This window comes from Nocardia sp. NPDC055002 (assembly GCF_053608825.1).
Map to the genome: position 1 here is coordinate 860703 of NZ_JBSGWE010000004.1, position 57089 is coordinate 917791.

Annotated in this window: 57 protein-coding genes (2 of these 57 cut by a window edge); 41 read left to right on the forward strand and 16 right to left on the reverse strand. The window is 65.9% G+C overall.

All coding sequences use genetic code 11. The features are described from left to right. On the forward strand, nt 1–274 hold the 3' end of the coding sequence (locus ACWF99_RS20735) for a glycosyltransferase family 4 protein (protein ID WP_378635057.1). The gene continues 893 nt to the left of window position 1, outside the view; the window shows 274 of its 1167 coding nt (coding positions 894–1167); the start codon falls outside the window, past its left edge; its stop codon occupies nt 272–274. Here ACWF99_RS20735 and ACWF99_RS20740 read toward each other — a convergent pair. Further along, nucleotides 271–2115, reverse strand: coding sequence for a hypothetical protein (locus ACWF99_RS20740; protein WP_452537124.1), 1845 nt, complete (start codon nt 2113–2115; stop codon nt 271–273). The two genes, ACWF99_RS20735 and ACWF99_RS20740, sit on opposite strands and share 4 nt — an antisense overlap. Nucleotides 2116–2324: 209 nt before the next feature. Here ACWF99_RS20740 and ACWF99_RS20745 point away from each other — a divergent pair, with 209 nt between their 5' ends. Then, on the forward strand, nt 2325–3521 hold the full coding sequence (locus ACWF99_RS20745; RefSeq protein ID WP_452537177.1) for a polysaccharide biosynthesis protein: 1197 nt from the start codon (nt 2325–2327) through the stop codon (nt 3519–3521). Nucleotides 3522–3605: 84 nt separating this feature from the next. Here ACWF99_RS20745 and ACWF99_RS20750 read toward each other — a convergent pair whose 3' ends face one another. Further along, on the reverse strand, nt 3606–4796 hold the full coding sequence (locus ACWF99_RS20750) for a DUF3068 domain-containing protein (RefSeq protein ID WP_378635063.1): 1191 nt from the start codon (nt 4794–4796) through the stop codon (nt 3606–3608). Between the two features lie 146 nt (nt 4797–4942). On the opposite strand from ACWF99_RS20750, the gene ACWF99_RS20755 reads away from it, so the two are divergent. Further along, nucleotides 4943–6136, forward strand: coding sequence for an acyltransferase family protein (locus ACWF99_RS20755; RefSeq protein ID WP_452537125.1), 1194 nt, complete (start codon nt 4943–4945; stop codon nt 6134–6136). A gap of 7 nt (nt 6137–6143) precedes the next feature. Here ACWF99_RS20755 and ACWF99_RS20760 read toward each other — a convergent pair whose 3' ends face one another. The 4 genes from ACWF99_RS20760 to ACWF99_RS20775 all read right to left on the reverse strand — a co-directional run bounded on the left by ACWF99_RS20760 (nt 6144) and on the right by ACWF99_RS20775 (nt 12412). Beyond that, nucleotides 6144–10472, reverse strand: a complete 4329-nt coding sequence (locus ACWF99_RS20760) for an alpha-(1->3)-arabinofuranosyltransferase domain-containing protein (protein ID WP_452537178.1) — start codon at nt 10470–10472, stop codon at nt 6144–6146. After that, nucleotides 10453–10623, reverse strand: coding sequence for a DUF2613 domain-containing protein (locus ACWF99_RS20765; protein WP_022566695.1), 171 nt, complete (start codon nt 10621–10623; stop codon nt 10453–10455). The genes ACWF99_RS20760 and ACWF99_RS20765 overlap by 20 nt, the downstream gene beginning before the upstream one ends. A gap of 67 nt (nt 10624–10690) precedes the next feature. Further along, nucleotides 10691–11845: an isochorismate synthase gene (locus tag ACWF99_RS20770; protein ID WP_378635069.1), complete on the reverse strand. Its 1155-nt coding sequence runs from the start codon at nt 11843–11845 to the stop codon at nt 10691–10693. Nucleotides 11846–11944: 99 nt separating this feature from the next. Beyond that, nucleotides 11945–12412: a universal stress protein gene (locus ACWF99_RS20775; protein WP_378635072.1), complete on the reverse strand. Its 468-nt coding sequence runs from the start codon at nt 12410–12412 to the stop codon at nt 11945–11947. 115 nt (nt 12413–12527) lie between these two features. Here ACWF99_RS20775 and ACWF99_RS20780 point away from each other — a divergent pair, with 115 nt between their 5' ends. From ACWF99_RS20780 to ACWF99_RS20790, 3 genes are all read left to right on the forward strand, one after another. Further along, entirely contained in the window at nt 12528–13706 is a 1179-nt protein-coding gene (locus ACWF99_RS20780; protein WP_378653860.1) for a glycoside hydrolase family 3 N-terminal domain-containing protein, read from the forward strand. An 86-nt stretch (nt 13707–13792) separates the two neighbouring features. Continuing rightward, the gene (locus tag ACWF99_RS20785) at nt 13793–14392 is read left to right on the forward strand and encodes a TetR/AcrR family transcriptional regulator (RefSeq protein ID WP_378635078.1); all 600 of its coding nucleotides are present in this window, start codon (nt 13793–13795) and stop codon (nt 14390–14392) included. A gap of 60 nt (nt 14393–14452) precedes the next feature. Continuing rightward, the gene (locus tag ACWF99_RS20790; protein ID WP_452537126.1) at nt 14453–15625 is read left to right on the forward strand and encodes a DUF5685 family protein; all 1173 of its coding nucleotides are present in this window, start codon (nt 14453–14455) and stop codon (nt 15623–15625) included. 60 nt (nt 15626–15685) lie between these two features. Here ACWF99_RS20790 and ACWF99_RS20795 read toward each other — a convergent pair whose 3' ends face one another. Then, nucleotides 15686–17545 (reverse strand): VanW family protein, encoded by a 1860-nt coding sequence (locus tag ACWF99_RS20795; RefSeq protein WP_452537127.1) that lies wholly within the window; start codon nt 17543–17545, stop codon nt 15686–15688. 302 nt (nt 17546–17847) lie between these two features. Between ACWF99_RS20795 and gnd the strand changes: the two genes are divergently transcribed. The 4 genes from gnd (at nt 17848) to ACWF99_RS20815 (ending at nt 21294) form a co-directional block, all read left to right on the forward strand. Then, entirely contained in the window at nt 17848–18879 is a 1032-nt protein-coding gene (gene gnd, locus ACWF99_RS20800; protein WP_378653866.1) for a phosphogluconate dehydrogenase (NAD(+)-dependent, decarboxylating), read from the forward strand. Between the two features lie 260 nt (nt 18880–19139). Further along, complete coding sequence (locus ACWF99_RS20805) at nt 19140–19841, forward strand: hypothetical protein (protein ID WP_378635090.1); 702 nt, start codon at nt 19140–19142, stop codon at nt 19839–19841. Between the two features lie 95 nt (nt 19842–19936). Continuing rightward, the gene (locus ACWF99_RS20810; RefSeq protein ID WP_378635093.1) at nt 19937–20926 is read left to right on the forward strand and encodes an alpha/beta hydrolase; all 990 of its coding nucleotides are present in this window, start codon (nt 19937–19939) and stop codon (nt 20924–20926) included. Nucleotides 20927–21078: 152 nt separating this feature from the next. Further along, the gene (locus ACWF99_RS20815; protein WP_378635096.1) at nt 21079–21294 is read left to right on the forward strand and encodes a hypothetical protein; all 216 of its coding nucleotides are present in this window, start codon (nt 21079–21081) and stop codon (nt 21292–21294) included. A 78-nt stretch (nt 21295–21372) separates the two neighbouring features. On the opposite strand, the gene ACWF99_RS20820 is transcribed toward ACWF99_RS20815, so the two are convergent. Beyond that, nucleotides 21373–22719: an acetyl-CoA C-acetyltransferase gene (locus ACWF99_RS20820; RefSeq protein ID WP_378635099.1), complete on the reverse strand. Its 1347-nt coding sequence runs from the start codon at nt 22717–22719 to the stop codon at nt 21373–21375. 205 nt (nt 22720–22924) lie between these two features. Between ACWF99_RS20820 and ACWF99_RS20825 the strand changes: the two genes are divergently transcribed. The 4 genes from ACWF99_RS20825 to ACWF99_RS20840 all read left to right on the forward strand — a co-directional run bounded on the left by ACWF99_RS20825 (nt 22925) and on the right by ACWF99_RS20840 (nt 28094). Then, complete coding sequence (locus ACWF99_RS20825) at nt 22925–24280, forward strand: 3-oxoacyl-ACP reductase (protein WP_452537128.1); 1356 nt, start codon at nt 22925–22927, stop codon at nt 24278–24280. After that, on the forward strand, nt 24280–25149 hold the full coding sequence (locus ACWF99_RS20830) for a MaoC family dehydratase (protein ID WP_378653879.1): 870 nt from the start codon (nt 24280–24282) through the stop codon (nt 25147–25149). The genes ACWF99_RS20825 and ACWF99_RS20830 overlap by 1 nt, the downstream gene beginning before the upstream one ends. 494 nt (nt 25150–25643) lie before the next feature. Next, nucleotides 25644–26171, forward strand: coding sequence for a hypothetical protein (locus ACWF99_RS20835; protein WP_452537129.1), 528 nt, complete (start codon nt 25644–25646; stop codon nt 26169–26171). A 531-nt stretch (nt 26172–26702) separates the two neighbouring features. Then, the gene (locus tag ACWF99_RS20840; protein WP_452537130.1) at nt 26703–28094 is read left to right on the forward strand and encodes an acyltransferase family protein; all 1392 of its coding nucleotides are present in this window, start codon (nt 26703–26705) and stop codon (nt 28092–28094) included. Nucleotides 28095–28150: 56 nt separating this feature from the next. On the opposite strand, the gene ACWF99_RS20845 is transcribed toward ACWF99_RS20840, so the two are convergent. Continuing rightward, on the reverse strand, nt 28151–28540 hold the full coding sequence (locus ACWF99_RS20845) for a helix-turn-helix domain-containing protein (protein WP_378635113.1): 390 nt from the start codon (nt 28538–28540) through the stop codon (nt 28151–28153). Nucleotides 28541–28921: 381 nt separating this feature from the next. On the opposite strand from ACWF99_RS20845, the gene ACWF99_RS20850 reads away from it, so the two are divergent. The 11 genes from ACWF99_RS20850 to ACWF99_RS20900 all read left to right on the forward strand — a co-directional run bounded on the left by ACWF99_RS20850 (nt 28922) and on the right by ACWF99_RS20900 (nt 35939). Continuing rightward, a complete protein-coding gene (locus ACWF99_RS20850; RefSeq protein WP_378635115.1) occupies nt 28922–29614 on the forward strand; it encodes a hypothetical protein in 693 nt (230 codons plus the stop codon). 753 nt (nt 29615–30367) lie between these two features. Beyond that, nucleotides 30368–30937, forward strand: coding sequence for an ImmA/IrrE family metallo-endopeptidase (locus ACWF99_RS20855; protein ID WP_378635117.1), 570 nt, complete (start codon nt 30368–30370; stop codon nt 30935–30937). Nucleotides 30938–31150: 213 nt separating this feature from the next. Continuing rightward, on the forward strand, nt 31151–31918 hold the full coding sequence (locus ACWF99_RS20860; protein WP_452537131.1) for an alpha/beta fold hydrolase: 768 nt from the start codon (nt 31151–31153) through the stop codon (nt 31916–31918). Between the two features lie 32 nt (nt 31919–31950). Continuing rightward, complete coding sequence (locus tag ACWF99_RS20865) at nt 31951–32181, forward strand: hypothetical protein (protein ID WP_452537132.1); 231 nt, start codon at nt 31951–31953, stop codon at nt 32179–32181. After that, complete coding sequence (locus ACWF99_RS20870) at nt 32159–32455, forward strand: hypothetical protein (RefSeq protein ID WP_378635123.1); 297 nt, start codon at nt 32159–32161, stop codon at nt 32453–32455. The genes ACWF99_RS20865 and ACWF99_RS20870 overlap by 23 nt, the downstream gene beginning before the upstream one ends. Before the next feature lie 228 nt (nt 32456–32683). Further along, on the forward strand, nt 32684–33451 hold the full coding sequence (locus ACWF99_RS20875) for a peptidoglycan recognition protein family protein (protein ID WP_378635126.1): 768 nt from the start codon (nt 32684–32686) through the stop codon (nt 33449–33451). A gap of 232 nt (nt 33452–33683) precedes the next feature. Next, a complete protein-coding gene (locus ACWF99_RS20880; protein WP_452537133.1) occupies nt 33684–34139 on the forward strand; it encodes a phage tail termination protein in 456 nt (151 codons plus the stop codon). Nucleotides 34140–34170: 31 nt separating this feature from the next. Further along, complete coding sequence (locus tag ACWF99_RS20885; RefSeq protein WP_378635131.1) at nt 34171–34836, forward strand: phage tail tube protein; 666 nt, start codon at nt 34171–34173, stop codon at nt 34834–34836. 100 nt (nt 34837–34936) lie between these two features. Then, nucleotides 34937–35083 carry a hypothetical protein gene (locus tag ACWF99_RS20890; protein WP_378635134.1) on the forward strand — a complete coding sequence of 49 codons (147 nt, stop codon included), beginning with the start codon at nt 34937–34939 and terminating at the stop codon, nt 35081–35083. Between the two features lie 53 nt (nt 35084–35136). After that, nucleotides 35137–35481 (forward strand): hypothetical protein, encoded by a 345-nt coding sequence (locus ACWF99_RS20895; RefSeq protein ID WP_387446144.1) that lies wholly within the window; start codon nt 35137–35139, stop codon nt 35479–35481. A 161-nt stretch (nt 35482–35642) separates the two neighbouring features. Then, nucleotides 35643–35939 carry a hypothetical protein gene (locus ACWF99_RS20900; RefSeq protein ID WP_387446145.1) on the forward strand — a complete coding sequence of 99 codons (297 nt, stop codon included), beginning with the start codon at nt 35643–35645 and terminating at the stop codon, nt 35937–35939. A 21-nt stretch (nt 35940–35960) separates the two neighbouring features. On the opposite strand, the gene ACWF99_RS20905 is transcribed toward ACWF99_RS20900, so the two are convergent. Then, nucleotides 35961–36662 carry a hypothetical protein gene (locus ACWF99_RS20905; protein WP_387446146.1) on the reverse strand — a complete coding sequence of 234 codons (702 nt, stop codon included), beginning with the start codon at nt 36660–36662 and terminating at the stop codon, nt 35961–35963. A gap of 64 nt (nt 36663–36726) precedes the next feature. On the opposite strand from ACWF99_RS20905, the gene ACWF99_RS20910 reads away from it, so the two are divergent. The 11 genes from ACWF99_RS20910 (at nt 36727) to ACWF99_RS20960 (ending at nt 47547) form a co-directional block, all read left to right on the forward strand. Continuing rightward, the gene (locus tag ACWF99_RS20910) at nt 36727–38595 is read left to right on the forward strand and encodes a hypothetical protein (RefSeq protein WP_452537134.1); all 1869 of its coding nucleotides are present in this window, start codon (nt 36727–36729) and stop codon (nt 38593–38595) included. A 92-nt stretch (nt 38596–38687) separates the two neighbouring features. Next, nucleotides 38688–39566 (forward strand): phage tail protein, encoded by an 879-nt coding sequence (locus tag ACWF99_RS20915; RefSeq protein WP_452537135.1) that lies wholly within the window; start codon nt 38688–38690, stop codon nt 39564–39566. After that, a complete protein-coding gene (locus ACWF99_RS20920; protein ID WP_378635154.1) occupies nt 39563–41245 on the forward strand; it encodes a Gp37-like protein in 1683 nt (560 codons plus the stop codon). Before ACWF99_RS20915 ends, ACWF99_RS20920 begins: the two co-directional genes overlap by 4 nt. A gap of 26 nt (nt 41246–41271) precedes the next feature. Then, nucleotides 41272–41697 carry a phage gene 29 protein family protein gene (locus ACWF99_RS20925; protein WP_452537136.1) on the forward strand — a complete coding sequence of 142 codons (426 nt, stop codon included), beginning with the start codon at nt 41272–41274 and terminating at the stop codon, nt 41695–41697. Further along, a complete protein-coding gene (locus ACWF99_RS20930; protein WP_452537137.1) occupies nt 41694–43259 on the forward strand; it encodes a hypothetical protein in 1566 nt (521 codons plus the stop codon). The genes ACWF99_RS20925 and ACWF99_RS20930 overlap by 4 nt, the downstream gene beginning before the upstream one ends. Next, nucleotides 43256–44899 carry a hypothetical protein gene (locus ACWF99_RS20935; protein ID WP_452537138.1) on the forward strand — a complete coding sequence of 548 codons (1644 nt, stop codon included), beginning with the start codon at nt 43256–43258 and terminating at the stop codon, nt 44897–44899. Before ACWF99_RS20930 ends, ACWF99_RS20935 begins: the two co-directional genes overlap by 4 nt. Then, entirely contained in the window at nt 44896–45090 is a 195-nt protein-coding gene (locus tag ACWF99_RS20940; RefSeq protein ID WP_378635164.1) for a hypothetical protein, read from the forward strand. Before ACWF99_RS20935 ends, ACWF99_RS20940 begins: the two co-directional genes overlap by 4 nt. Nucleotides 45091–45101: 11 nt before the next feature. Further along, nucleotides 45102–45431 (forward strand): LtfC-like domain-containing protein, encoded by a 330-nt coding sequence (locus ACWF99_RS20945; protein ID WP_378635166.1) that lies wholly within the window; start codon nt 45102–45104, stop codon nt 45429–45431. A gap of 37 nt (nt 45432–45468) precedes the next feature. After that, nucleotides 45469–45831, forward strand: coding sequence for a phage tail fiber protein (locus ACWF99_RS20950; RefSeq protein WP_452537139.1), 363 nt, complete (start codon nt 45469–45471; stop codon nt 45829–45831). Between the two features lie 13 nt (nt 45832–45844). Next, complete coding sequence (locus ACWF99_RS20955) at nt 45845–47041, forward strand: hypothetical protein (protein WP_452537140.1); 1197 nt, start codon at nt 45845–45847, stop codon at nt 47039–47041. Nucleotides 47042–47259: 218 nt separating this feature from the next. Continuing rightward, nucleotides 47260–47547: a hypothetical protein gene (locus ACWF99_RS20960; protein WP_452537141.1), complete on the forward strand. Its 288-nt coding sequence runs from the start codon at nt 47260–47262 to the stop codon at nt 47545–47547. Nucleotides 47548–47666: 119 nt separating this feature from the next. On the opposite strand, the gene ACWF99_RS20965 is transcribed toward ACWF99_RS20960, so the two are convergent. After that, a complete protein-coding gene (locus ACWF99_RS20965; RefSeq protein WP_452537142.1) occupies nt 47667–48248 on the reverse strand; it encodes a cysteine hydrolase family protein in 582 nt (193 codons plus the stop codon). 74 nt (nt 48249–48322) lie between these two features. Here ACWF99_RS20965 and ACWF99_RS20970 point away from each other — a divergent pair, with 74 nt between their 5' ends. Together ACWF99_RS20970 and ACWF99_RS20975 are read left to right on the forward strand one after the other, a co-directional pair. Then, a complete protein-coding gene (locus ACWF99_RS20970) occupies nt 48323–49297 on the forward strand; it encodes a GlxA family transcriptional regulator (RefSeq protein ID WP_452537143.1) in 975 nt (324 codons plus the stop codon). 275 nt (nt 49298–49572) lie between these two features. Then, nucleotides 49573–49836 (forward strand): hypothetical protein, encoded by a 264-nt coding sequence (locus ACWF99_RS20975; RefSeq protein ID WP_194829395.1) that lies wholly within the window; start codon nt 49573–49575, stop codon nt 49834–49836. Nucleotides 49837–49892: 56 nt separating this feature from the next. Here ACWF99_RS20975 and ACWF99_RS20980 read toward each other — a convergent pair whose 3' ends face one another. Beyond that, nucleotides 49893–50606: a helix-turn-helix domain-containing protein gene (locus ACWF99_RS20980; protein ID WP_378635191.1), complete on the reverse strand. Its 714-nt coding sequence runs from the start codon at nt 50604–50606 to the stop codon at nt 49893–49895. Between the two features lie 486 nt (nt 50607–51092). After that, nucleotides 51093–52928, reverse strand: a complete 1836-nt coding sequence (locus tag ACWF99_RS20985) for an acyl-CoA dehydrogenase (RefSeq protein ID WP_452537179.1) — start codon at nt 52926–52928, stop codon at nt 51093–51095. Between the two features lie 211 nt (nt 52929–53139). Here ACWF99_RS20985 and ACWF99_RS20990 point away from each other — a divergent pair, with 211 nt between their 5' ends. Then, complete coding sequence (locus ACWF99_RS20990) at nt 53140–53736, forward strand: alpha/beta hydrolase family protein (protein ID WP_452537144.1); 597 nt, start codon at nt 53140–53142, stop codon at nt 53734–53736. Here the strand turns inward: ACWF99_RS20990 and ACWF99_RS20995 are convergent, their stop codons facing one another. The 3 genes from ACWF99_RS20995 to ACWF99_RS21005 all read right to left on the reverse strand — a co-directional run bounded on the left by ACWF99_RS20995 (nt 53737) and on the right by ACWF99_RS21005 (nt 56459). Continuing rightward, nucleotides 53737–54408 carry a class I SAM-dependent methyltransferase gene (locus ACWF99_RS20995; protein ID WP_452537145.1) on the reverse strand — a complete coding sequence of 224 codons (672 nt, stop codon included), beginning with the start codon at nt 54406–54408 and terminating at the stop codon, nt 53737–53739. It lies immediately after the preceding gene. Between the two features lie 28 nt (nt 54409–54436). Further along, nucleotides 54437–55543: a DUF4185 domain-containing protein gene (locus ACWF99_RS21000; RefSeq protein WP_452537146.1), complete on the reverse strand. Its 1107-nt coding sequence runs from the start codon at nt 55541–55543 to the stop codon at nt 54437–54439. 166 nt (nt 55544–55709) lie between these two features. Further along, nucleotides 55710–56459, reverse strand: a complete 750-nt coding sequence (locus ACWF99_RS21005) for a crotonase/enoyl-CoA hydratase family protein (protein ID WP_378635202.1) — start codon at nt 56457–56459, stop codon at nt 55710–55712. Nucleotides 56460–56573: 114 nt separating this feature from the next. On the opposite strand from ACWF99_RS21005, the gene ACWF99_RS21010 reads away from it, so the two are divergent. Both ACWF99_RS21010 and sfnG read left to right on the forward strand, forming a co-directional pair. After that, nucleotides 56574–56891 (forward strand): hypothetical protein, encoded by a 318-nt coding sequence (locus tag ACWF99_RS21010; protein ID WP_378635204.1) that lies wholly within the window; start codon nt 56574–56576, stop codon nt 56889–56891. 93 nt (nt 56892–56984) lie between these two features. Beyond that, nucleotides 56985–57089 carry the 5' portion of a dimethylsulfone monooxygenase SfnG gene (sfnG, locus tag ACWF99_RS21015; protein WP_378635207.1) on the forward strand. Its footprint extends 1011 nt past the window's final position, so only the first 105 of its 1116 coding nucleotides appear in the window; it begins with the start codon at nt 56985–56987; the stop codon falls past the right edge of the window.

Genomic DNA, 57089 nt, shown 5'->3' on the forward strand with positions numbered 1-57089 from the left:
CGTCCCCACCATCGGCTACCGCAGTTCCCGAGGTCTCACCGACTCCATCGTCGACGGCGTCACCGGCCTGCTGGTCGACGACGCCTCCGCCCTGGCCGCGGCCGCCGGCGACCTCCTGGCCGACCCGGATACCCGCCTGGTGATGGGCGAGAAGGCCAGAGCCCGTGCCAACGAGTTCTCCTGGGAACAGACCGGCGCCGGTGTCTTCGAGGTCCTCGCCGCCGCCGCGCGCGGCCGCACCGTCAGCGGATTGGTCTCCCCGGCCCGGGTTTAGTCGACTCGGTGACCCGCTGCCTCTCGATCTGCTCGCCGGGCGCCCGTCCGGTCCGGGCGCACGGCCGCGGCGATCAGTCCGGTGAGTAGCAGGGCCGCCCAGAGCAGGTGGGCCGCGGCGGAGGTTCGGCGCTGGGCCGGGGTGGCGATGTCGAGAAGGGCGGGGGAAGGCACGCGGTAGAGGGCCAGGTCTTTGTCCTGGTACTTCAATTCGGCCGTGGTGAGAGTTTTCTCGGAGGCGCCGAGCGGGCCGGGGGTGGTGCGTTCGATCAGAATCCAGCCGACGCCGAGCGCCGCTAGTTCGGTGGCCGGGGCACCTTCGAGTAGCGCTTGCTCGACGGTGCGGGCGCGGTTGCCCTCGCCGGTCACCGCGTAGCCGCGGACTCGGAGTTCGCCGGTCTGCAGGACATCGTTGGGGAGGATGCGGGGAGCCGGGTCGAGGACGGGAGCTGTTCCGCTGTAGGGGAATCGGCGGAACATCCCGGCGGGAAGTACCGCTATGTCGCCGGGAGCGTCGACGTGGTCGACCACCTGTTGCCAGCCCGCGGGGTAGTGGACGGGGCGCACGGCGCCGCCGACTCCCCAGGCGAGGTCGGCCAGCGGGAGGGTGAGCAGAAGAATGAAAAGGATTGCGGCGGGGCGAAATCCGGTCCGGCCCTCGCGAATTTCCGGGTGTCCTTCGGCGGCAGAAGCTTCCGGGTCGTTGGCCAGAACTCGGCGGACTGCCACGGTGACGGTTCGGCACGCGGCCGCCGCGCACAGCGCGTAGGCGGGCATGGCCAACGCCACGTACTTCTGCGTATCCCGCAGCAGCCCGGCACCGGGAACGTGCACCACCAGCCATTCTCCGGCGGCCAGCCCCCAGCTGGTCGCGCCGAGGGCGGGCAGCACGATCGCCACCGCCGCGATCACCAGCAGCGCTCGCCCGTCACGTCCGAGCGCCCATACCGCCCCCACCCCGCACGCGACGATGCCGAGCAGCAAGAGTGTGCCGAGCAGGGCGAGCGGGGTCGTGCGGCTCGCGGGGACCGCTTCGCCGTTCCAGATCCCGCCGAGCCCGGCGAGGCTGCCGAGCGTGCCGAGCCACGGTTCGGCCCGTGCCGCGAACGCCGAGACGCCGGCCGGGTCCGACGGCTCGGCCCCCGATCCGAGCGCGGTCGCGGTCAGCCAGGGCGCGCAGGTCACGATCCACAGCGCGACGGCGGGGAGGAAGGCCCGCCGCCCGACCAGTGCGAGCCCGATCACCGCGGCCAGCAACGAGCCGGTCGGCGTCAGCCCGGCAGCGGCGAAACTCGCGGTCAGTGCCGCCCATCCACCGACAGACGCGGCGAATCCGAACCGGCTGCCCGCCCCCGCATCTTCGCCGGATTCCGTGTTGCTGGTGGCTGTTCGGATGCGTGCGGCGGCGAGCGCGGTCCACGGGAGGGCGGCGTAACCGGCGAGCAGGCTCCAGTGGCCTTGGAGAAGTCGTTCCGCGACATAGGGATTCCACAGCGCGAGGGTCGCGGCGACCAATTGCGCTCCGGTAGAAGCGGAGACGAATCGTCGCGCGAGTACCGCCGCGCCGTATCCGGCTGACCACAGCGCGACGATCAGGATCGCCTTCACGAGAATTCCGCCATCGATCACCGGCGAGAGCACGGCGAGCACGGCGTCCTGCGGAACGGCGCGGGGTGCGGCCGCGCCCACGCCGAGTGCCGAATCGGTGAGGAAGGAGCGGGGGGTGCTCACCGCGTCGCGCAGCAGCAGGTAGCCCGATCCGGCGAGCGGTCCGACGATGATCATCGTGAGCAGAGCGCAGTATCCGGCCACCAAGGCCCTTGCTCGCCCGCTACTCGTCACGTCCACGCACCTTACGTCCCGTCGGGCTTCGCCGTGGCCGGGGTCGAATAGGCGCTGTTCGGGGCCGAATCGCTCGAAGGTGAGTCCGCTTGGACTCACATTTTCGGGGTAGGCGTGATGGCGAACACAGTGAAGTGCGACCATGAGGCGTGTCCTCAGTCCGCCGCCCGCCTGTCGTTGCCGATCTGACCTGGGTGACGGCCGGCGCCATGACCGCCAACGTCGCCGGGTACCTGCTGCAATTGCTGGCCGCGAGCTGGTTGGGAGTGGAGGGATACAGCGAGTTCGCGAGCCTGCTCGCAGTGCAGTTGCTGTGCGCGGTCCCCGCCCTTGCCATGCAGAACGTGGTGGCGAGGGAGGTGGTGCGCGGGGCGTCGTTACGCGCGGTGCGAGCGATGATGTGGCGGTGTGCCGCGTTGGTCGCCGCCGTCGCGGTGGTGCTGATTCCGGTGGTGGCCGTGGTGCTCGACGTCGGCGTGTGGGCCGCTGCCGCCGCCCTCGGCGCGGCGCCCGCGTTGGTGATCCTCTCGGGTGAACAGGGAATCCTGCAGGGCGGCAATCACTTCCGCGCGCTCGCCACGGTGCTCGCGATGGCGGGTACGGCGCGGGTGGCGCCCGCGCTGCTCGCGCTGGCCTTGGGTGGCGGTGCTGCCGGTGCGTTGTGGGCGGGGGCGGGGGGCATCGTCGGCGCGGCGATCGTCGCCGGTCGCATCGCCCGCTCGACGACCGGGTCGGCGGATCCACCGACCGCTGGCAGCGGCGATGCCGGAAGCAGCCGGGAACCGATGACCAAGACCGTCGGCGTCCTTCCCGTGTTGCGTGCCGTGCAGGTGCAGGCGGCGCTGATGGCGCTGTCCTCGGTCGACCTGATCGTGGTTCGCATCGTCCTCGACGAGGTCGACGCGAGCCGCTACTCGCTGGGCACCATCGCCACCAAGATCGCGTTCTGGCTGCCGCAGGCGGTCGGCGTCGTGCTGTATCCCCGGATGGCCCAGCCCACCCATTCCGCCCGTGCGATTCGCGACGCCCTCTCGGTGCTCTCGGTGATCGGCGTCGTCGCGGTGCTGGGCGCCGCGCTGGCCGCCCCGTTGGCCCCCCTGTTCGCCGGTGCCGATTACGCCCCCATTCAGGGCATGCTGTGGCTGTTCGCCCTGCACGGTGCGATCCTGGCGGTCCTCCAGGGCGCTCTGCTCTCGGCCATCGCGGTCGAACGCACCGCCTTGGCCGCCGTCACCTGGATCGGCCTGGCCGTCGAGGTGACCCTGATGCTCGCCTTCGCCCGCACGATCGAATCCCTGATCGGCACGGCTGTCTCCGTAGCCGCGGTCACCACCACGATCGTCGCCGTCGTCGTTCTTCGCGCGGCCCGCACCCATCCGGCTCCGGCCGACCCGGTCCTGCACTGACCGAACCGGCCGGTTTCGCCCGAGGTGTCCCCGGAAACACAACAGCCCCGGCCGAAGACCGGGGCTGTTGTAGAGCGTTTCCGCCTAGGGACGCTTGTCGATGTCGATCTGCTCGGTAGGCGCGTCGTAGTCCCCACGGGGGAACTGCGTTGTCGGCGCGTCGTCGCCGTCCCACCGAGTAGCCGTGGTGTCATCCGGCGCGGCCGTGGGCGCGGGCGTCGGACGCGATCCCCGCGGACTCGCATGAGCCGCAGTGCCACCGCCGCGCAGTCCGAGGAACAACCCCGCCAGCAGCGCCAGCACGCCCAGCACGCCGAACACGATCGGCACCACACGCCCGAACAGCGAGAGCTTGTCGGTGTTCTCCTTGGCGATGGCGATCTGCGACTCCACGGTCGCCTCGTCGAACACCAGGTGCGACTTCAGTGCGGTGACCTCGGGCTTGTCGCCGGACCGCGCGTAGAACAGGTGGATCGATTCCCCACCCTTGATCACGGTGCCGGTCTGCGGCTCGACCCACAGGTCACGCACGTTGGTGTAGTAGCGCGTCATGGTGACGGGGGTGTCGCCACCCTCCACGCCCCACTTGGCGGCGGGCAGGGTGAGCCGGTTGGTCGGCGACTGCACGACGTCCCAGGTGCTGGTGACCGGCGCCTCCATCTGGAAGTGGTACACCTTCATGTTGTTGATCTCGGTCTCTTCGATGAAGTTCGCGTCGAAGGACTTTCGCACGTTGATGTCGAAGTACGGGTAGGTCTTCTTCTCGGTGCCGATCGGGAACCGGTAGCCGATGCCGGTGTGCTGCACCGGCTCCATGACGCTGCCGTCCTTGTTCACGGTCACCGCGATCGATCCGTTGGGGTCGGTGTCCACCGGCATGCCGGTGGTGCGCGAGATGGTGACGCGGTCGATGGCGGCGGTGAGCAGGCCGGTATCGCCCTGCACGTCGGTGCGCCGCAGTGTCTGGCCTGCCTGCAGCGTCATCTCGTCGGCGTCGGAGGGCTCCTCGACGGTGACGAAACGCTGGGAGATCAGCGGCACATCCTTGTTCACCACGGCGGCACCGTCACCGGAGGTCAACGACTTGGAGTCGAGGACGAGGCTCTCCTCGCCCTTCTGATTCTCCGCGATCGTCGTGATCTCGAGATCGAGTGGAGTCTTGGCGACTTTGCTCACCGTGTAGGTGGGGATCATCAGCGCGGCGACGAGTAACGCCGCGCCCAGACCCACGAGCACGCAGGCGACCGTTCTTCTGGTACCGGCACTCAGTGCCATGCAAACTCTCCTCGTCGTTCGAACACGGATGGCCCGGTGGTCTGGTATTGCACCACAGGCACTCGTGAGCCCCGACACTAACAGCCCAGGCCGCGAAGGTGCGGTGCTGTGCCGTGGAAATCGCCGACACGGCAGACTGGACCCCGATGACGACCGCCACCGCTCCCGTTTCGCGCCCGCGCGCCTTCATTCCCGCCCTCGAAGGGATGCGCGGGATGGCGGCGCTCGGTGTGCTGGTCACCCACGTCGCGTTCCAGACCGGAACGACCGGGATGCCGGTCCTCGGCCCGATCCTGGAACGCTTCGATATGGCGGTCGCGGTGTTCTTCGCGCTGTCGGGTTTCCTGCTGTGGCGCCCACACGCGGCGGCCGCGCACGGGCTCGGCCGCGCACCGCGGACCTCTCGCTACCTGTTGCACCGGGTGGCCAGGGTGATGCCCGCGTACTGGGTCGTCGTGGTGTTCGTGCTGCTGTTGCTGCCCGGCGCGGCGCATTCGGCGAACCTGCGGGTGTGGGTGTCGAATCTGTTCCTGCTGCAGGTGTTCGTGCCGTTGACATTGACCGATGGGCTCACCCAGATGTGGAGCCTGTCGGTGGAGATGGCTTTCTACCTGGTGCTGCCGGTGCTGGCCTGGCTGGTCGTGCTACTGCGCGGCGCTGCGGCGCGGTGGCGGGTGCCGGTGCTGTGCGGGCTGGTCGCGGTGTGTCTGACCTGGAATCTGTGGCCGATCCCGACGCCGGACGCGATCCACGCCGACAACTGGCTGCCCGCCTACCTGCCGTGGTTCGCGGCGGGGATGCTCCTGGCGGAACTGATCCACCTCGTGCGACCCGAGGTCCGGTGGGCGCGAGTGCTGTCGAGTCAGCCGCTGATGTGGGCGGTGGCGCTCGCCGCGTTCCTGCTCTCGGCGACCGAGTTCGGCGGTCCGGCCGGTCTGGAACGCGCGCAACCGTGGCAGTACGCGATGAAGATGGCGCTGGGCATGATCTTCGGGTTCTGCCTGCTCGCACCCCTGGTGCTGCGGCAATCCGGCGCCCCGCACCGCTGGCTGGAATCGCGCACCGCGGCGATGCTCGGCCGCTGGTCCTACGGCATCTTCCTGTGGCACCTGGTGGTGCTCACCGTGGTCTTCCCGGTCTTCGGCATCGTGCCCTTCAACGGTGACTTCCTCTACGTGATCACCCTGACCACCGCGCTCACGCTCCCGTTGGCCGCCGCGAGCTTCGCCCTGATCGAGGAACCGGCCCGCCGCTGGGCGGCCCGGTGGGATCGGCGGGCCGGGTCCGCGCGCGTCGACGAACACCGGCCGGAATCGGCGCAGCGTCCGGCGGTGCGCTGAGCCGCGCTCAGCGACGGCGGGGGAGCGCCGCCACCCCGACTGCGACGACCGCGATGACGGCCGGCGCCTGGGCCAACAGCGATCCGCCCATGTATTCGGTGCCGGAGCGCCAGGTCCCGGTCGACAGGGCCGCGGCCGAGGCCAGCGTCCCGAGGCCCGCGAGCCAGGGCAGGGTCCGCTCCGTCAGCGCGGGGCGGAAATAGTTGCAGCCCAAGGTGATCAGTGTGAACGCCGCACCGAACGGCCCGGAGATCACCGCGATCACGCCGGTCAGCCCGATCGCCGCGACCCAACCGGCACCCCAGGTGCTCGGTGCGGGCCCGGCGTCGGGCACCGCACGTCGGCGCGGAACGGCGAGCAGCACCAGGGGGATCAGCAGCAGCAGCCCGCCGAAGATCGCCAGCCGATACCAGCGGTCGGCCGGGAACGACACCGTGATCTCACCGCTGGTACCCGGCGGAACCAGCCAAGCCTGCTGCCAGCCGTCGACCACAAGTGGCGACAGCTCCCGTCCGTCGGCGGTGTGCGCCTGCCAGCCGACGTTGGTGCTCAGCGGAAGGACCAGCAGCTGAGTGCCAGTCTCCGGCGCTTTCGGATCGGCGGGGTTGTTCCCTGCGTCAGTAGGTGTGGAGCCGGCAGTCTCGCCGGTTTCGGTGGGGTCCGAGGGAGCGCCGGTTTCGCTGGTTTCGCCGGGGTTGCCCGTAGGCGCGCTGGGTGCGCCGGGGTAGGGGTCGGTGCGGGGGAGACGCAGGCGGTCGACGGTGAAGAGTTCCGTGGGGGCCACGGTGAGGTCGGGATGGCCGGGGAGCAGCTCGATATCCGCTGCGTCCTCGGGGCAGGCGCGCGCGGAAACCGGCGCGCCCGAACGGAGTTCGTCGGCGGTGGCGGTGATCGTGGTGTGCACGGCACGTCCACCGATGGCGATCACCGGACCCGCGTCGCAGCCGATGGTGATGAGCCGGTCGCCGGGAGCGTGGGCGGGATACTCGGGACCGAGCACGTCGACCTCGGCCAGGCCGGCGGGCTGGGTGAGGACGAAGCCGAGTGCGGTGCGGTCGAGCACCTCGTTCCAGCTCTGGATGCTGATCTCGATGCGATCGGTTTCGGTGGGGTACAGCGAGATTCGGGCCGGTTCGCCGTGGTCGCGTTCGGGCAGTTCGCGGATCTGCGGGCCGTTGCCCAGGTTCACCGCGACGGAGGTCGCCGTCGCGGGCAAGCCGCCGAGCGCGGTGGTGATGTCGAGTCCGGTCACCAGCGTCGGTTCCGGAAGTTCCAGTACCAGAGTGGGTTTGCCGCCCGCCGGTTCACGCACGGTGGACTCGGGTGCGGTCCAGGTGGTCTTCGGATCGCCGTCGGTAGCGGCGAAGGCGGCGCCGCGCAGGTCGGCGACATCGGCCTGACCGCGTGCCACCGGCCGGGTCGGGTCGGTGAGCAGGGCCTCCAGCGCGGGCCCCGGCCGGGTGCGCACGGTGAGGTCGGTGCCCACGGTGAGTGGTTCCGGCACCGACAGCGTGCGCCCGAAGATGCCCGGCTCCTCGGCGGGCAGCCCGAGCCCCTTGCTGCAGTGCACGCGGTCGGGGCCGTCGAAACAGTTACCGCGGCCGGGGAATTCCTGTCCGAGATCCCACCCGCTGACGATGGTTCCGGCAGCCACATCGGGCAGCACCACCCGGTGCCGGATATCCACGCGCTCCGGCGCTTCCCGGTTGGAGTAGTCGTCGAGCGTGAGTTCGCTGATCCCGAATTGACCACCACGAGTGCCGGTTTCGGTGCGGGCGGCGCTGATCATCACCCAGTCGGATTTGCCCGCGGGCAGCGCGACGGACACGGGCTCTCCGGGTTCGGTGATCCGTGCCGACACCGTTCCGCGTGAGGTGCGGACCTCGACCCACTTCACCGGATCACCCAGCGCCGCCGCCGTGGTGGTGAAGCGCAGCGAGCCGTTGGCGATCGGCTTGTCGAGATCGAGTCGAATCCATTGCCCGAGAGCGGATTCGGAACCGTTGCTGATCCACGCGGTGCTCGGATCGCCGTCCACGGCGGCCGCGGTGGAGCTGCCGGGCGCCGCTCCGCCGATCTGGGTGGCATCGGCGGCCGAGCTGGACGCGGTGACCTTCGCGCCCGACCATTCGCCCTGCACGAGTTCGGCGCCTTCGACCGGGTAGTCGGGGACCAGGTTGTGGGTGCGCCGGGCGTCGTCGGCGGCGCGGACCGCGGAGTTGTGGTTGTCGACCCGGCCGAAATCGGACTCGCGATCCATCGGGGTGTCGGTCAGCAGCACGGGCCGCGGCGGTAATCCGGCGCGGCGCGCGTCGGCGTCGAGAAGCACTGGCGCCGTGGGGTTCCCCCCGTCACGGCGCACACGCTCCAGCACCTCGGGGCCACCCTGGACAACCGGGGTCGACTCCAGCGGGACGGTGTACGCGCCGGGGAACCCGGGCGGCGCGCCGGTGCCGCTGCGTACGTCGACGGGGGTGCCGGGCGGTGGGACGTCGACCCGGTAGATCTCGACGGCCGGGTAGGCGGGCTGGAGATCGTTGTCGACCACCAGTCCCGCATCCGCCGCGCGCGGCCCGATGTTCGCGCCGAACGAGGTCACTCTGGTGAGGCCCGGCGAGCCCTCGATCGCGCGGTGCGCCAGCATCGGACGCGTCGAACGCGAGGTCTCGGGGTCGAGATCGTTGCGCAACACCAGGATTCCGATGCCCTGGTCGGCGAGGGTGGCGGCGAGGCCGGTCGACGGCCTGCCGTCGGCGATCAGCCGCTGCACCGAGTCCATCGCGCGAATCGTGCCCGGCGGGTTCAGGGGAACCGAATCGCGCACGGCCCAGGGGGTACTCGCCAGGGCTTGCAGCGGTTCGTCGCGGGTGAGTCCCCAGATCTGGCTGCCGAACGGCGCACCGGGTACCACCAGCGCGCGGGTGTCGGCGGCGTTGTCGGCCAGCCAGTCGGCGGTGTCGGTCCAGTAGGCGGGCACCCGGTCGTAGGCGCCGCGCGGGGCCAGCCGCCCGGTCCACGCCAGTGAGGTCGCGAGGGTGAGCGCGGCCAGGACCAGCGCGGCGACCGCGACGAGCCGGTCGCGCTCGGGATGGGCGAAAGAGCTGCGCCACACCGGCATCGGCACGGAGGCGGGCAGCGCCACCCGGCCGAGCAGATGCGCCAGTCCCACCACCAGCGGCAGCCGGATCAGCGGTTCGAGCTTGTGCACATTCCGCAGCGGCGCACCGCCCGAGTCGAGGAAGATCCGCACCGATTCGGCGAACGGCCCTCCGAGTGTCCCGACATATCCCGCGCAGATCCCCGCGAGTCCCACGCACAGGATCAAGGCGAACCTGCCCCGATAGGGCATCGTCGACCGCGCGAGTCCGGCCATCCCCGCCGCCGCGAGCAGGCCGGTGGCGAGCACCGCGGCAGGCTGGGTCACCAGCACCGCGCCGGCGATTCGTTCGGGTGAGACGAACGGCGTCCAGCTATCGGTCCCGCGCAGCACCTCGCTCAACGCTGCCCACTGCGTCGTCACCCCGGACGACTCGATGAAGTCGAGGAACGGCGGACTCACCTTGCCGAGCAGCAGCAGCGGCACCACCCACCAGAACGTGGCGAGGACCAGCAGCGGAATCCACGCTCGGGTGAACCGCCACCACTGCCGATTCGGCCGATAGGTTGCCCACCACAGTGCCGCGGGCAGGAACGCCGCCACGGTCGCGACAGCGTTCACCGAACCCATCAACGCCAGCGCCAGCGCGCTGCCCGCCGGTGAGAGCGGGCCGCCGCGCCGTCGTTCGATCGCGGTGCCCAGTGCCGCGGGCGCGAGCAGCACCCACGGAGCCAGCATCATCGGCAGGGTTTCCGAGGAGATCGAGCCGAGCGTGGTCAGTACACGCGGCGACAACGCGAACGCGATGCCCGCGATCACCCGTGACCCGCGCGAGCCGATGCCGAGCGTTTCGCACAGCTTGACGATTCCCCAGAACCCGGCGAGCAGCAGCAGCGCCCACCAGACGCGCTGGGTGACCCACGCGGGCAGGTTCAGCAGGTGCCCCGCGGAGAAGAACGCGCCGTGCGGGAAGAAGTAGCCGTAGGCCTGGTTCTGGACCTGGCCCATCGGGGCCTGGCTGCTCCACAGGTGCGACGCTCGCGCGAGGAAACCGAGGGGATTCTGCGCGAGGTCGTACTTGGTGTCGGCGACGGTGAGGCCGGGCGCCTGCGCGAAGGTCAGTACGAAGGCGGCTACTACCGAGCCGACGAGCCAGCGCCAGCCCAGTGGCGCCTTGTCCGGTTGCCCCGATGCGGGGCGCGACGCGCGGGCGTCGGCCTCAGCGGCTGCCGTATTCAGGGGCGTTGAGCAGCGACGAGTCTTTGTCACCGCTGCGGTCGATCGAGGGCGCCGTGTTCTGCTGCACCGCCGCCGTGATGGCGAAGACGGCGATCGCGCTCAGCAGGGCGCCGCCGACCGCGCTGGCAACAGCCGGAACAGCAAACTTCATCGCGCACTCCAATACGCTCGACGACGGGGCCTGTCTCCGGTCAACCTAGCAGGTGTACCGGGCTCGGTCAGTCGTTGGGCAGCTCGCAACGCAGGGCGCTCAGCAGGGTGCGAAGTTTGACGGTCGTCTCGGCCAGCTCGGCGTGCGGATCCGACGCCGCGACGATCCCGCCGCCCGCGCTCGCCCGCAGCGTCCGCCGATCGGCGGAGAGCTCGCCGCCGCGAATCGCCACGACCCATTCGCCGTCGCCGTCGTCGCCGCACCAGCCCACCGCGCCGCCGTAGAAGCCGCGTCGCGGTTCGTCGGTCGCGATCGCGTCCAGGGACGCGGTGAACGGGGTGCCGTTGACGGCGGGGGTCGGGTGCAGCAGCAGGGCCAGGTCGAGGGCGGTGGTCGACGGGTCACGCAGCACGCCGTGAATGGGAGTGGCCAGGTGCCAGACCTGTTCGGTGCTGAGGAGCTCGGGCGCGTCGGGGATGCGCAGTTCCGTGCAGACAGGGGTCAGTCGCTGCCGGATCCAGTCGATCACGAAGGCGTGCTCGTCGTGGTTCTTCGTGCTGGACAGCAGCTCGCGCGCCTGGGCCGCGTCATCGGCCGGATCGGCGCGGCGAGGCAGGGTTCCCGCCAGCGGATTCAGGCTGACGCGGTCGCCGTGCCGCGCGACCAGTACCTCGGGTGTCGCCCCGATCAGCGTCTCGCCGGATCGACCCGCCGCGGACAGGTCGACCGCGTACACCGCGGCATTCGGATGCCTGGTCAGCAGGTGTGCCGCCAGTACCTCGGGGTCCAGTGGCGCGTCGGCCTCCAGCACGATCGACCGTGCGGCCACTACCTTGCGCAGCTCGTTCGCCGGGTCACCCAGTTGCTCGACCAGCTTCGTCACACGCGCGACATGTTCTGCCGTACTGGGTATTTCGGCCACCACGCGCACGCCGGGCAATTCCGGGAGCGCCGCAGGTCGCCACGGTCCCGCAGTGTGCAGCACCGTCTCCGGTTGCCAGAGCGCCGCGGCTTCGCGCGGATCGAAGGGGAGCGCGCCGACGATCAATGTCGGTGCCGCGCCGGGCGAGTCATGCTGTTTCCCGGCCGAATCGGTGACGTGGCCGGGCCGTTTCCGCCACGCACGCAGCGCCGCCACTGCCTGCCGAGGGTCGGAGTACGCCTGGCGCACCCCTGACGTCCGCAACACCGCGTCGGGTCGAGCGAGCAGGAATTCGTTCATGGTGCTTCGACCATAACGCCGCCGATGTGGCGCCGATCCGGGAGAGCGACGGAACTCTCACCGCGCGACGGCACCACGAAGTTCCGGTGTGGCGAACCGCTACTGCTCCGGTGGCACCAGGAAGACCGGCCGGTGCCCGTGCTTGAGAACGGCCTCGGCGACGCTGCTGTGCAACAGCGCGCGCAACCCCGTGGCACCGCGCGTACCGGCCACGATGATGTCGACGTCGAGCTCATCGGCGCAGTCCACGATGGCGTTCCAGATCGTGGTGGTGCACTCGGCGGTGCGTGGTTCGGCGTCGATTCCGGCCAGTTTCGCCAGGTGCACGCCCTCGGCGTTGATCTTGCGGGCGTCGGAGTAGGCGATGTCCTCCACCTCTTCGTCGGGCACCCAGTCCGGCTGCATCACCCCGGCGAGCCCGGAGATGCGCGCGGCCTGGCGCACCATCGGTTCCCATGCGGTGAGCAGAATCGCGCGGTCGGCGGTCAGGAATCGTCCCGCGTACTCGATGGCGCGTTTGGCGTGTTCGGAACCGTCGTAGGCGATGAGCATCCGATCGCATGCCATGACGACCTCCTGCGCTGGTCGGAGCGGCTTTTCCCTCAGATTACCCCGCGGATGTGTGTATCAATCCGAACCACCGTGGTGGGGTTCGCGCCGGAGGCGGGCTACCGTGGAGCGCATGCGGAAATCGCCTGTGGTCGTGTTCGCAGTCCTCGCCGCCGTTGCCACCGCCTGCTCGGGAGGTTCGTCGAACGAGACGACGCCCGCGGCGAGTAGCAGCGGAGTGGCCGCCCCCTCCGCCGCCGGAGAGTCGAGTTCGCCCGCGTCGGCGACTCCGATCCAAAGCAATTGCGGCGCAGACTATCTCGCCAAGCTCTCCCAGCGGGAGAAGCTGGCCCAGCTGCTGACCGTCGGCATCACCGGTTCGGCGGACGCGTCGAACGTGGTGAGTTCGGAGCAGGTGGGCGGCATCTTCGTCGGCAGCTGGACCGATCCGAGCCTGCTGGACAAGTCGGCGCTCGACGCGGTGAAAGCGCAGGCCAAGGTCCCGCTGATGGTGACCATCGACGAAGAGGGCGGGCGGGTCTCGCGCGCCAAGAACGTGATCGGCGCCGCGCCGTCGGCCCGTGAGATCGCGCAGACCCAGACCCCTGAGCAGTACTACCAGTTCACGCTGACCAGGTCGAAGGCGCTGAAGGATCTGGGCATCACTGTCGATTTCGCTCCCGACGTCGATGTGAGCAGCCAGCCCGACGACAGCGTGATCGGCGACCGCTCCTACAGCGACGACCCGAAGGTCGTCACCGAATTCGCGGGCGCCTACATCCGCGCGGCCAACGAGGTGGGCCTCGGTTCGGTGATCAAGCACTTCCCCGGCCACGGCTCCGGTTCCGGTGACTCGCACACCGGCGCCGTCACCACCCCGCCGCTGGACCAGATGCAGAACACCGACCTGGTGCCGTTCCGCGAGCTGGTGAACTCCGGTGCGGCGGTGATGGTCGGCCACCTCGACGTGCCCGGCCTGACCGAGCCCGATGTGCCCGCCAGCATCAGCCCGGCCGCGATGACGCTGCTGCGCGAGGGCAAGGGCTACGGCGCCGCCCCCTACGACGGCCCGATCTTCACCGACGATCTCAGCGGCATGGCCGCCATCACCGCCCGGATGTCCATCGCCGACGCGGTCGAGGCCACGCTCGTCGCGGGCGCCGACAACGCGCTGTGGATCAGCAGCGATGCGGTGCCGCAGGTACTCGACCGTTTGGAACAGTCGGTCTCGAGTGGCAAACTGCCCGCCGACCGGGTCGACACTTCCGTACTGCGGATGGCGCGCTACAAGGGCGTAGCGCTGGGCTGCTGATCGCACCCGGCGACTGTGCGGCAAATGAGCGCGGGTGAACTTACCTTGGAGTAAGATAGGTGGTTCACCCTGCGGTAGGAGAGTGGATGGCAGGCGGGACCAAGCGACTTCCCCGGGCAGTTCGCGAGCAACAGATGCTCGATGCCGCCGTCGAGGTATTCGCACGCAAAGGCTTCCACGACACGTCGATGGATGCCATCGCCGCCGAGGCGAAGATCTCCAAACCCATGCTCTACCTGTACTACGGATCCAAGGACGAGCTGTTCCGTGCCTGCATCCAGCGCGAGGGTCTACGTTTCATCGAGGCCGTCGCGCCCGCGGGTAACCCGCAGCTGACCCCGCACGAACAGGTCCGCACCGCGCTGGAGGGTTTCCTCGATTTCGTCGATCGCAATCGGCAGTCCTGGCAGGTTCTCTACCGTCAGGCTATCGGTCAGCAAACATTTGCCGCCGAAATCGACAATGCCCGTGAGCGGGTCATCGAGCTCACCGCGAAACTGCTGGAATCCAGCGCCAAGAACGCCGACCCCGGCACCAACTTCGAGGTCGTCGCGGCGGCGGTGATCGGTGCGGGTGAGGCCATCGCCGACCGGGTCGCCAGCGGGCGGATCGAAGTGGCAGAGGCGGTCGACCTGCTCGACGACCTCGCCTGGCGCGGCCTGGCCGGCCGGAAGAAGATCGAGTAGCGGTTGCGCCCGGCCCCGTCGGCTGCGATCGTGCACGGTTGACGTTTCACGACAGACGGGGTGGCAGTGTTCGGTGTGTTGAAGCCGTGTGCGCACGGCGCGGCGAAATATGGCATCGATCCGGGGCAGTGGCAGGCACACATGTGCGGGCTGTGTCTGGGTCTGCGAGACGGGCACGGTCAGCTGGCCCGCGCCGCGACCAACACCGATGCGATCGTGCTCAGTGTGCTCACCGAGGCGCAGTCGGGGGCGGGTGCGCGCACGAGCGCCGGTCCGTGTCCGCTGCGCGGGATGAAGCGCGCGTCGGTGGTCGCCGCGAACGCGCCGGGTGTGCGGTTGGCCGCCACGGCGTCACTGCTGCTGGGCGCGGCCAAGATCGGCGATCACGTGGAGGACGGGGACGCCTCCGTCCTCGCCCGCCGGCCGATGCGGCGGGTGTCGAACGCCTGGGCCGCACGAGCACAGCAGCAGGCTGATCTGATCGGGCTCGATGTGCGGCCCATGCTGAACGCGATCGCCACCCAGTCCTCGATGGAGTCCCGCGCGGCGGTCGAGGTGATCACGCTCGAGGAACTCACCGGGCCGACTCAGCTCTGTGCCGCGACCCTTTTCGGTCACACCGCGACCCTGGCCGGGCGACCGGAAAACGTTGCGGCCCTGCAGGAGATCGGTCGGCACGTCGGCCGCATCGCGCATCTGGCCGACGCCATCGAAGACCTCGAGCGCGACCGCGCCCGTGGCCGTTTCAATCCGCTGGAGGCCACCGGAACGGATATGCCCCGCGCCTACGATCTGTTGCGCGAGAGCGAATCCCGCATCCGGCAGGCCGCGTCCGAGGCCGAACTCGACCAGCTGCCGACGGTGCGCTGGGCGCTGCTCGATCCGCTGGCGAGCCTGCTGCGGAGCCTCGGTCGAGGTCTCGGCATCGCCGTCGGCCATGCCTGCCGCACTCCCGTTACGGCGCAGCAGCATTCGCCGTACGAGTTCCCGTCCCCGCCCGGACGGCGCCCGAGCAGGCCGGGGCCGTTCAAGGCGAGCGGACTCGTGCTCGGCGTCTACTGCACCGGCATGGCCTGCTGTGTCGACCACACCAGTCCCTGCACCGGCGAGCAGAAGGACGCCTGGGCCAAGAACTGTGACTGCGGCAGTTGCTGCGATTGCGGTGAGTGCTGCGGCAACTGCTGCGGCGAGGACTGCTGCTGCGGCGACTGCAGCTGCGATTGCGGCTGCTGACGAAAAAGGCTCGCGCGGTGGCGAATCCGCCTACCGCGCGAGCCTTCCGCTATCGAACCCCTACTCGCACTTGACGATCGGGATGGGGTCGTACTTCACGGTCCGCGTGTGCCGCGACACCTGCGCACCGGACTTGGCGTCGGTGATCACCCGGGTGTCGGAGATGGTGAAGCCGGGCGCGCCCTCGGAGGCGATGCAGTCCTTGCCCTTGGGCAGCACCACCTCATTGGGTTCGGTCGGCTTCGACTTCTCACCCGTAATCGATTCCACGTTCACGGTTTTGGTGCCCCACAGCCGCACGGTGATATCGGAGCCGGTAGCGACCGCCTGAATGTAGACACCGGTGGTGCCGGTATTGCGGAACGCCAGGTCGATCGCACCGTCGAACACCGTCGCCTCGCGCGCGGCCGGGTAGCGCGAGATGTAGTAGCTGTGCTCGGTGTGTCCGCCGTCTTCCATCCCGGCGAAGTAGGCCGCGTTGTAGAGCGTGGTGGCGAACTGGCTGATGCCGCCGCCGACCGCGGTGCTCGGCCTGCCCTTGTCGATGATGCCGGACTCCACATAGCCCTCCGCCGCGGTGCGCGGGCCGGTGAACTCGTTGAGCGAGAACGTATCTCCCGGTTTGACCACCGCGCCGTCGACCTTGGCGGCGACCGTGCGGATATTCACCCCGGAGGGGCCGCTGAATCCGCCGGTGGTGAACTGGCCGATCGTCTCGTTGATCCCGAGCGCGTTCGCGGCCTCGGTGGTGAGCTTGGGCTCGATGCGCTGATAGACCACCGGGCTGGTGCGCGGACCCGGCTGCGTGAGCAGGGCGGGCAGCTTCTCCAGCGTCTTGGGCCAGTCCACCTTCTCGCCGACCACGGCGGGCACCACGGTCGGTTTGCCCGCGCCGACGGTGAAGGTGGCGTCCTTGGGTTCCACCTCGGACTTCGCCAATTGTGGTGCGAGCAAGGCGATGACGGCGTCGCTGTTGAACTGGGGTGCCAGCCCGCCGTTGCCGTCCGGCACGAAACCGAGCACGTCGGCGATCTGGCCCGTGGTCAGCGTGGCCTGAACATCCTTGCCGGACACAGTGATCGGTGACGCGACGGCCGGTGTGGCGATGTCGCGCACCGCCGCCTGCACGGCGTCGGCGCGCACGGCGACCGGCGCGGCCACCACGGGCAGATCCAGTTGGCTGGTCGCCGCCCAGCGGTCGGTGATCGTGGGGCGCGCGGCCTCGGTGTCGAGCACCCGGCCCGGCACCGGCGCGACCGCGACCGGCCTGCCGTTCTCGAACCGCACCGTACCTTCGACGGTCGGATTGTCGTGGACGCGGAAGCTCTCGAGCTGTGCGTCGAGGGCCGCGGTGTCGACGGTGCTCGACACCGGAACCTCGCGGGTGCCGAAGAGGGAGATCAGCCGGCTCACCGGGTTCAGCGGCTGGCTGCCGACGGCGTCCCAGGTGCGGTCGTAGTCCACCGACAGACCGGCTGTGGCGGGCACCATGCTGGCCTGCACATCGCCGATCCGCACGGGCAGGGGTCGCTCGGCTTTGGGGCCGAGTTCGGTGTGCAGCAGCGCGTCGGCTTCGGCCTGGTCCATCCCGCCGATGTCGATACCGGCGACGACGACGCCGCGCGCCACCTCACCCGTGCTCAACGCGAGGTCGGCCAGGTAGGCGGCGGTCCCGACGGCCAGCACGGCGCCGACCGCGATCCCGATCCGCTTGACCAGCTGCTGGTTGCCCGGCGGGGCCGGCGGGGGCGGGCCCGCCGGGCCGGGGGTGGGTGACCAGCGATCGCGGGTCACGGTGTTCAAGGGCTGCGTAAGGGCGGTGGTGTCCGGATCGAAAGTGCGATTTGATTCGAGCAGCTTGCGTAATCCGACCTCGCCCCTTCGGTCGGCCGGTTGTCCGGCGGTCGACTCGCTGGGCACGGAGGTCCTTCCGTTAGGTTGGCCCCGAATGTTTGCGGGGTCCGGCCCGAGGGTAACGCGCTTCGGCGCGCTCGGCAGCTCGGCAACCGGGTGGGGGCAGCAGAAAGGCTCCGCGTAGTTGCCGGGTCGGGGGTCTGGCAACTACACGGAGCCGATCTGTTTATCGGGGCTCGGAGCGGGGCGTTACAGCCCATTCGGAAGAATTTCGGCGCGCGGGCCGACGCCGCCACGAGCGACGACGCGGCGGCGCGAGACAATCGGGGTGAGACTCGACACCACGGACCGGACAACGAGGAGAACTGATGCAGCTGGGAATGATCGGCCTCGGCCGGATGGGTGCCAACATCGTGCGCCGGATCGTGCGCGACGGGCATACCGCCGTCGGTTACGAGCGCCACCCAGGGCCGATCGCCGAGATGGAGTCCGAGCTCGGCGGCAAGTTCCGCGGCACGACCGACCTGGCCGAGTTCATCGGCATGCTCGAGGTGCCTCGCGTGGTGTGGGTGATGATTCCCGCCGGTGCTACCGGCAAGGTGATCGAGGACGTCGCCGAGCTGCTCGAGCCGGGCGACATCATCATCGACGGCGGCAACAGCCGCTACCACGAGGACATCAAGCGTGCGAAGGCGTTGGAGCCCAAGGGTATTCACTACCTGGACATCGGCACCTCGGGCGGCGTGTTCGGCCTACAGCGCGGCTACTGCCTGATGATCGGCGGAAACGCGGCGCAGGTCGATTACCTGGAGCCGCTGCTGGCGACCATCGCCCCCGGTTACGAGTCGGCCCCGCGCACCCCTGGTCGCACCGGTGAGCCGTCGCAGGCCGAGAAGGGCTACCTGCTGTGCGGTCCGCACGGTGCGGGTCACTTCGTGAAGATGGTCCACAACGGCATCGAATACGGCGCTATGGGCGCTTACGCCGAGGGTCTCAACATCCTGAAGCACGCCAACGCGGGCTCGGAGTACCTGCACGGTGAGCACTCCGCCGAGGAGACGCCGATGGAGCACCCCGAGTACTACATGTACGACCTGGATATCCCGGCCATCACCGAGGTGTGGCGTCGCGGCTCGGTCGTGGCCTCCTGGCTCCTCGATCTCACCGCGTCGGCCCTGGTCAGCGACCCCGACCTGGACTCCTACAGCGGCCGCGTCTCCGACTCCGGCGAAGGCCGCTGGACCATCGACGCCGCCATCGACACCGCGGTCCCCGTGCCGGTCCTCTCGGCCGCCCTCTACCAGCGCTTCTCCTCCCGCGGCCAGGCCCTCTACGCCGACAAGATGCTCTCGGCGATGAGAAAGGCGTTCGGCGGCCACAACGAGCTGCCGCAAAAATAGCCCCCTAGACGCCCACAACCGGCCTTTCGTCGCCAGACGGAGGTCGGTTGTCGCGTTTTCGGGTCGGATCGGTAGATCGAAAATCCTCGGATGCTACCCGGACCGGAGAGTAAAACAACGATGTTCCACAAAATAAGAACACGTTCTTCTTTTCCAGGACAAGCGTCCAGTCGGACCTATACCTTGTGGTCAGAGGGGGGAAAGCCCACCTGATGAGGAATTCGCCCCGGTCGTCTCGCCCGGGGCTTTGGAGGAAAAGCATGTTCCGGACTTCGCGTATCGCCGCGGGCGTCGCCACCACCGCCCTGGTCGTCGCCGGTGTCGGTGTCGGCCTTGGATCCGGCGTCGCCGCCGCCGACGCCACCTGCGCGGTGAGCAGTCACGCGCAGAAGAAAGACGCGAGCACCGTGGGCGTCACCCACGTCTACGACAAGATCGCGAGCGCCGAGCAGATCGGCGTCGGCACCTCGGTCACCTACAAGGTGATCGTCGGAACCACCGGGATCGGCAACCCGTACGTCAACACCATCACCGACTTCCCGCCGGTCGGCTTCGGCGCACCGACCAAGACCACCATCACCGCCTATCACGCGATCGGCGGCCAGGTCACCGAGGACGTCACCGCCGAGCCCAACGCGGGCGGCTGGAAGGTCACGAGCACCGGCTGGTTCGTCAACTCGGGCAACCCGGTCACCCTGACCATCACCTACCCGGTGCCGAGCAGCGTCAAGACGGGTCAGATGGTCACCAGCGGTGGTGTCGGGGTCGCGGGCACCGTGGGCGTCAGCAATGAGATGCCCGGTCTCACCGCCTGTTTCACCGCGCGCGGCGCCAACGCCGGCGAGACGGTGATCGGCAGCCTCGGTGACAACGGACTGGGTTCCGATGATGGCCAGCTGAGCTCCACCGGCTCGCTGAGCGACATCATCTCCGACGTGCTGGGCGATCTGATCGGTAGCTGATCGTCTGGCACCTGGTCGCCGGGACGGTCTCGCGCTGCCGTCCCGGCGAACCATTCTCTATGTGGCGCAATCTTTTTCGAATTCTGTGAGGACTCGTGTTCCCCTGTAAGCGGACGGCGCTGACCGCGCTCGCCGTCATCGCGCTGTCGGTCGTCGCCATCGGGACCGCCGGTGCGGACGGATCGCGGCTGGATCGGATCGAGCGGCCCGGCCAGCGGCAGCAGACGCTGCACGTGTACTCCGCGTCCATGGACCGGGTGATTCCGCTGCAGGTCATCACGCCGCACGACACCAGCGCGCCACGTCCGACGCTGTATCTGCTCAACGGCGCGGGCGGCGGCGAGGATATCGCGAACTGGTACAACCAGACCGACATCGTGCAGTTCTTCGCCGACAAGAACGTCAACGTCGTCACGCCGGCGGCGGGCGCGTTCTCGTACTACACCGATTGGCAGCGCGACGATCCGAAGCTCGGCCGCAACAAGTGGCAGACGTTCCTCACCGAGGAACTCCCGCCGATCGTCGACACCACCTTGAACACCACGGGCGTGAATGCCATCGCGGGCCTGTCGATGTCGGCCACCGCGGTGCTCAACCTGGCGATCGCCGCCCCCGACCGCTACCGCGCCGTCGGCTCCTACAGCGGCTGCGCTTCGGTCGACGACCCCGTCAGCCGCGCCTACATCGATTTCGTGCTCGCCCGCGGTGGTGCCGACCCCGCCAACATGTGGGGCCCACCCGGTGACCCCGCCTGGCGGGCGAACGACGCCTATCTCAACGCGGAACGCCTGCGCGGCAAAGCGATCTACCTGTCCAGCGCGAACGGACTCCCCGGCGCCGCCGAAACTCTCCCACCCGGTGCGACGCCAGGAAAGGTCATCGGCATGACCGACCAGATCCTGCTCGGCGGCGCCATCGAAGCCGCCGCCAACCAGTGCACGCAGCGCCTCGCCGCTCGCCTCGCGGAACTGAACATCCCCGCCCACACCGAATTCCGCCCCGCTGGCACGCATACCTGGCGGTACTGGGAACAAGATCTGCACAACTCCTGGCCCCTTCTCGCCGCCGCTATCGAAGCGAGCTGACAGCGTGTCGAGCAACCTGAATGGCTTGTAGCACTGGGCAATTCGAGTCGTCAAGCCCCTGGAAGTTATGGATAACACTCGTATAGAGGCACCCGATGTGGTTATTAGCTTCGCTCAGTTTGTCCCTTGAAAGGCTTGTCATGCATCGTCGAATGATCCGAGTCCTTGTTGCCACCGCGGCTGTCGCCGGAATCGCCGCAGGCGCGCCCACCGCGCTCGCCGCCCCCGCGCAACCGGCTGTAGTGGCCGAATCAGGTTCCGCCGGCACCGGTTCCGCCGCGATCGACATTCCACTCGGCTTCCTCAAGCTCATCCTCTGCGGGCCGTGGGCGTCCTCGGAGCCGCACCCGAACCCGACGTGCCGCTGAGGTCTGACAACGAAACGGCGGGTGGTCTCCGAAGAATCGGAGACCACCCGCCGTCGCTGTGTGTGTGATCAGCGCGGACTAGCGCTCGATGATCGCCACCACGCCCTGGCCGCCCGCGGCGCAGATGGAGACCAGCGCACGGCCGGACCCCTTCTCCGCCAGCATCTTCGCGGTCGAGGCGACGATGCGGCCGCCGGTCGCGGCGAACGGGTGGCCCGCGGCGAGCGAGGAGCCGTTGACGTTGAGCTTGCTGCGGTCGATGGAGCCGAGCGCGCCGTCGAGGCCGAGGCGCTCCTTGCAGTAGGCGTCGGACTCCCACGCGGCCAGGGTGGCCAGCACCACGGAGGCGAACGCCTCGTGGATCTCGTAGTAGTCGAAGTCCTGCAAGGTGAGGCCGTTGCGGGCCAGCAGGCGCGCGACCGCGTAGGTGGGCGCCATCAGCAGGCCGTCGGGGCCGTGGATGTAGTCCACCGCGGCGACCTCGGAGTCGACCAGGTGGGCCAGCACCGGGAGGTTGCGCTCGGCCGCCCACTCGTCGGTGGACAGCAGCACCGCGGACGCGCCGTCGGTGAGCGGGGTCGAGTTACCCGCGGTCATGGTGGCGTCGCCCGCCTTGACGCCGAACACCGGCTTCAGGGTCGACAGCTTTTCCACGGTGGAGCCGGGACGCAGGTTGTCGTCGCGGGTCAGGCCGAGGAACGGGGTGATCAGGTCGTCGAAGAAGCCACGGTCGTAGGCGGCCGCCATGTTCTTGTGCGAGAGGTAGGCCAGCTCGTCCTGCGCTTCGCGGGCGACGCCGAATTCCTTCGCGGTGATGGCGGCGTGCTCACCCATCGACAGGCCGGTGCGCGGCTCGGCGTTGCGCGGGATCTCGATGCCGAGCATCGAGGGGCGCAGCTGGCCGACCAGCTTGACCTTGTCCTTGGTGGTCCGGGCGCGGTTGGCGGTGAGCATCCACTCGCGCATGTCCTCGCTCACGCCGATCGGCGCGTCGGAGGTGGTGTCGGCGCCGCCGCCGATGCCGGACTCGATGCGACCCAGCGCGATCGCGTCACCGACGGTGACGATCGACTGCAGGCCGGTGCCACAGGCGAGCTGCAGGTCGTGGGCCGGGGTGTAGGGCGAGAGCTTCGAGCCGAGCACGCTCTCGCGGATCAGGCTGTGCTCGCCGACCTTCTTGAGCACAGCGCCGCCCACGACCATGCCGAGGCGCTCACCCTGCAGACCGAACCGGCTGACCAGCCCATCGAGGGCGGCGGTGAACATGTCCTGATTGGACGCCTTGGCGTAGGCCTTGTCGGAGCGCGCGAACGGGATGCGGTTGCCGCCAACGATGGCAACCGGGCGCTGAGTCTTGGCGGCCTTGGCAGTGCTGGTCTTAGCAGTGCTGGCCTTGGCCGTCGCCGAGCGGGCTTTGCTAGTCACTCGAGTTCTCCATGGTCTCGTCGGTTCCGGGTAACGCCGGCCGGTGGAATTGGCCCCCGTGCGGTCGCGGCGTCGTATCGGTTTACATTAAACTTACTCCGGAGTAAGTTCGTTGTCGACACCGTACCCGCAAGTGTGCGCTCACACGGGGGACACTGGGCGGAGCACGGTCACACACTCGTCGAGCACAGAGAAGGTAGGAACAGTGGCAGCCAAGAGCAAGGGTGCACCGAACCTCTACGGATCTTTCATCCACTCCGCCCCCGGCGCGTTCCTCGCGAGCAAGCTGGGCCTCCCGCAGCCGGCCGAACTGCGCCGCTACAAGGCAGGCGAACCCGCGCTGCCCGGCCCGGTGCTGCTCGGCGGCAAGGGTCGCCTGGCCGAGCCGGTCCGCGCGCTGCTGTCGGACTACACCGTCGCGGACTCGCTCGAATCGGGCACCAAGTACGGCGCGCTGGTCTTCGACGCCACCGGCATCGATTCGATCGACAAGCTCGCGCAGCTGTTCGAGTTCTTCCAGCCCGCCATGCGCAGCCTCGCGCCGTCGGGCCGTGTCGTGGTTCTCGGCACCACCCCCGAGCTGGCCGGCTCGGTCGACGAGCAGATCGCCCAGCGCGCGCTCGAGGGCTTCACCCGTTCGGTCGCCAAGGAGCTGCTGCGCGGCGCGACCGGTCAGCTCGTCTACGTGCACCCCGAGGCGGGCGCCGCCGCGACCGGCCTCGAGTCGACCCTGCGCTTCCTGCTCTCGGGCAAGTCGGCCTTCGTCGACGGTCAGGTCATCCGGGTCGGTTCCGCCGACTCGGTCGCCCCGGCTTCGTGGGATTCCCCGCTCGCCGGCAAGGTCGCTGTCGTGACCGGCGCCGCGCGCGGTATCGGCGCCACCATCGCCGAGGTGTTCGCCCGTGACGGCGCCACCGTGATCGTCGCCGACATCCCCGCCGCGGGCGAGGCGCTGTCCGACACCGCGAACAAGATCGGCGCCACCGCGCTGGCCCTCGACGTCACCGCGCCCGACGCCGCCGAGCGTCTGGCCGACTTCGCCACCGAGCGTTTCGGCGGCATCGACATCGTCGTCCACAACGCCGGCATCACCCGCGACAAGCTGCTCGCCAACATGGACGAGGGCCGCTGGAACTCGGTGATCAACGTCAACCTCGCCGCCCCGCACCGCATCACCTCCGGCCTCGTCGCCAAGGGCGTGCTCAAGGAAGGCGGCCGCGTGATCGACGTGTCCTCCATCGCGGGCATCGCGGGCAACCGCGGCCAGACCAACTACGGCGCGTCCAAGGCGGGCGTCATCGGCATGGTCGACGCCGAGTCCCCGCTGCTGGCCGAGAAGGGCATCACCATCAACGCGGTGGCGCCCGGTTTCATCGAGACCGCGATGACCGCCGCCATCCCCGTCGGCACCCGTGAGGCCGGTCGCCTGATGAGCTCGCTGCTGCAGGGTGGCCAGACCGTCGACGTCGCCGAGACCATCGCCTACTTCGCGAGCCCCGCGTCGAACGCGGTGAGCGGCAACGTGGTTCGCGTCTGCGGTCAGAGCCTGATCGGCGCCTGATGACTCAGACGATCACCCTCACCGAGGTTCCCAAGAACGGCGGCCTGTACGCCAAGGCGGCGCTGGGCGCCATCCCGCTGCCCGCTCCGCTGTCGGCGCGCAAGCCGACCCTGCCCGACCGTCGAGTAGTCCTCGAGGGCGTGCGGGTCGACCCCGACCATCTCGCGGCGTACTGCCATGCCACCGGCCTGCGTTTCAGCGACACCCTGCCGCTGACGTACCCGTTCATCCTCAGCTTCCCGCTGGCGATGCAACTCGTCGTCGCACGGGACTTCCCGTTCAGCGCGGTCGGTGCGGTGCACTTCGAGAACGTCATCGAACGCACCCGCGAGATCTCGGTCGCCGAGCCCCTCGATTTCTCCACCCATATCGAGAACCTCCGCGAACACCCGAAAGGTCTGCTGGTGGACGCGATCACGGAGATCAGCGTCGGTCGTGAACTCGTCTGGCGGCAGGTGACCACCTTCCTGCACCAGCAGCGCACGTCCCTGTCGGGCGGCCCCAAGCCGGCGCCTCCCGCCGACGAGGTGCCCCCGCCCCCGCTGCGCGTGCAGCGCGTGGATCAGAAGATGATCAACCGCTACGCCGCCGCGTCCGGCGACCACAACCCGATCCACGTCTCCGGGATCGGCGCCAAGGCCATGGGTTTCCCGCAGACCATCGCCCACGGCATGTGGTCGGCCGCCGCGATCCTCAGCACCGTCGAGGGCCGTGTACCCGAAAAGGCCACTTACGCGGTCAAGTTCGGCAAGCCGATCTTCCTTCCGTCCTCGGTGAACATCTACGCCGACCAGGTCGGATCCGGCTGGGATCTCTCCATCCTGCATCCCAAAAAGGGGTACCCACACCTCACCGCAACCTTGCGCTGAGTCTCTACCGGCAAGGGCCGCACACTCCAGGGGGGTGTGCGGCCCTTGCCGGCTTCAGGGCACGGAGAATCGGTCGTCACGGGGGATTGTGTTCGGGGCCTTACGCTTTCGTAAGGTTGGTCGATCGTCATCCCGATAGTCGTCGTTACGGGTAATTGCTGTGACTTTACTCATCGGCCTGAATCGGTTCGCTACACAATTGCCGTAGTGCGAGTTTTCGCCCGTTCTGGTCTACCGTCCGGTGTTTTCTTCTGCGTGCTAAAAAATTGCCCAGCGCGCGGTGGGCGGCCTTTGCAGTGTTGCCGGGCCGCCAATATCGCGTGCTAGCACCACCGGGCAACTATTCGGCATCTGAACACTGTGGTGGCCGAATTTCGAGCATTCCGATTCCTCTGAAACGCGGGTAGAACTTCTCTTGCCCAGCGATCGTTCGGTCGCGCCGGCGGGTTCACCAGATCCAGATCCGTGGCGAGAAGTGTTGTGGAGGAAGCGTTGTGAACAAGATCAGTCTTTCGAATCGGGGGATTCTGCGGGCGGTTGCCGTCGCCGGGGCGGCGCTGTCGCTGGTCGCGAGCGCCGGGGCGGCGGGCGCGGACACCGGCAGCGGTGAGACCGGGAGCGGGGTGATCGACACGGGCAGTGGGATTCTGGGAGATCTGCTCGATACCGGCAGTGGAATCCTCGGCGGTAGCTCGAGCGGCGGGTCGTCCGAGAGCGTGCAGCCGTGCAACCGCTCGACCAAGTCCGGCGGGGCCGGCGTCACCAACACGACGCATCAGCTCGGCGTCACCGGACCGACCTCGTTTGTCCTGACCTACGAAACCCTCAACATCCCCGACCGCATCCAGGTCTTCTACGAAGGCGGGCAGGTCCTCGACACCGGCTACGTCGGCGACAATGCCAACCAGGGCACCGGATCTCGGGTCGTGTCGTTGCCTGCGGGCTCGTCCTCGACGGTGAGTGTTCGGGTCACAGGACCGAATGACACCCAGTGGGAGTACACGGTCAACTGCCCGTCGTAGCGAGACCGGTCCATCCCGGTCGATATCGCACGTGTGGGGGGCCGCATGCCCGAAAAGGCATGCGGCCCTGAGCAAACAGCTATCCGGCAGGAAACTGACAGCACATATTCCGGTCAGCGCAGCGCGCGGCGGGAAACATGAATATGACTGCGCGCCAATCGATTGTGCACCAGAACCTGTTACGGGTTTTCAGGGTGATATCAATCATGGACTGAGCCGAGCAGTAACTGGGTACATAGCAAAGTTCGGCACAAGCGTGATGCGCTGCCTCGATCCTTCGCTGCGGGGATCTTGCCGCCGTTCGCGCGATTGATCGATCGTCCAGCGGTAATGATCTTGTTCGAGTTCCCGTTCGTGATGCCGAACGGTGGTCTTCGAGCAATCGATATGAGATCCCCGAAACGAGCCCTGCCGCCGGGCGCCCGTCGGGCAAACGCGCAGCAATGGTTCGGCGAATGCCCCGAATGTCGCGGGCTAGGGAGGGGTCGCCGACCGTGTTAGAAATTTCAGTCGGCAACAAAGTCGGCAATCATGGTAGCTCTGGTAGCTCACAGTTGTCCGGTCGCCACTAAGATCGCGACCTATGGGTCGAGTTGGCCTTGTTCGAACTATTTGCGGTGTGGTGTGACGAAATCTGATGAAGCAGTGATCGATCCGGTAGCGCGGGTCGAAGAGAAAGTACGCACCCGTGGTGGCCGGTTCGAGTTTCTGGATGCGCTTCGAGGTTTGGCGGCCTCGGCGGTAGTGATCGGTCATTGTGGGGAGCGACTGTGGCCTGAATACGCACGGTTCTCGTCGTCGCATTTCGGGGCCGGCATGTTCGGGGTCTTCGTCTTCTTTATCGTCAGCGGCTTCATCATCCCCGCGTCATTGGAGCGAGGGCGATCGCTTGCCGCCTTCTGGGTAGGCCGGTTCTTCCGGCTGTTCCCGTTGTTCTGGGGCTGTCTGATCGCGGCGATGATCCTCCATTCAGTCGGCCGATTCAGTCTGCAATCGGGCTTTCTGGCCGATCCCGCATGGCACATGATCACGAACGCCACAATGGTGCAGTTCTTCCTCGGCGCGCCGAACACTCAGGTGATCGGGGCCGCGTGGACGCTCTCCTACGAGTTGGTGTTCTACCTGTTCGTGTCGCTGTTGTTTCTCGGTGGGCTCAACCGGCGATCGGTGCCGCTGGTCGTCCTTGCGATCGGCTCGATTGTCGCCGCACTGTTCCTGCCGGTCGCGATGGTCAACGGCCCCGACGCGAACCTTGTCAGTCGCCTGATGGTCGTGGTCGTGACAGTGGCGGTCGCGGTGTTCTTCGCTCGTCGTGCGGCCACCAGGCGCTCGTCCGGCGCAGCGGTTCTACTCGCATCGATCGCCGTCCCGCTGGTCCTCAACCAACCCGGTCCGTCGGCATACTCCGCCACGATCTTCGCGACGATGCTCGTCGGCACGGTGCTCTACCGGATGACGGCGGGCGAGATCGGCACCACGCTCGGCTGGGGGATGTTCGGGTTCGCCGCATGCGTGATCCTCGGGTTCAAGTTCGTCGTCGAGCAGCCCCACCTGGACCCGGCGACCGGCGTGTGGGTCCCCTGGTGGAAGGAAGCGGTCACCATGGTCTGCGCCTACCTGCTGTTCGGTGCCGCGCTGCTACTGCGCCGGTATTCCTTCCCGCGCCCCTTGCTGTTCCTCGGGCGGATCAGTTTCTCGCTATATCTCATGCACGCCCTCGTATTGGGCGCCATAAACCCCTGGACAACATCAGTTCTCGGGATATCCGCGGCCTGGCTCACCTGGTGCACCTGGGTGATCGGCTCGATCGCTCTCGCGACCCTGACCTACCACACGATCGAGAAGCCCTTCCACAACCTCGGTCGCCGTCTGATGGACAAGATGGACGCGGGAGCCCGCCCGGCACCGACCCCGGTCGTCTGATCGACTAGCCAGCAAAAACGAATGCCCCGCCATGAGCGGGGCATTCGTCGTCGGGCTCAGCTGTGCCTGGCCGCGCGAAGCCCGTTGACGTAAGCGGCGACAATCCGCAGATCACCTTCGGACAACCCGGAGAGATCGACGATTCCCTCGGTGGATTGCGGTCGAACGTGCTCCGTCTCGATCGGGTCCAGCCCCGCTTGGGACAGCAGCGGTTCGGCATCGAGCCCGACCGCCGCCGCCATGGCCTGCAAGGTCTCGGCCGTGGTGCTGGCGGGGACCTTCTGTCCGCGCTTGTACTGGGTCCCGTTCTCGACCTGCGTCCACAGGCTCGTACTGATCCGTGCTGCTTTCGCGGCGCGGTCCATCGACATCTCGCGCTCCTTGCGAGCAAGTCGCAGGGTGGCGCTGACCTCGGCGGGGACCACCGCGCTCCGTTGTCTCACCATGCATCGAGGGTAGCAGATTGTTTGCACTGATGTATGAAGTGTATGTAGTCATCGGCTGCGAATTTGCGAATCGAAATCCTGCATCGAATGTAGACCGTAACAGTGAACGGCGAGTTTGTTTGTGGTGGTACGTGACTGGGTACAGCACTCTGCCGCCTCGGCTTGACAGACGCGTTGCAACAACGTTGCATACAACGAGTATCCGATTGTGGGTCCCAGTAGGAGCCACTCCTGGACACAGCCCGGGGGCGCGCCATTCGATTTCGGCCGCGTAGCAGGGTACGACCGGGGCTCCGGCCCGCTATCGACCGAAGGAGCAAGTACATGGGCCCATACGATGCCGTCACGGCGTCGAACCGCATTCGTGAGGACTCATGCGGCGTGACCCCACTGGACAGGTGGGCCGATGACAACCACCTGTACCTGGATCGGGAAGCCGCGCGGGATCTGGCCCGGATGCTCGGGGACATCCCGGACCTGGCCGAGGATCTGTCGGACGCGCGCACGCGCCAGACCCGCTTCGGTGCGGTGGACTACCGCACGCGCAATGGCTCACGGGAACAACGACTTCCGTTCAATCCCGTCGCCGCTCGCGCGGCCGACCATCTCCAGTCGGTCTTGGTGGCCTGGGTTCGGTTGGTCTGCGAACAGCGCGGCGTCGACTACACCGGGGTCGCGACCATCAGTGGAATGGCGGAGTGGTTGCAGCGCAACATCATCGCGCTGGCGATGACGGAAGGTGTGGAGGCCGCGCCCGCTGAGTTCGCGGCGGCGATCGAGGCCGCGGAAGCGGTGGTGTGTCCGCCGGTCGATCTCGCTCCCGCCGATGCGGCTCTGGTTCTGCGCGCCAGGGCGGTTCGCCTTCATGCGGCCGCGATCGGCAAACTCGCCGAAGAGCTGGGTGACGGTTTCCGGAACCTCACCGCTCGGCGGGTCCGCACACTGCGCAAGGCCGGTCTGATCAGCCCGGTCCCGGGGCCCTGGTCGCCGGACTGGCCGGAGCTCTTCATCGTGGGTGAGGTTTTGGATGCGCACCGTGCCCTTCCGGCGCGGCACCGGGCGAAAGATGCATAGCGAACAGAGTGACCCAGCGGGGCGTCGGCAGATTGTTGCCGGCGCCCCGCTGGCGTTGTGGGGCCGCTGCACGGCCGGATTCAGAGGCCCGAAGTGCTTAGGCCGCAACAAGTTCAGCCCGATTGCGCCATCGCTTCATATCGGAATACCTGCTTCTACCTGGGATTTAGCTTCTTGTGAAAGTCGGTGTTGACAAGTTGTGGCCGATGACGCAAACTAGTGCCAGCGGGATTCTTCGTGCCCAAAATCATTTCGGCACACCGCGATTCGATGCCAGCGAGCGCTGTCCCCGCAGATCCTGACCGGGACTCGGTTCACGTCAACGCTAGAATGGGACCGTGCTCTCGACCGAGAGTCTCGACATTTCGGCTGCTGGGTGAGGTTCTACTTGTGTCAGGTGCATTCGATGCATTTACTCCCGATGAATCCGGTAAGCCGACCGGTGAGAGACCTACTCGCGAAGGCGGCGAGCCCCTCTATCGAGTAGACGACTCGATACCAGGTCGAAGGAACCGTGTCGGCCATGTCGACCTCTCCGACATCTGCGTAGAAGACCTCCAAGTCGTCGCTGGTGCGGTGGATCGTTGGCGCTCGCTCCGGGCGCCGACCACGGTGACGCGTAACACCTCTCGGTGACCTGACACACGGCATCTGGCACCGTCTCCGGTGGTGATGATGCGACGGGTCGTGGTCAGTTCCGAGTTGTGAGAGTTGTGTATTGCCATGGGTGATGAAGGTGAGTCGGATGCTTCGATGCCGGACCGACAAGATATCGCGGTGCAGCGCAATGGGTTCAACGCCCAAGAATCTGCGTTCAACCAGGGAATCCGGGTCGATTCGGCCGTGGTCTTCGACTTCGTGTCGTATTGGTCGGTAGTCGACCGCGCAGTCCTCATCCAGGCCGACCTGTCCGGTCATGTACGAAACGAAGTCATCGCACACGCTGTTGCCCACATCGAGATGGCCGAATCACGCGAACTGGCAGCGGCACTCGACGGCGAGCGATGGCGCGGCCGGATCGAAATGCAGGTGCACGATGTGGTGGCACAACGCCTCATCCCCGTCTCCCACCTGCGTGACGCGCTGGAGGTGGGCGACAACCTCACCGATGTCTCCGCGCTCCTCGGGGTCACCGAGTTCCTGCTCGGTTGGCGATTGCAACACCTGGCGAACGAGGAGTTCGCGGTGATACCGGTGCATCTGCTGAACCGCCTGGGCTGGCTGCCCGGGATGCCCTCCGAATACCCCTATCGGTGCTTGTGGCCGACATCCAGCTCGGGCGAGATGCTTCGCCAGCTGGCACCCGGCCGACACCACCGATAACCACAGTCCTACTCAGCCCTCGTTCCGTGAAAACGGCACGGGGGCTTTGTCGTTGGCGCTTGCCGCCGCCGCATGCCCGCCCCTGACGCGCCCGTCTCCCGCAGCTCGCTGTGGTCGAAAGGCGTTGTCGCAGCGCAGGGGCGCATCGGTCCCGCTCCGGCGGAGCACTCCGTCGGAGCGGGACCTCCACTCACGTCCCAGAGAGGTAGGAACATGTCACTGTGGTCTCCGAAAGGATCGCCCCGCACGATCGATGTACTCGTGGTCGGCGGAACCTGGAATCCTGGCGGCGACGGCGTCACCGGTGCCTTCACCGACGCGCTGAACAAGTCGATGTTCACCCCTCGGATGGTCCCCTATCCCGCCGACTACGGGTCGCATGTGAGCTACGCCGAGAGCGTCGCCGAAGGTAAGCGGGCGCTCCTGGCCGCTGTCGATCGATCGCCGAACCCTGTCGTGCTGGCCGGATATTCGCAGGGCGCGGCGGTTGCCGGTGACCTTGCGGCGGAGATCGGCCGCGGTGAACATCCGGGCCGTGAGGTGATCGCCTGCGCGTTGATCGCCGATCCGCGCAGACCAGCGGGCAAGTATCTCGGCGACACCGACCCCGGCGGATACGGCGTGGTCGGCGAGCGGCCCATCGACGGTATCCCCGCCTATTGGGCCGCGGCGCCCGGCGATCCCATCACCGCACTGCCCGCGGGCAACCCCTTGCGGACCATCGCGGATCTGAGCGCCTTCTTCAGCTTCGCCAGCGCGAACTCGGCGGTGCGCTGGGCACAGCGGATGCTCGACACCGCCACCCGAAATCAACTGCAGCGGTGGTGGTCGCCATCCAACTGGAGTCATTGGACCGGCGCTATCGCCTACGCCCGCGGCTACCTGTTCGACGGCAGGCACACCAGTGACTACGTCCGCTACGGCCACGCCCGCGCTCTCGCCCAGGCACTGAACCGCGATGTCGCCGAAGGGCGCATCTGAGACCCGCGAAACCCTGTGGGAAGGAACACATCATGAGATTCAGCAGAACCCCAGAGCCCGCGCTGGTCCGGTCGGTACTCGTCGCTGTGACGGGAGTCCTCGCCTATCTTCTCGGTCGCGAGATCGACACGGCATGGATCGAAACACTGCTCACCCTTTACGGGTTGGCGACGCCGCTGATCGCGGGCGCACTGATCAGGCCCGCCGTTACTCCGGTGACCGGATCGGCGGGTGAACCCGATGACATCGTGGTTGAGCCCTGAATTCGTGCAGGCGACCGGCATGGCACTGGCCACCGTCATCGGCGCGGTGACCGCGTGGCAGGCCCGCGAAGTCGCCAAGTTGCGGGAGCGGGTGGTTGCCCTCGAGGAGCAGGCCGCCGACGATCACCTCCGATTCCGCGACGCGATACGCCTGATCCGCGCACTTCAACGCCATATCGACGAACTGCTCGGCTTCCTGCGCCTGCATGTCCCTGGCATGGAGCCCCCGGTGGCGGACTACAAGATCCCCGCCACCCTCCAAGAAGAAATCTGACGGCGACCCCGCCGTTCCCGAACTGCATGCGGTCGGCCCCCGGAGAACACTCGATACGGTGCGGGATTCGAGCCCGCCGCATGCCGCACTCCTGACGCGCCCGTCTCCCGCAGGTGGTCTGCGGTCGTAGACGTCGCCGCTGCGTCAGGAGTGACGGTCCCGCCCTCGGCGCTTCCCCTCGTCCACGAGGGCGGGACCCCGAACCCTCACTCACACAAGGAGATACCCATGGCCTGGACAGGCGACCCGGTATGGCTGGCCGATGTGCTGCGCGCTGCCGGGCTGGACGTCATCGAACACGAGGGCTGGCGCGACCGGGGCCACGGCGACTTCCGTGACCTGCGCGGCGTGCTCTGCCACCACACCGCGGGAGGGGGCAAGAACGACTGGCGCATCGTCCAGGACGGCCGCGCCGATCTCCCCGGCCCGCTGGCCCAGCTGGTCCTCGAACGCGACGGCACCTTCCGCGTGATCGCCGCCGGCGTGTGCTGGCACGCGGGCCGCGGTTCCTGGCCCGGCTGGCCCACCGACAACGCCAACTACCACGTCATCGGCATCGAAGCCGTCTCCCGCGGCGACGGAACCGACTGGACCCCAGCACAACTCGACGCCTACAAGCGCGGCTGCGCGGCCATCCTGGCCCGCATCGGCCGCGACGCCGAGGACTGCGTGGCCCACCGCGAGTACTCCCACGAAGGAAAAATCGACCCCGCCGGCATCGACATGGACGAGTTCCGTCGCGAAGTGCAGGCATTCATCGACGGAGAGGACGCTCCGATGAGCGCATCCGAAGTGACCCAGATCCAGGATTTCATCACCGCGTTCTGCGGCCCGATCGGCACCGATGTCAAAGACATCCGCGAGCAGCTGTGCGGTAGCCAGCAGCGGGATGCGGGCATGTTCGCCGGCTGGGACCAGCTCGACGGCATGACCGTGGTCGACGCCCTGGCCGACATCCTGGACCGCCTCAAGGCCCTCGAATCACCCCGTCTCTGACGCGCCACGGCCGTCTGCCGCACAGCGAAAGGAGGTGAATTCCATGCTCCCTGTCCTCCTCGAACTGCTTCAGCTGGCCATCGTGCTCGCGCCGGTGGTCCTGCCGCTACTCGGCCTCTGACGAACAACCGACACAAGATATGGAGACGATGATGGCGCCTTCCGACGCCGGAGAAGATGCGGACGACATCGTCGGCGCCGGCATCCTGGCCGTTGAAGTCGAGGTGAAGCAGTGACTTCGCCATATCCCAAACCTGGGGAGTTCCCCGACTTCGAGCAGTTTCTTGTCGACCTGCTCACCCCGATCGAGACCACGCTGACAACCCTGCCCGCCACGGGCGAGCTGGTGGTGGCGCAGTTCCCGTTCTTCTGGGTCCGGCAGATCGGTGGCAGCACCGATATCAACGAGATCACCTATACCGCGAAGGTGCGAGTAACTGCCGCTGCCAGCGACCGGGCCACGGCACAGGCTGCTGCTGCTCGCGCACGTGTGGAGATCCTCGCTGCGCCAGGCAAATCAGTCAACGGGGTCCTCATCGACTGGGCAGAAGAAATGACGCCCGCAGAAGTCAAGTACTTCCCGCCCACGCTAGCTCGGAGTCAGGGCGCGGCTGACCTGCCGAACCTCGACCCAGTCAGTCAACTCGTAGAGCTCGGATTCACAGTCCACGCGCGACGCCAGAGCTAGTGAACAAAGAAACCAACGAAACGGAGAGAAAATGCCCGCAACCAACCTGACCGCGATCAAAGATGCTCAGCACGAGCTGCTCATCAAGCCGCTCGATGCCGCGGTCTTCCTGGCGCCCTGGTACACCCCCGTACCGACTGCCTTCACCGACGCGTCCAGCGTGCTGCAGACCCTGCCCGCCGCCTACAAGTCGGTCGGTTTGATCGACAAGAAGACCGGCATCGCGTTCGCCCGCGGTATCACCGCGTCCCCGATCGAGTCCTACGGTGAGCTTCAGCCGTCGCGCAACGACATCACCAGCGACATCAGCACTATCGAGTTCGAACCCCAGCAGACCAACGCGCTGACGCTCGCACTGACCACCAACGCCAACCTCGACCAGGCCAAGGCGAACGCCCAGTCCGGTGAGGTGTTCTTCGCGCAGCCGACTGCTGAGCAGATCACCTACTACTCGGCAATCGTCATCGCCAAGGACGGCAACGACGCCGCGCCGGTCTACGTGTTCAAGGTGATGCCGAAGGTCGCGGTCAGCAAGTACGGCGGCGAGCAGTGGACCTCGGCCAACCTGATGTCGCAGAAGGTGACCCTCACCGCTTTCAAGGACGACACCGCCGGCTACGCCGTCGCACACGGTTTCGGTGGTCTGGGCTGGAAGCGGCTGCTGACCAAGGCCGGGATCGCTACCGCGACAGCCTGATCGGCTCAGCGGAATCCACGATGGGCGTGCGCAGCGATCCTCCGGCCTGTGCGCAAGCCCAGTACAGCACTGGTACCGGAGGAGATATGCGAGGAAGCAAATGACCCCCACTGAGTACCCGGTCTTCATGACGGATGGAACCAACGAGTACGTCGTCAACGACGCGACCCAGTACATCAACGCGGTCTTCAGCCTGGGCCACCGCCTTGCGGAACCCGCCGAGCAGTCGCTGAAGTCCGACCAGTAACCACCCATATGGGCGGGATCGCTCCCGCCCGATAGATGAACCGGAGATCCCCTATGGCAGCCACCACCGAGAACACTGACCAGCGCGACCAGTCCGGACGAGATGCCGGCCGCTTCTTCGAGATCCAGCAGGAGCTCAGTAGCAAGCGCCGCGGCCCCTATCGGCTCACCGAGGACATCCTCATCCAGCCGATCACGCGTCGACAGATGCGTGCGATCCGCGCCGAGCAGGACGAGGACAAACAGCTGGCGATCGTTCTCGGCCAGGACTACGAAGCCGTAGAGGAACTGTTCGCCGACCGACCGGTCGACGAGTGGCTTGCCTTTCAGGAAGACCTGAACGCCTTCTTCTTCGGCGAAGGCGCCACGGAGCTGCCGGGGGGATCTCAGGGCTCGTAGAGTTCTGGGACCGATTCGGTGCCGCGCTCGAGTTCGACCTGTTCGAGCGCGGCATCGATGTCCGAGACTGCTTCGGGCCCAGTGAAATCCGTACCCGTGATTGGCGCACGATCTGGCGTCTCAAAGATCGACTCCCGCTCGGTTCTCACTACAAGACAGCGTTGTCAACCGATCGCCCACTAGCCGAGCTGTTCCTCCGCGACGAAAGCACAGACACGCAACCTGACGAAGTCAACGGGGACGCCCGAGGGTTCACAGTCGACACCTATCTGCTGATGACGATCGTGGACAACCTGCAAGCCGTTCAAGCAGCCGTCATTGCCGCAGCCGGCGTCGATCCGCCGCCCGTCGTGCCTTTGACGCGACCGACGACAGCATTGGAAGAATTGCGTGAGGAACGCCGACGTCGAGGTCTCGAATTGTTGATCGCGCAATTTTGTCCGATGACTCTCAATTGACGGTGTAATTAGAAATCAGCGTCAGCCTTTGGCGTAGTCGGGAAATTCAAATATCAGCCATTCGTCAAACTCTCTGGCGCGCTCCGGGGAATCTATCCCGGTATTGAAACCTATGGGTTTGCGTAGATACCATCGCATTAATTTTCTCGTTAGTTTGTATTCTCCAATAGTGGCCAGATGTAAGGCAACGCCGCGTACAGTGGTCGGACTGATGTTGAGCCAGAAACGATCGACCCGTTCTCGATGTTTCGCGACCCTGAGCAGTTTTGCGTTGCTGTCACGTTCGGACGCCCATTTTATGGCAAGCGTTGCGAAGGTCTCGGAAAATTCATTGCAGACAGATTCTGCGTCCACGATTTGTGCAACAATAAATCTCTTCCGTTTCTCCTCTGGCGTCCACAAATGTATAGCCGAATCGATCGAGAATCGCTTGATTGGAATCGAATGCGCGAACTCGATGGGCATCGATTGAAATTTTGCTACTACCGGTTCCGAGACGAGATGGATAATCCCATCTAGTTGGATAGCACTGCCGCGACCAACGCCCGATGAAATCACCTCGATCGCAACACTGAGGTTGTGCGGGAGCTGGCGGTCCCATACGAACCATCCTGTATCCGGACCCCGAGGGGCCGATTTCAACGAAAAGCCACGCGCATCCAAACTGGACGTCAGATGTTTGTCGATCGCTCGATCCAGCCGCGATCCCCCTGAGGAACTCATGCGCTCATAGTACTGGATGGCGGGGTCGCATACGCTCAAATATCTATAAATCTAAGGAAGTGTCATGTCCGACAAAGATGCAGGGCTGCTTTCTGATGGTATTCGAATAGCAACTGACGCAGGCGTCGGCGCTCATACCATCGGCGTTATGAGGAATCCATGGCAGCCTATGGTGTACCCGACATTGCGCGGTGAGAATGCGCCCCGCGTGGATCCACGATACCTGCACCCCGTTGCGCCGGGGCAGAACAAACTTCTCGAACGCACATTCAACTCCTTGCCGGCGCAGAACGGACCCAGCGGTAACCCGCTCGAATTTTCCAGACAGGTTAAGGGTGCAGTTGGCGAGCCGCTACTGAATCAATTCAACCATCTTCTGGGAGACAAATTCTTGGTCGGGGGCGGAGCGGGAGCTAAAATTGTACCGCCAGCGGGCGGGGCTGCCTTTGAGCCCGACAGTATAACCGCCCGCCGTCAGAGTCCTTGGTCGCGTATGCGCAATATCGTTATCGGTGATTCTAAGGTCGGACCGAGAGCCGGGTACACGGCCGGGCAACGGCCGGGTTTCAAGACGTACAATGAAGGAGGGCATGCATTAACACCATTCAAGCACCCCACTTCTCCGGCAAAGTCGAACACTTTCTTGCCCGATGAAATCACTAAATTGCAGGACAAAAATATTCTGCAGCGACCTGCGGCCGTGTCGCATGTGGAGATAGCACGATTTGATCGACATGTGAACGCCACGCCTCGGTTGATCAATAGTACGTTGAAAAACTGGGACCGGTGGATTCCTGCTCCCAATCCTACCCAGGTAAAGGCTCGGGAATCGCTGACTGCAATTGCAAAAGCGATGCCGGATACTCGATACGATCGGATAAATAACAATATATTGTGGGCGCAGCAAAATGCGGCAAAGATTCCTGGCGCAGGTGTGGTGCAAAAGGTGACGAGAGCCCCGATCTCGGCCGGGGTCGGTTTTGGTAATCTGCTGCTGAAAAGCAAGCCGGTGGCGGGTGTAACCCAGAAAATAGCCAACTCGAGTCTGGCTTCTGCGACGGCCAATCTCGCAAATTCCAATACGGCCTCAAAGATTTCCAAGGTCGCTTCCTCGCCAGTTGGCAAATTGGGTGGTCGGGCGCTTGGAGTTGTTGGCACTGGTCTGGCAATTGGTTCTGATATCAAGAATGGGGAGTCGGTTAAAAAGGCGGTGGTCACGAATGGGGTGGGACTTGGTGCTTCGATCGCGGCGGGAGCTGCGGTTGGCACTATGATTCCGGTTCCGGTCGTGGGCACTGTCGCGGGGGCGGTAGTAGGCGCAGCTGTCGGTCTGGGAGCCACGAAAGCGGCGAAGAAGGGGTGGGATTGGGCGGCCAATAAATTCAAGAAGAAGATGGCGGATGGTGGTCCGGTTCTGGGTGCTGGTTCATCTGTCGGGGATATCATCCCGGCGATGCTTTCGCATGGCGAGTATGTGGTTAATGCGGCTTCGGCTGGGCGGTTCAAGCCATTGTTGGATTCTATTAATAAGGGGGTCCCTGGGTTTGCTCCAACAGGGATGAATCCGGCGATGTCGTCGGTGCTCGAGAAGGCTTCCGGTGGGTTTGGGGACGCGGCGAAGGCATTTGTGTCCGGGCAATCCGGCGATGTGATGAAGACATTTGGGTTGAAGGACACGCCGGCCGCGATGAAGGCGGGTACTCAGGCCGCTGAGTTGTTGAAATCAGCTGGGCCGCAGCTAGGTGCGATGGTGGGGTCCGCTGCTAAGCAAGCCGTTCCGGCGAAGGCTCTGGTTGCTTCGGCGATGGCCAAGGGGGGTGCGGTGGACCAGTCGATGACGATCAACTTGCAGACCCCGGATCTTGATACTGCATTCCAGAAGTCGAAGACGTTGGAGGCGCAGCGGGCGTTGACCTACGCCGGCCGCTGGTAGGAGTTCGAAACAACTCTCTGGTCTAACTGTTCGCCCGCATCCAATCAGGATGTGGGCGATTTGCTTTCACTATGAAATGAGGTGTATCAGCGTTGTCTACTGCTGCGTTGATTGAAGTCGAAGGGGTCGACGGTTCGCTGTGGACCCTCTCTGGTGCAGGTCAAGGGCGTGAGGGTGTTGAACTCGGCACGTCGCCTACCGGGCTGTACGACGCCCCTGTCAAGACGATCTGGAATTCATCCGCGTTCCAGATCGGTGCCACCTTCGGCGGCGCGACCTGGCAGAAGCGAGACGTCGTATTCGGTGTGAATGTGTTCGGTACGCAATCCTCGAACTGGGAGAGCACCGACTCCGCCTGGCGAAAGGCGTGGGCGTACGACCGGGACTCGAAGCTGATCGTCACAACCGAATACGGTTCGCGGACACTGCGTCTTCGCTTGTCCGAGCAGCCTGAGTTCAAGCCTAAGCGTGACCCTCACTCGAAGGGTTGGAGCCAGGTCACCATGACCTGTACCGCGGGTGTCCCCTGGTGGATCGAAGACGATGTCACTGCGACCGCGGCATCCACGATAGATACCCGCCCAGATGGCGCATCCGAAACCCTCTGGGTGTCTGTATCGAACCCTACTGACCAGCCGATGTGGTTGCGGTGGGTCGCTTCCGCGCCGGGAGTGTGGACGCTGCCGGACTTCTCGTGGAAAGAAGACAACGCTGCCAACCGAGTGATCACTATGCCCACGCTGACGAATGGTCAGGACATCACTGTCGACACCGACCCGATGCAGGAGATGGTGGTCGCGGCGGACAACAGTTCGGTGTGGGCGCGCATGAACGGCCGGATGTTTGTGCATTCGGTCCCGCCGTGGACCCCGGAAGTGCAGGTCCCGGTTACCGTCAAGGGCGCGCCGGCCGGCGCGATCGTGCAGGTTCGCTGTCCCCGCAACTGGTCGCGCCCGTGGGGGCTCCAGTGACTGATCCCTCGACCAGCAGTCGCATCGACGATATCTATGAGAAGGCGCTCGCGGTCCGCACACAACGCCGAGACCTGCGGGTATCTGCGCCGCTGATCCGCCTGTGGGACGGCGACTGGAATCTGCGCGGCATTTCCCACGCCGAGGTCTCCGGCGATTTCAAGTGGTTGTTGAACGAGTCCGGAACGGGGCAGCTGGTTCTCCCAGCCGACCATTACCTGGCGAAGTGGATCATGGATGCGCGCGGGCGGAGCACCCAGAACGTCCATGTGACCGTGGACAAGGACGGCGCGCGGTGGGGCGGCCGCATGAAGACGGCGACGTTGAAGAAGACCGAGACCGGCTTGAAAACTGTGGTCGTTCAGTTCATGCACGATTACGAGGAACTGAAGTACATCCAGGTGTGGAGCAATCCGCTGCTACCCGCCGCGTTTCAGTTCCCGAAGGTCTTCATGCTGGCCGGCCCGTCGGTGTGGTGCCTGAAGCTGTCACTGTTCCTCAACATCCTCCGAAAAGAGGCGAGTCTTTGGGCACTCCCCGATGATCCACTCGACCCGGAGCAATGGTTCAACCTCGATCAGTCGCGCTGGTCGATGGTGGTTGCCCCGAGCGACTTCTTTTCTGACACGTCGATCTGGACGATCATCTCGTCTCGGTGGAAGACCTGGCACGACATGGCGGCGCCCACTCTCGACGACGCGCATCTGATGGTCACTTGCCGTCGATTTCTGGCAGGTGACCCACCGCCTTGGCCGGGCGCGAACCTGCGCCACGGGTGCCTGATATTCGACATCGTCGATAAGTCCGGGTACTACTCGGGTACTTCCGAGGGCGGTACGGTGCTCGACGGTCTCGTGCACACAGTGCAGGAATTTGTCAATGACATGGCCGAGCAGGAGCCGAATTTCCTGCCCGATCCCAATTCTCCCGAGGAATACCGACGGCAGGACTGGCTCGGCACACTCCCGTCGAACCCCTGGGTGGTGTATCGGGAGAATCAGTACACCGGGATCCAGACCTCCGAGTTCACAATCTCCCCAGCGACCGCCGTGCAGATCAACTGCGGCGGCAACAGTATGCCGGGTGTGAACGAAGCCATCTCGGCAATGGTGCAGATGGTCGGCAACCTGACATCGACTGTGACGGTGAGTATTCCGATCGTCGGAGGTGCCGGTGTGAGCTTGCCTCCGATGGGCGGCCCCCTCGACACATTTCTCAAACCGCTGTACAGCGACACGATTCTGGCTTGGATGTCCTTCAAGTCGCCGTTGCGTCCGCCACGGATGGGCTGGTCGCACTATTTCGAGCGGTTCCAGACCGGCGCTGACAAGGCCTACACGCTGTCGTCATTGCTGTCGATCCGAGCAGGACTTTGGGCGACTCGGGCCTTCTCGTCTCACAAGATCACCATTGCCGATGGAGCGCCCTATTTGATCGGCGAAGGCGGCCGCGGTCACTTCTTCCTCGGAGACCGCATCGGTGCAACCGTCGAGGGGATGCCTGCGGGCGAGATCTTTGTCGAGCAGGTGACCGCACTGGACTTGACCTGGTCCCGAGGTGCGACACCGTCCTGGCGGATCACCATCGGAACCGACAAGGCACTCGAAGATCCCGTGGTCAAGTCCTTGCGTCACGTGCAAACCATCATGGGTGACCTGCAGATGCTCGGCGTTATGTAGTTCGTTATCCAGATCCGGAGATATCAATGGCGCTGCCATCACAAGAAGAATGTAATCAGAACGATCCCGAGGACGCCTTCGTATGGGCATTCGTCGGTTTGCCGGGCCCTCGCAACGGCCCCATGCTGGTTCCTCAGCAGGTGCTCGGGAAATGGTCGAAGCATCTGTGGGAACTGGGGTTTCGACATCACCCGGAAGCGCAGCAGTTGGAGTACCACCCTGCAGTAGCGGGTTCGGAGCATTGGATCTCCCAGGCGGGCAACTGGGTCCCGATCGGTACCCCGCGCCCACCGGAAGTCACGCTGGGCTCGGTTGCCGATCTCAGTGTTGACGAACGCCGCGAACTCGTGCGACAGCTCCATGAATCCGGGGAGTTGGCGCATCTGGTCGATGCGCGATCCTTGGAACCGGATTTGGCGCAGGACGGTACCTTCGATGGGCCTCAGCCGTGACCAGCCCTGATCGTGCGATGCCCGCGGGGGCGCTGACCGGACCAGGTGGCAGAACGGTCGGCACCATCGGCAAGCTTTCCCAAGATTCGATGAAGTCGGTCGTCTCAGGGGACATCGTCAAGTCGTTCAGCGGCATCTCGGTGAATCTGGGCTCCGCTGTCGACGCGGGCGTAAAGCGGTTCGCGGCTGATCTCTGCGATGCGGTGACCGGTGCCACCGGGGGGCTGATCAATCTCGGAGGCTGGGCCCGGGACCTGCGCGCCGAAGCCGATCAAGCACTCCAGGATTCGGCACGGGCGCAGCAAACTGCTCAGGGTGCGCAGGTGACCGCGGATGGCCAGACCACGATCATCAAAGCGACGAACTCGCGCGTGCAGGTCGTGATCGACGGGCTTCCGGTCAAGCCCTATTGGGAATCGATGAACCTCACCGAGGAGACCTCGTTTCCGCGCAACTTCCTGCAGCGTGCCGCTTGGGAGCTTTCGGCGAGCAACGGTGCCGTGGTCTCCAACTACGTGCCGAGCTACACGCCGGCGGCGAACTCGCTGGAGGGGGCGTTCATTCGCTGTCTGTACAGCGGCGGGCGGAAGGTGGTCAGCTACATTCCGGATGCTGTTACCTCCCCGTGCGAGTTGTATGTCGTCGTCGGTCGAATGCTGGACAACGGTGACATCAAGATCGAGTGGGTATCGCCGAACCAGACGCCACTCATCACCGGCGCTCGCGGCGAGCAGACCGTCGAGATGCCGGCCGAATTGATGTTCGAGCAGGGTGAGTCGGCATTCGTCGGAATTCATCAGCGCGGCGGCGGAAATCGCAGGCCGCTGCTGGGGATCGAGGCGGTCGACATCCCGCGCCCGGCAACGGTGTGGCCGCCCCAGGTGAACGCGCAGTTCAGCACCTCGTCGCTGTTGTCGGCGGGAGTGACACTCGCCGCGGGAACCCTGTCGTTCGCGTCACGGAGGACGCCCTACATTTCGATTGGAAAGGCCTCTGTCACAGGGGATCCGGTCAAATTGTCGTTCTTCGAGGACTTCGAAAACGGGATGCCGACCGCCTTGGTTCGGATGTCGGCGCGGTTTGCCACCACCGCCGACGGCGTCTTTCAGGTCGATGGCATGGACGACGGTTTGCGTCGGTATCTCTACGGGCAGAAGCTCAATTACGACGACCAGATGGTGACCGGGCGGATTCGAACCCCGTCGGATTTCAGTGCCCGGCTGTTCCTCCGTTCCGATGCGGCCAACAGCAGTTATGTGTCGTTGTCGGTGACGAGTTCGGCGATCGTGATCGTGCGCTGGACCAGCGGTTCCAACGGCACGGCGCTGGCCGCGCTGCAGACTTCGGTCGGTGACAATGTCGAAGTTCGCCTCAGGGCGGTTGGCAATGTCTACACCGCCGAACGCAAGATCGGCGGGGTGTGGACCGCGGTATTGGTGCATACCGATACCGCGAACACGCTGCCATCGGGGCCCGCGTACCGCTATACCGGTCTGGGTACCGAGCGTCAGTCGTGGACCGACGGTGGTGGCTGGGGCGACTGGCAGGCGGAAGACCTGTGACCAGCCCCGACAACAGGTTCCCCGAGGGCGCGTATTCCGGAGTCTCGGGGTCACGCAGCATCGCCAGACTCGGCGGGACCACCCAGCAGTCGATGCAGACAGCGATGCGCGCGCAGGTGATGCGCGCCTATGCCGATATCCCGTTCAACTTCGCCAAGGGGGTACAGGCGGGACTGCACGAACTGGCTGCCGCGCTCTGTGACGCGATCACCGGCTTCACCGGCGGGTTGATCAACCTCGGCGACTGGGCTCGCGCATCACGCGCTCATGCTCAGGAGGCGCGGGAGCAGGCGGCGACCGCGCGTGATTCGGCCGATGTCGCCGAGGAAGCTGTGGTGCAGACCGCCGAGGTGGTCCAGGCGACGAACTCGCAGGTCCAGGTGGTCATCGACGGCCTACCGGTGAAGCCGTACTGGGACTCGATGAATCTCACCGAGGAAGCATCGTTTCCGCGCTGCATGCTGCACCGACGGGTGTGGGACCACGCCACGGTCTCGAAACCTGGATACGTCCCGTACACCTACACATACGTCGCCGGCTACGACGCCAACGGCTATCCGATATATGCCGACCACACGGTCCACGCCCGGTACGAGCCGTCATATACGCCGCAGGCGAACACCCTCGACGGTGCGTTCATCCGATGCCGGTACAGCGGTGGTCGCAAGGTCGTCACGTTCATCGTGGACGCGGTGAGCAATCCGTGTGAGCTGTATGTGGTGGTCGGCCGGATGTCGGTGAACGGTGACATCCGGATCGAATGGGTGTCGCCGAATCAGACGCTGAGCATCACCAACTCACGACTCGAGCGTTCCGTCGAACTGCCGAACGAGCTCGTTTTCGACGTGGGGGAGACCGCATTCGTCGGTATTCACCAACGGGGAGGCGGTAATCCGCGTCCGCTGCTCGGCACCAATTCCACTGATCTGCCGCGAGCACCCGGTGCCTGGCCGCCCCGGCCGAGTGCTCGGTTCGCGGCATCAGGAGCGTTGGTGGCCGGTGCGACTGTGGCGGCGGGGTCGATGAGCTTCACCTCGAACTCGGTGCCGTATGTGGCACTCAGCAAGAGTCTGGTCGCCGGTCCGCCGTCGAAGCTGGTCTTCTACGAGAACTTCGACTCGGGTTCGCTACCAGTGGCTTTGGGTCAGGTATCGAGCTTGCCCGCGACGGTGTCCGGCGGGGTATTCGTGGTGTCCGGTGGTACCGACGGCATTCGGCGCTATCTCTACGGCCAGACACTCAATTACGACGATGTGATGGTGACGGGCCGGATCATCAGCCCCTCGGTGCGTCACGCCTGGCTGATGCTGCGGTCGACGCCGGACAACAAGAGTTTCGTTTCACTCAATGTGACCCAGTCCACTGTGTCGATCTTCAAATACGAAAACGGCGTCTGGACAGCACTTTCCAGCGTCGAGACGGCGATCGCGGGCGGCGATGTGGTGCGGCTACGTGCAACGAACAACCTGTTCACAGCTCAGCGCAAAACCGCTTCGGGATGGGACGACGTGCTCACCTACACCGACACCACCGGCACCCTCCCCAGCGGTCCGCGCACTCGCTACACCGGCCTGGGCAACGAGCGCGCCGACTGGGTGAACGGCGGCGGCTGGGACTACTGGAAAGCAGAGGATCTATGACAACCACCGTGACGGTCGACGGCCAGGAACTGGCCTTCGCCGTGGAGAACAACATGCTCGTCGTGTCGATCGTCGCCGACGGCATCGCGAGCAGGCGCGGCAGCATCTTCATCGGTGCGCTGGAACCTGAGCCAGGGCCGGTCTATATCGAGCCGGATCCTGTTGCGCCACAACCGGAACCATCGTCCTGAAATGGAACCCCATGTCTGAACAGAAGCAATTCGGCTATGACCCGACGAACCTCACCCTCGTGCTCTCCAAGGGTGCCGACTTCGTGCACACCGTGGCACTGGAATCGGGTGCGGTATTTCCAGCCGAAACCAAGGTCCGGATCGTGCTGGTGAATGCGTCGGAAACGGTGCTCGACACCTGGCAAGCGGTAGTCAGCGCGACCGAGGCGAAATTCGTCATCGGATCGGAGCTGGCCGACGCCATCGCCGCGGGCGCGAAATATCGCCTGTACGTGTCTTACCCGACCACGCCGACCACTGAATACCTCTGGTTCTACGGAGCCGTTCGCCGCAAGCAGTAATCGACTCACATTCCACTATCTCTCCAGGAGGAATCCCATGGCTATCGCAGTTGCTACCACTCGCCAGGCGCTCGCCGACGCTTACAAGAACGTCGCGGGTTCGAACACCGTCTACATCAGCGTGCACACCGCTGATCCGGGCACCACCGGTGCCAATGAAGCGAGCGGCGGTTCGCCCGCCTACGCCCGCAAGCAGTCGACCTGGACCTCCGGCACCGGCGGTGTGGTCACCGGTTCGCAGGTCACCCTCGATCTGCCGGCGGGCTCCTATACCTACGTCGGTCTGTGGAAGACGCTCGCCGGTGGTGCCGCTGACTTCATCGACAAGGTCGCGATCAGTGCCACCACTCTGGGTGCTCAGGGCCAGCTGCTGATCACCCCCACCTTTACTCAGAGCTGACGGAGGGCGCCGCATGGCTACGCAACAATCGACGGTGCGGGCCACATTGCCGGCGCCGTCCACAGCTGTCGTGACGCCGCCCGGTACCTCGGTCACCACCTCTCGGTCGCCGGCAGTGCCGATGGTCGTTCTTCGCGATGACGTACCGATTATCGAGCCGTACATCGTCGCCGGGTACATCGGCAGCGGTGCTCTCGTCGCGCGACTCGACACTGTGCGAGCGCAGGTTTCGGCACAGCCGACAGCGGGTGGCCAGGCAACAGCGGCAACCTCGCCGCGCGCCGGTGCATCCAGCACCGCAGGCGGGCTGGGGCGGCTGGTCGCGAAGGTCGTTGTCAAGTCAGGGAAGGTTCTGCTCGATGCGGGTCTGACTGCGGTCGGTGATTCAACTGTACTGCTGAACACCCACCTGCCCAGGGCCTTCGTCGCTGAGGGAGTCGCGTGCGCTGAGATGGTCGTGATCAGCAGCGCTGAAGCATTGTTCGGCGGCGACGGGCGGTTCTCCGGTCTGAAACCGTTTGATCTTGCGTTCGCCGGTGACGGCAGTCTCGCGGTCGCAGCGGCGGCCGCTGGGCCAGTTGTCGTCGCCGGTGGCCAGTCGGGAGAAGGCTCGTTGTCCACTCGGACCGGACAACCGGTCGCTCTTGGTGGCGGCGGGGTGCTCGCAGCAGTGCAAGGTGCGCCTGTCGGTACCGCCGGTTCGGGTGGGCTTGTCGCGGCAAGTAGCGCCAAGGCGGGAGTCGACATGGCACACGCCGGGATCGGACAGTTGTCGATGGTCACGGTGCCGAGCTTTTCGCCTGCCGGAATGACCAAGTCCTCGGCATGGACCCAGATGACAGACAAGCAGACCAATGTGACCGGCTGGGCCGCCGACACCGCGACCTATCCCGGGTCTGCGGTCCAGTCGGACGGCGTTGTCGCTCAGTCCGCGAAAGCTGCTGCAACACTGAGCGCTTCGATCGTCTTCACTGCGGCCGCGGCTGTGAGTGTCAACGTCACGCTGCAGTTGACGGTCAACAACGCTGTTGTCGCGACGGGTACTGCCACGGCAGTCCCCTCCAGCGGGTCGGGCACCGTGAGCGTGTCGACAGTCCGCGCCATCGCGGCCGGCGACGTGGTCCGGGTCCAGGCGATGGGCAATCAGTTCCTCGCGCAGTTCAACCCGACGGCACAGGCGAATCCGGCGTCGTATGTACGAATCACCTGAGGCGTGATCCGAGGGTGCGCTATCGGTCCGATCGACTCAGCGCTGCACAAGAGCGCTGTGTCGAGGAAATCGGTAGCCGAATCAGACTGCCTCATTCGATAGAAAGGAATCGAACAATTTCGAAACTTGTTCGTATCGCAGTGAATTCCAATCCTGAATGGACGACCATTCGGGTGCCTCGGCAGGCTCGGCCGGTTAGGGCGCGACGTGCCGGTGGCGTGGTCATCGGCTGGCCGCCGGGCCCTGAACCTACTTCCGATGTCGTCGTTTACAGCACGTACTGGGAGGTTCCGAGTAACGCTCTGGCGGGTGAGGAGACCTATCTGATTCGTCGCGGTGTTCTGCCCGACCAAGCAGCGGGTCACCCCGGTGAGCCGCCGAGCGACGAGGTGAGCGAATCTGGGATGTCCGGTGCCACTGCGTTTTTCGCGGAGGACTCCGAGTTCTTCTGGATCTATCGTGACTTGTTCCAGTCCGGTACCGGCTACCCGCCCAACCGCGTCTGACAGATCAGAATCGACAGTTTCGCTACGGAACTGGTGTGCACTGGAATCAGTGCTCGGCCCGCACCCCATGACTGGGGTGCGGGCCGTTTCGTCGTTTCCGCACTTGGATTCGGGCGGGATCAAGAGCTGAGGTCGGCGGGAGTGGGGACAACGATGCCGTAGAGGTCGGTGATGGTGGCCAGGGCGCTGGTGTGGAGTTGAGCTGCGGGGACCTCGCCGAGGGGGCGGGTGGCACAGGCTGAGGCGACCACGGTGGGGGTATTGCCTCGGAGGAAGGCGCCTTCGGTGGTGAAGGTGACGCACATGTGGGTCATGAAGCCGGCGATGATGAGGTTGGTGTTGCCTGTGGCGTCGACCAATTCGGCGAGGTCGGTGTTCACGAAGGCGTTGGGGACGGATTTGACGACGGTGGGTTCGTTCGAGGTCGGGGACAGCTGGGGATGGATTCGGCCGATGTCGGTGGTGATGTCGTAGGGGGTGTCTTTGCCGCCGTCGTTGATGACGTGGATGACGGGGGTGCCCGCCGCCCTGGCCGCGGTGAGGAGTTCGGTGGCCGCGTCGAGGGCTTGCTTCCAGCCGGTCAGTTCCATGACGCCCTGGGTGTAGGTGTTCTGGTAGTCGACCAGGACGAGGGTGGAGTTGGTCAGGGAGGCGGGGGTTTCGTCGAAGCCGTTGAGTGCGCGCAGGGTCGTGGAGGTCATGGGATCCACGGTATGGACAGCGCTCTATGTCGGCAATGTCATGTAACCTGCAGATTCGGACACGGAGGTGGTGGGTGACTGAGCGGCTCGTGGTGATCGTGTTGTTCGATCGGGTGGATCTGCTCGACGTCACAGGGCCGCCGGAGGTGTTCTCGCTGTTGCAGCGGGAAATGGACGATCCGACGGGGTATCGGGTGGTGCTGGCCGCCGAGTCGATGGAGGCGGTGACCACCTCGGCGGGGGTGCGGATTCTGCCGGATGTGACGTTCGCCGAGCTGGGACGGGTGGACACGGTGGTGGTGCCGGGGGCGGTGGAGACGGACAGTCATCGGCGGGTCAGCGCGGTGGTCGACCCGGGGGTGGTCGCGGCCGTGTCGCGGTTGGCCGAGGGGGCTCGGCGGGTGGCTTCGGTGTGCGTCGGTGCGCATATTCTGGCGGCCGCGGGGCTGCTCGACGGGAAGCGAGCGACCACGCATTGGTCGACCGCGCAGCAATTGGCCGCCGAGCATCCGGAGGTCATCGTCGATGCGGATCCGATCTACATTCGCGACGAAAATGTCTGGACCGGAGCGGGACTCACCGCGTGCCTGGATCTCACGCTGGCCTTGGTGGCCGACGATTTCGGGGACGAATTGGCGTTGCGGGTTGCTCGCCAGCTGGTGATGTATCTGAAACGGCCGAGCGGGCAGAGTCAGTTCAGTGTGTCGCTCGAGCCGGTATCGACCACGCGCAGGATCGAGGATCTGCGGCACTACATCGCGCGCAATATCGCGAAGCCGCTCACGGTGACCGACCTCGCCGAGCAGGTCCATGTCAGTGAACGCCAGCTCACGCGCATCTTTCGCACCGAACTCGGGATGACGCCCGCGGCCTATATCGAGTCGGCGCGGGTGGAAGTGGCGCGGCATCGGCTCGAGACGAGCGACGAAACGCTCCAACGGATCGCTGCCGCTTGCGGTTTCAACACCATCGACACGCTTGCCCGCGCTTTCCGTCGCCAGCTCGATACGACACCCAACGAGTACCGCCGCCGATTTCGTATCGGGTGACTCACTATGATCTCTGTCGGGACATTTGCCGGTGAGGATATGAGTAACAAGGGGTTTCGAGTATGGGAACGGGTATCGCGGAGGAATGGTCGACGGGCTCGGCTACGCCGGTGTTGTGGGGGTTGACGAACTTGATACGGCTGGTGGCGGGCCTGTTGGCCTCCTGAGGATTTGTCTTGCCCCCCTTTCATCGGTCTTCTGCCGGGGGTTCTTCCGCTGTTAAACATCTTGTGCGGCGGAAATCCGCGGCAAATCTGAACAATGAGGGGTTCACAATGAGCAAGATTCGTGTCTTCGGTGTGGCTATGGCTGCGGCGGCGAGCATCGCCGTGCTCGGTGCGGGTACGGCGTCGGCGGAAGAGCCCGCGCCCAGCACCGGGTCGTCGGAGCAGCTGGCCGCGATCCTGGCCTCGCTGACCTCGGGGTCGGGCGAGGAAGCCGAAGACGTTGTCGAGGAAGAGGCCGAGACCGGGTCGGCCGACGGTCTCGCCGCGCTCCTGGAGCAGCTGACGTCCGGGTCGGGCGAGGCTGCCGAGTAACTCCTGAGGAATCGCGAGTCCCCCGTCGCTGCGGCGACCGGGGGACTCGCTGTGTTTCACCGCACCGGGATCAGGCGGTACAGCCACCACGGGCGGCTCGGGAACGCGGGGTCGTAGATGCGCAGCATCATGCGCCGCTCCAGCCCGGTGCTGCGTTCGCGTAGGCGCAGGTGGCGCCGCGCGATGTCCTGTGAGCGAACCTCGCTGGTCCAGATCTGATCCCAATCGGGGGACTGGCCGCACGATTCGGTGATGGCGGTGACGCGCTGGGTGGGGGCGAGCGGGGCGAGCATGCGGAAGGCGTGGACCAGAAGCTGGGCTTCGGTGGTCCAGTCGAGGTAGACCTTCTTCGCCACGGGGTTGAGGAACATCCACTCGAGCACGTTCACGCCGGCGCCGAGACCGGGGAACAGGCGCTGATAGTCGGAGTTCGCGGCGAGCATGTCCATGGTCGGGAAGCGCGTGAGGCAGGCGGGGTGGGTGAGGCTGGCGAGGTCGGCCAGGTCTTCGGCCGACGGAGCGGTGGGCGCTGCGCCGGATTCGACGGCAGGTAAACCGAGAACCAGGATGGGCTTGCGATACCAGAGTGGCACGTCCAGGCCGTCGAAAAGTCGTTGCAGCATGGCGGGATTCGGCACGAGTGTCCCGGATTCGATCTGGCTGATCAGCAGTGGTGCGAGCTGTGTGCGGTTGGCGAGCTCGGTCCGCGCGAGTCCCGCGGCCAGCCGCCGTTCACGCAAATACACACTGAGCGCCGTGCTGTCAGCCATCCCAACCCCCGAGCCTCACCCCGACCGACGGTAGATCCCAGGGTACGCCGGGTGGGTCACCGAACGGCGGTGAACCGGCGCCCGAAGAAGCCCCGCCCGGCGGCACGACCGCCGAGCACGTCAGCTCGTCGGGTCCGGGTGCTCACCGCGTCGAAAGTGGACTGAGCGGGCATGTTCGCCCGGCGTTCATCTCGTCACGGTTGTCCGTAACCAGCCCGTGATAGGAAGGGCCGACCCACTTCGAAGGAGATTTTTCATGGATGGCCTGATGTACTTCCTCACGACGCTCGCGGCACTCGGTAGCGGCTCCGCATAGAGGCAGAGACAGAAAACGGGCCGGAGCTGAATGCTCCGGCCCGTTCTGCTGATCACGCAAGAACATGGGTAACTCACCGGGAACCGGCTAACTACCTGCGTTCCGTCCCGCCGGCCGCGTCCCGAACCAGACAATCACCTGAGTCTGGCTTGAATACGCGGAGAGGCGGATCAGAAGGCGGCTTCGTCCAGGTCCATGATGTCGTTGTCCAGGTTGGCGAGGATCGCGCGAGTGGCGGTCAGCTCGGGCAGGACGTTGCGGGCGAAGAACTGCGCCGAGGCGACCTTGCCGGTGTAGAAGGCGACATCGGAGCCGGTGGCGCCGTTGTCGAGGGCGGCCAGCGCGATCTCGGCCTGGTTCAGCAGCATCCAGCCGATGAACAGGTCGCCGACGGCCATCAGGAAACGCACCGAACCCAGGCCGACCTTGTACAGCTCGGTCGGCTGCTCCTGCGCGCCCATCAGGTGGCCGGTCAGGGTGGCGGCCATGGTCTGCACGTCCTCGAGCGCGGTGGCGAGCAGCTTGCGCTCACCCTTGAGGCGCTCGTTGGCGGAGTCGGACTCCAGGAACTTCTGGATCTGGCCCGCCACGTGGGCCAGGGCCACACCGCGGTCACGCGCGATCTTGCGGAAGAAGAAGTCCTGCGCCTGGATGGCGGTGGTGCCCTCGTACAGCGAGTCGATCTTGGCGTCGCGGATGTACTGCTCGATGGGGTAGTCCTGCAGGAAGCCGGAGCCACCGAAGGTCTGCAGCGAATCGGTCAGGTACTGGTAGGCGCGCTCGGAGCCGACACCCTTGACGATCGGGAGCAGCAGGTCGTTCACGCGGAACGCGACGTCCTTGTCGGCACCCGAGACGACCTCGGCGATTTCCGGGTTCTGGTGCGCGGCGGTGTAGAGGTAGATCGCGCGCAGGCCCTCGGCGTACGCCTTCTGGGTGGCCAGCGAACGACGCACGTCCGGGTGGTGGGTGATGGTCACGCGGGGCGCGGCCTTGTCGGTCATCTGGGTCAGGTCGGCACCCTGGACGCGGGTCTTGGCGTACTCCAGCGCGTTCAGGTAACCGGTCGACAGGGTGGCGATGGCCTTGGTGCCCACCATCATGCGAGCGTTCTCGATGACGTCGAACATCTGCGCGATGCCGTTGTGCACCTCGCCGACCAGCCAGCCCTTGGCGGGCACGCCGTGGCCGCCGAAGGTGACCTCACAGGTGGTGGAGGCCTTGATGCCCATCTTGTGCTCGACGTTGGTGACGAAGACGCCGTTGCGGTCGCCGTAGGTCTCGGTGTCGAAGTCGAAGTGGGTCTTCGGGACGTAGAACAGCGACAGGCCCTTGGTGCCCGGTCCGGCGCCCTCGGGGCGAGCCAGCACCAGGTGCATGATGTTCTCGAACATGTCGTCGGAGTCGGCCGAGGTGATGAAGCGCTTCACACCCTCGATGTGCCAGGTGCCGTCTTCCTGCTTGATCGCCTTGGTGCGACCGGCGCCGACGTCGGAACCGGCGTCCGGCTCGGTCAGCACCATGGTGGCGCCCCAGTTGCGGTCGGCGATCTTGGCGGCCCACTTCTTCTGCTCATCGGTGCCGTTGTTGTAGAACACCTGGGCGAAACCGGCGCCCGCGGCGTACATCTGGATGGGCGGGTTGGCGCCGAGAACCATTTCCGACAGGGCCCACGCGACGGCGGACGGGGCAGCGAGGCCACCCAGCTCCTCGTTCAGCGGAACCTTGGCCCACTCGCCGTCTTCGAGCGCCTTGTAGGACTTCTTGAAGGCCTCGGGCAGCTTCACGGAGTGGGTGTTCGGGTCGAACACCGGCGGGTTGCGGTCGGCGTCGGCGAAGGACTCGGCCAGCGGGCCCTCGGCCAGGCGGCGGACCTCGGAGAGCATTTCCTTGACGGTGTCGGTGTCCAGGTCGCCGAAGGCGCCTGCGTCGAGCACCTTGTCGATGCCGAGGACCTCGAAGAGGTTGAACTCGAGGTCGCGAACGTTTGCCTTGTAGTGGCCCATGTGAGTACTCACTCTCCATTGAGTTCTGGTGCGGTCGGTGGTGTGCCGTTCCCGCCCGTCGCCGGTTTTCCGCATGCTACTCGCGGGTAACTTATTCACCATATTACCGGTGGGTAATCGTCTCGGCAAAGGGGTGGGCGGCAATGTGATGTGAAAAACACGCGCGGCTGCGGAAACGTTGCTCGCCGCGACCTCGGGGCTACCGTGAGATGTGCGCATCGAGACGACTGTGGGACCGGCCGAGATCGAGCTCGACGAGGTGGGTGATCCGGCGTTCCTGCTGGTGATCACGCACGGGGCCGGTGGCGGTGTCGATGCGAAAGACATTCTGGCCGTGCGTGACTCGGCCATCGAAGCGGGCGGGGCGGTAGCTCGGGTGGTGCAGCCCTATCGGGTTGCCGGGCGGCGAGCACCGGGGAACGCGGAGAAGCAGGACGAGGCATGGCTCGAGATCGTCGCGGCCTCGAGGGCCCGGTTTCCGGGGGTGCCGATTGTTCAGGGGGGTCGCAGCAACGGGGCGCGGGTGGCGTGCCGGACAGCGGTGGAGGTCGGGGCGAGGGGCGTGATCGCGCTGTCGTTCCCGCTCCATCCGCCGGGCAAGCCGGAGAAGAGCAGGCGCGATGAGCTGCTGGCGCCCGGAGAAATCGAGGTGGTGGTGATCAACGGGGGTAGTGACCCGTTCGGGGTGCCCGACGCCGCCGACGCCGCCGAAGTGCGCGTGATCCCCAAGCAGGCGCACTCGTTCCGCACCGGATTCGACGTCATCGCGGCGACCGTTGCCCCCTGGTTCGCCCGCTGGGCGCAGTGATCAGACGGGGGGCTCGGGGATCGGGCGTTCCGCGATGAGCAGGGAATCTATGGCGTCAGGGCCTTCGGTGGGACGGAAGACCTCGTGGGCGACGGTGATGATGACGTCGTCGCGGTCCAGGTCGGCGCGGAGGTCTTCGGGAGAGAACAGGATCTCCGCTTCCTGGGGGCCGCCGTAGCCGTCGGCGATATTGCGGGCGGCGTGACCGAGGACCAGCAGCATGCCGCCGGGGACGAGCATGGCGGACAGCTGGTGCAGCAGAGCGCGGCGCTCGCCGGCGGGGAGGTGGACGAACACCATGAGGATCAGCTCGAACGGGCCGGTGATGTCGGCGGCTTCGAGGTCGGTGATATCGGCCGTCTGCCAGTGCACCCGGGAGCGGACCGATCGCGACAGGCGAGCCGCGACTGTCCTGCCCTTGTCGATCCCCACCTGGGAGAAGTCGACAGCGGTCACCTGCCAGCCGTGAGTAGCCAGCCAGAGTGCGTGGCGGCCTTCGCCACAGGCCAGGTCGAGAGCCCGCGGGAGTGACGGCGCCACCCCCGATTCGTCGGGGAGCAGGGGGATTCTGCGGTCGAGGCCGTACACATGTTCGACGACGGTGCTGTTCGGCGGTGCGCCCCACACCAATTCACTCCGCGCATACCGCGCATCCCAATCCGCCGCATTCATGAGTCGAGTGTAGGACCGGCGAACGCCTTCAGAGGGTGGTGCGCATCAATACCACGTTGTACTGGGTGTGGATGGTGGTCATGAAGTAGAGGTCACGGCCGGTTTGGTACGGGAAGATCGACGGGGCGTACGCGGTGGGGAGTTCGCGGGCGTCGATCAGGACCTCGGGGGCGCTCCACGGGCCGACGGGGGAGGACGCGCGGCGCATCACCACGGAGTTGAACGGGTCGGTGGTGAGGGAGAGGAACTGGCCCAGGTACTCGTTGTACATCACCGAGAGCTCGCCGACGCCGCCCATGATGGGGGCCGCGGCGTTCACGTCGTTGAGCTTCCACTCGTGGCCGTCCCAGTACTCATAGGCGGCGAGGTTCTCGATCTGGGCTTCGGGGACGCGGGCGATGAAGGCCTCGTTGTTACGGCCGGCACGGGTGCCGTACTCGTAGACGAAGCCGCCGTCCTTCACGAAGCTGTTCATCTGGAAGTTGGCGTTGCCGCCCTCGTCGGGACGGCGGGTGTGGCCGAGATCGGCCCAGGTCTCCCCGTTGTCGGCCGACGCGGCCAGGCCGGAGAAGCTCGTGGTCCACTCGCCGGGGGCGTCCCAGGTCTTCACCGACATCAGCGACATGTACTGCACGCCGTTGGCCGAGATGCCCGCGGTGGGGATGCGGCTGATCTCGAGGAAGGGGATCTTGGGGCTGGGGATCAGGTCGCGAGCCTGGCCGATGACATCGCGCACGACACCGTCGAACATGATCCCGTCGGCCGGGTTCTGGTCGTGGCTGCGGACCAGGATGTTCGAGCGCCACGCCCAGGTGCTGCCCGCGAGCAGGTTGGGGAAGCCGATCCCCGCGGTGTCGCCGAAGGCGGTGAGCATCTCGCCACGCCCGTTGTCCCACATGATGCCGAGGTCGGTACCGAGGACGTTGTAGTTCTGGGTGTTGTTGGGGCTGGCCATGCCGGTTACCTGGAACACCGCCTGGGTGCGCCCGTGCAGGACGGGCAGGCCGTGGGTGCCGTTGAGAACGGGAATCGGGTTGATGGCGTTCGGGTTCGCGACGGCGGGAGGCGCTGCGCTCACCAGCAAGGCCGTAGTACCTGCGAGTGCGGAGAGCAGGATGGATCCGGTCTTGTTCACAGGTGTTCGAGCCTCCGGGTCGGGCCGAAATCCGGGAACGTTCCGGGTTTGCCGTCACGTACCACTCTTCGACTGGTCAGCGATCGAAGCGATGCTAACAGCCGCTAACAGTGATGTGCGGTACATCCCGTGGGTAGCTGACATGAATTCGCAGGTCGATTGCTTGTCAGTCGCTACTACTCATGGCTTTGCGCAGCAGCAATGGCAGTTGGGCCATTCGCTCGGCGGCGAAGGTGGCGCGCGAACTCCGGTGCCACGAACGGTCGAACAGGTGCTTGGCGGCGGCCACGGCGTTGCGGTCGCGGGCGGTGACGCGGTCGGCGAGGGCTTGCGCGGCCTTCACCGGGTCGTCGGCGACGTCGGTGATCAGACCGATGCGCAACGCGTAATCGGCGTCGATCGGGTCGGCCGTCATGGCCAGCAGCATGGCCTGGTCGATGCCGATGAGCTGTGACAATGTGGCGGGGCCTGTCATATCGGGAATCAGGCCGTGGGCGGCTTCCATCACCGAGAATTCGGCCGTGGGGGCGGCGATCCGGAAGTCGGCGGCCAGTGCGATCTGGAGGCCGCCACCGAAGCAGCGCCCGTGGACCGCGGCGATCACCGGGACGTCGAGGCGGCGCCAGGCCCAGCAGGCTTCCTGGAAGGTATTGGTGCCGCGCAACGGCCGCGGAAGGAATTCTCGGACGATAGCCACCGGATTGCGGGTGGCGGCCGCGATATCGAGTCCGCTACTGAAACTCGGGCCGTTCCCGGTGATGATGACGGCGCGGGTTGTCTTGTGGTCGGCCACTTTTCGGGCCGCGTCGACAAGATCGCGGAGCATTTCCAATGTGAGCCCGTTGTGTTTGCCGGGCCTGTTCAGCTCGACATAGGCGCGGCTGTTGTCGAAGCGGACGGTGATGTGGTCTCCCATATCGCTATCTTACTCGCGAGTCAGTTCGAGTGGGTGGCCACGCGGACGATGGTGCGGCATGATCCGAACCGCATCGCGCGTCGTCGATGCGCGACGATCGAGAGGACTCACCGAATGCGGATCTGTCTGATGGCCGCGGCGCTGCTCGCGCTGCCCGTGCTGGCGGCCTGTGGCAGTGGCGACGAAGCACCGGCGGTTACTCAGGCCGAGCTGTCGAAATCGTTGCAGGACAAGGGGTTGAGCAACCCCGCGCTGGCCGACTGCGCCGCGCAGGTGTTCCTCGACTCCGGGATGTCGCAGGACGGGCTGCGGGTGATGGTGTCGAACGCGAAGTCCGACGATCCGGCCAAGCTGCTCAGTGAGGGCGACGCGTCCAAGGTGAGCGCGGCCCAGTCGAAGATCGCGGCGGATTGCGTGCGCGTGGGGAGCTGATCGGAGCCCGTATCGATCGCGCCGATTCAAACCCTCGTCGGGGTCGGCTGCCGGTGTTGCACTGGAACAGCCGACGACGAGGAGGAACTGCCCGTGACCACGGAGAGAATCGCCGACCAGGTCTCGTTCGCCTACTGGGTACCCAACGTCAGTGGCGGGCTGGTGACCAGCGATATCGAGCAGCGCACCAGCTGGGAC

Bases quoted from the DNA above. Each gene is read 5' to 3' on its own strand.
- ACWF99_RS20940 (WP_378635164.1), top strand. From the start codon at position 44,896: ATGACAACCACCGTGACGGTCGACGGCCAGGAACTGGCCTTCGCCGTG.
- ACWF99_RS20860 (WP_452537131.1), top strand. From the start codon at position 31,151: ATGTCACTGTGGTCTCCGAAAGGATCGCCCCGCACGATCGATGTACTC.
- ACWF99_RS20985 (WP_452537179.1), bottom strand. From the start codon at position 52,928: ATGGGCCACTACAAGGCAAACGTTCGCGACCTCGAGTTCAACCTCTTC.
- ACWF99_RS20775 (WP_378635072.1), bottom strand. From the start codon at position 12,412: ATGGCATGCGATCGGATGCTCATCGCCTACGACGGTTCCGAACACGCC.
- ACWF99_RS20925 (WP_452537136.1), top strand. From the start codon at position 41,272: ATGGCGCTGCCATCACAAGAAGAATGTAATCAGAACGATCCCGAGGAC.
- ACWF99_RS20745 (WP_452537177.1), top strand. From the start codon at position 2,325: ATGACCGCCAACGTCGCCGGGTACCTGCTGCAATTGCTGGCCGCGAGC.
- ACWF99_RS20955 (WP_452537140.1), top strand. From the start codon at position 45,845: ATGGCTACGCAACAATCGACGGTGCGGGCCACATTGCCGGCGCCGTCC.
- ACWF99_RS20845 (WP_378635113.1), bottom strand. From the start codon at position 28,540: ATGGTGAGACAACGGAGCGCGGTGGTCCCCGCCGAGGTCAGCGCCACC.
- ACWF99_RS20875 (WP_378635126.1), top strand. From the start codon at position 32,684: ATGGCCTGGACAGGCGACCCGGTATGGCTGGCCGATGTGCTGCGCGCT.
- ACWF99_RS20815 (WP_378635096.1), top strand. From the start codon at position 21,079: ATGATCCGAGTCCTTGTTGCCACCGCGGCTGTCGCCGGAATCGCCGCA.
- ACWF99_RS20965 (WP_452537142.1), bottom strand. From the start codon at position 48,248: ATGACCTCCACGACCCTGCGCGCACTCAACGGCTTCGACGAAACCCCC.
- ACWF99_RS20885 (WP_378635131.1), top strand. From the start codon at position 34,171: ATGCCCGCAACCAACCTGACCGCGATCAAAGATGCTCAGCACGAGCTG.
- gnd (WP_378653866.1), top strand. From the start codon at position 17,848: ATGCAGCTGGGAATGATCGGCCTCGGCCGGATGGGTGCCAACATCGTG.
- ACWF99_RS20830 (WP_378653879.1), top strand. From the start codon at position 24,280: ATGACTCAGACGATCACCCTCACCGAGGTTCCCAAGAACGGCGGCCTG.
- ACWF99_RS20950 (WP_452537139.1), top strand. From the start codon at position 45,469: ATGGCTATCGCAGTTGCTACCACTCGCCAGGCGCTCGCCGACGCTTAC.
- ACWF99_RS21010 (WP_378635204.1), top strand. From the start codon at position 56,574: ATGCGGATCTGTCTGATGGCCGCGGCGCTGCTCGCGCTGCCCGTGCTG.
- ACWF99_RS20995 (WP_452537145.1), bottom strand. From the start codon at position 54,408: ATGAATGCGGCGGATTGGGATGCGCGGTATGCGCGGAGTGAATTGGTG.
- ACWF99_RS20855 (WP_378635117.1), top strand. From the start codon at position 30,368: ATGCCGGACCGACAAGATATCGCGGTGCAGCGCAATGGGTTCAACGCC.
- ACWF99_RS20890 (WP_378635134.1), top strand. From the start codon at position 34,937: ATGACCCCCACTGAGTACCCGGTCTTCATGACGGATGGAACCAACGAG.
- ACWF99_RS20980 (WP_378635191.1), bottom strand. From the start codon at position 50,606: ATGGCTGACAGCACGGCGCTCAGTGTGTATTTGCGTGAACGGCGGCTG.
- ACWF99_RS20865 (WP_452537132.1), top strand. From the start codon at position 31,951: ATGAGATTCAGCAGAACCCCAGAGCCCGCGCTGGTCCGGTCGGTACTC.
- ACWF99_RS20840 (WP_452537130.1), top strand. From the start codon at position 26,703: ATGGTAGCTCTGGTAGCTCACAGTTGTCCGGTCGCCACTAAGATCGCG.
- ACWF99_RS21005 (WP_378635202.1), bottom strand. From the start codon at position 56,459: ATGGGAGACCACATCACCGTCCGCTTCGACAACAGCCGCGCCTATGTC.
- ACWF99_RS20910 (WP_452537134.1), top strand. From the start codon at position 36,727: ATGTCCGACAAAGATGCAGGGCTGCTTTCTGATGGTATTCGAATAGCA.
- ACWF99_RS20945 (WP_378635166.1), top strand. From the start codon at position 45,102: ATGTCTGAACAGAAGCAATTCGGCTATGACCCGACGAACCTCACCCTC.
- ACWF99_RS20805 (WP_378635090.1), top strand. From the start codon at position 19,140: ATGTTCCGGACTTCGCGTATCGCCGCGGGCGTCGCCACCACCGCCCTG.
- ACWF99_RS20905 (WP_387446146.1), bottom strand. From the start codon at position 36,662: ATGAGTTCCTCAGGGGGATCGCGGCTGGATCGAGCGATCGACAAACAT.
- ACWF99_RS20895 (WP_387446144.1), top strand. From the start codon at position 35,137: ATGGCAGCCACCACCGAGAACACTGACCAGCGCGACCAGTCCGGACGA.
- ACWF99_RS20785 (WP_378635078.1), top strand. From the start codon at position 13,793: ATGGCAGGCGGGACCAAGCGACTTCCCCGGGCAGTTCGCGAGCAACAG.
- ACWF99_RS20870 (WP_378635123.1), top strand. From the start codon at position 32,159: ATGACATCGTGGTTGAGCCCTGAATTCGTGCAGGCGACCGGCATGGCA.
- ACWF99_RS20770 (WP_378635069.1), bottom strand. From the start codon at position 11,845: ATGAACGAATTCCTGCTCGCTCGACCCGACGCGGTGTTGCGGACGTCA.
- ACWF99_RS20765 (WP_022566695.1), bottom strand. From the start codon at position 10,623: ATGAAGTTTGCTGTTCCGGCTGTTGCCAGCGCGGTCGGCGGCGCCCTG.
- ACWF99_RS20755 (WP_452537125.1), top strand. From the start codon at position 4,943: ATGACGACCGCCACCGCTCCCGTTTCGCGCCCGCGCGCCTTCATTCCC.
- ACWF99_RS20750 (WP_378635063.1), bottom strand. From the start codon at position 4,796: ATGGCACTGAGTGCCGGTACCAGAAGAACGGTCGCCTGCGTGCTCGTG.
- ACWF99_RS20780 (WP_378653860.1), top strand. From the start codon at position 12,528: ATGCGGAAATCGCCTGTGGTCGTGTTCGCAGTCCTCGCCGCCGTTGCC.
- ACWF99_RS20975 (WP_194829395.1), top strand. From the start codon at position 49,573: ATGAGCAAGATTCGTGTCTTCGGTGTGGCTATGGCTGCGGCGGCGAGC.